Raw genomic sequence first — 57,671 nt, 5'->3', positions numbered from 1 at the left:
AGGACGCAATGGAACGCGACATCTACGAAGAGGATCACGAGGCATTCCGCGACCTCGTCAAGGACTTCGTCAAGCGCCACGTGACCAATGAGGCGATCGAGGGGTGGGACGCCGCGGGTGAGATCGACCGGGCGACCATGCTGGCAGCCGGCGAAGCGGGCCTGATCGGTCTGTCCGTCCCCGAGGAGTTCGGCGGTGCCGGCATGCTGCAGGACTACCGCTTCCGCACGATCGTGATGGAGGAGGTCATCGCCTCGGGCGCGGGTTCGCTGGCGGGCGCCTTCGGCATCCAGGACGACCTGGCCGTGCCCTACCTCGTGCACATGGGCACGCAGGAGCAGAAGGAGAAGTGGCTGCCCCGCATGGCCACGGGTGAAGTGCTCGGCGCTCTCGCGATGACCGACCCGGGTGCGGGCTCGGACCTCCGCGGCATCAAGACCAACGCCAAGAAGGTCGACGGCGGCTACATCCTCAACGGAGCCAAGACGTTCATCTCCTCCGGTACGACCGCCGACGTCGTGGTGACCTTCGTCAAGACCGGCGAGGGCAACCGTCCCGACGCGTTCAGCCTGCTGCTCGTCGAGAAGGGCATGGAGGGCTTCGATCAGGGCAAGAAGCTCAGCAAGATGGGCTTCCACGGCTGGGACACGGCCGAGCTCAGCTTCACCGACGTGTTCATCCCCGACGAGAACCTCATCAGCGGCAAGGAGGGTCAGGGATTCATCCAGCTGATGCTCAACCTGCCTCTCGAGCGCCTCTCGATCGGGGTCGCCGCGGCCGCGGCCGCGCAGGCCGCCCTCGACTGGACCGTCGCCTACACGAAGGACCGCGAGGCGTTCGGCGAGCGCATCGCCGACTTCCAGAACACCCGCTTCCGGCTCGCCGACATGGCCGCGACCACCGACGCGATGTGGGCGTACATCGACCGCGCGCTGCTCGCCTACAAGAACAGCACGCTCACCGCCGAGGATGCCGCGAAGGTCAAGTTCTGGGCTACCGAGCGCGAGTGGGAGGTGCTCGACACGGGTGTGCAGCTTCACGGCGGCTACGGCTACATCATGGAGTACCCGATCGCCCGCGCCTTCACCGATGCCCGGGTGCACCGCATCTACGGCGGCACGAACGAGATCATGCGCGACCTCGTCGGTCGTCAGATCGTCGGCAAGCGCTGACGCATCGTCTGCAGAAGGGCCCAGGATGCCGTCATCCTGGGCCCTTCGTCGATAGTCACGGGGCCGAACTGAGGAACAGAAGCCCGGGCAGGCGGGCGGTCGCGCAGCTGCGGGGAAGGCCGGCCGATCGCCGGGTCAGCGGGGCAGACGGGCGCCGACACCCGCGCGGCGCAGCCGGTCGGCGATCAGGATGCCGAGGGCGGTGCCGCCGAGGCAGCTCGCGAGCGTGATCGCGAAGAACGTGATCTGCAGGCCCAGGTCGAAGGTACCGAGGTTGAAAGACGTCCACGCGAGGATCGGATAGACGATGCCGACGATCGCCGCGCCGAGGTAGTGCAGCCAGGTTCCCCAGTACCGCCAGAGCACGAACAGGAAAGGGAGCTCGGTGAATGCCGCCCACCAGACGTTCGTGGCCACGCTGCTGAAGCCGTATCCCGAGAACGGGACGATCACGAGGCCGGCGAGGAGCCCCACCAGCAGCCCGACCAGCGGGCGCTGCAACAGGCGCAGGGCGATCACCGATGGCAGCAGCCAGAGCCCGGCCAAGCCCACGCTGACGAACGGGAGGCCGAGGAACAGGAGCGTCGAGATCCAGTTGGCGGGTGCCAGCAGGATGCCGCCGGCGACGCCGAGCGCGGCGCACGTCAGCAGGATCGCGGTCGGGAATCGGAAGCGCGAGCGACCGCCGCCGCTGCGGGGTCGATTCTGCATCGCGGAGGGAGATTCGGGGTGCGTTTCTGACCCCGCGCCGGCGGGCGACTCCGCATCGGGTGTCGGGTGTGTTTCTGACCCCGCGCCGGCGGGCGACCCCGCACCGGGCGCCGGGTGTGTTTCTGACCCCGCACTGGCCGGCGACCCCGCGTAGGGGTTCGGGCGCGCGTCATCCGCCCCGCTCATGCGAGGGGCTCGGCAGCGGCGTCGCGGGCGGTCTTCGAGGCGGGGGAGGATGCGCCGATCTTCCAGTAGCCGCAGAAGCTGACGGCGTTCTTGTCGACACCGCGCTCGCCGACGAGGTGTTTGCGGGCGCCCGAGGCGAGCGACTGCTCGCCCGCGGCATAGGCATGGAACGGCGCATCGGGCAGCGACAGCTCGCCGAGTCGGGCGAGGGCGAACGTGCCGGGGGCGAACTCATGCGGACGCACGAGCCAGACGACGTCGATCCCGGCTGGGTGCGGGAACTCCAGTGCATCCTCCCGAGTGGGCACCTCGATCAGCGCCGTGCCGGTCGAGTCCGCAGGGAGCGAGGCGCAGATCGAGGCGATCGCCGGCAGCGCCGTCTCGTCGCCCACGAGAACGACCCGCTCGGTGCCGCGCTGTGGATTGAACGTGAGTCCCTCGTCGATGATCAGCACGTGCTCGCCGGGTTCGCACGTCTCGGCCCACCGCGATGCCGGGCCGGCCGTGCCGTCGGCGGCGGATCCGTGCAGTACGAAGTCGACGTCGATCTCGGCGCCGGCCTCCGCGGTCGCCGCGCGATACGCCCGCACGCTGTAATTGCGCATCACCGGACGCTCGCCGTCGGGGATGCGCAGGAACTTCAGGTAGCCGAACATCTTGTTCGCCTTCGCGGGCACCCGGTCGAGGCCGGCGTCTCCGCCGATCGGCAGGAACAGCCGGAACCACTGATCGAAGCCCATGGGTCGGAACCTCTCGATCTCGCCTCCGCCGAGCGTGACCCTGATCCAGTGCGGGGCGAGCCGTTCGGTGCGCACGACGCTGAGGTGGATGAGCTCGGCCGACTCGGGCTTGACCAGTTTGCTGAATGCCATGCGGGCGCCTTTCAGGGCAGCTGCCAGGGGAAGAACAACACGAAGATCGCGGTGGATGCGGCGATCGAGGCGGCGACGAAGACGGTGTCGCGCGTGCGGAACGGCACGAGGTGGCGTTCGGTGCGCGTGGTGTGGGCGCCGAAGGCGCGGGAGTCCATCGCGAGAGCGACGCGCTCGGCGTGGCGGATGGCTCCAGCGAGCAGCGGCACGATGTAGCCCCATCCTCGGGCGATCCTCGCGAACGGTCCGCTGCCGCCATGATGACCGCGTACACGGTGCGCTGCTCGGATCACGGACAGCTCATGCCCGAACCGTGGCACGAACCGGAAGGCGGCGAGCGCCGTGTATCCGATCCGATAGGGTACCCGCAGCTGCTGCACGCTCGCGCGCACGAGGTCGGGTCCGGTGGTGGTGAGGCCGCCGATCAGCGCCAGGGAGATGATCGCGCCGAGGCGGAGGGCTGTGGCGAAGCCGATCGCGAGCGCCCCCTGGTACAGCGTCCAGTCGCCGATCTGCAGGGCCGGCGGGGTGTCGCCGACGATGCCCGCGTCGACCCACAGCGAGAAACCGAGACCGATCGCGAGCATGCCCACGGGCAGTGCGACGAACAGCAGCGCTGCGGTGCGCACCGTGAGCCGCGCCCCCACGATGATCAGAGCGAGCGACAGCACCAGGAAGGCGGCCGGGGTGGCGAGGTCTCTCACGAAGATGAGCACCAGCATGGCCGGCGCGACGCCGGCGACTTTGGCCAGCGGATTCAGGGCGTAGAGGAACTGGCGGGGAGAGGACGCGGTGACCGCGGCATACGGGTCGAACGTCTGCGCGCTCATGCGATCGCCCGCCCTGCGGCGGCGAGCACGCGCTGGAGCGCCGGGAGCCGGAGCCCGGCCTCGACGAAGGGCGTCTCGTCGCGGAACAGCACGTCGGTTCTGTCCGCGGCGTGTACGCGACCGTCCTTCAGGACGACGGTGTGCGAGGCATGCTCTGCGACGAGCTGCAGGTCGTGCGTCACGATCAGGATCGTCGTGCCCTCGTCGCGCAGGTCGTGCAGCAGCGCGAGCAGCTCGGATGCTCTGGCGCGGTCCTGTCCGAACGTCGGCTCGTCGAGCGCGAGCACCTGCGGGCGGGTGATCAGCGCCGTGCCGACCGAGAGGCGTCGCTTCTCTCCGCCCGAGAGCAGGAACGGATGCACGTCGGCTTTGGCCTCGAGCCCGAACCGCGCGAGCATCGAATCGACGCGCTCGGTGACCTCGACATCCGGCGTGTGTCTCAGTCGCAGTCCGTGGGCGAGCTCGTCGAAGACCGTGTGGGCGATGAACTGGTGCTCGGGATTCTGGAACACGAAGCCGATGCGGCTCGCGAGCTCTCTCGGTGACGCCGCCCCCGGGTCGACGCCGTCGACGTTCACCTGCCGCTTCGGCGGCGGAACGACCCCGGCGAGCGACTGCAGCAGCGTCGTCTTGCCCGCACCGTTCGTGCCGACGATGGCCGTGAGGGTTCCCGGCGCGATGTCGAGGTCGATGCCGTGCAGGATCTCGGTACGGTGGCGGCGGACGGTCAGACCACGGGCGCTGATGATCGGTGTGCTCACGGCCGGGGCAGAGCCGGGACGTTTCGTCTCGTCGCTGCGCTCCTCGCTCAACGAACGAGTGCTGTCCTCGGTCGTCGGGCGGGTGCTGTCGCCGGTCGTCGGGCGGGTGTTCTCCTCGGTCGTTGAGCGAGCGGAGCGAGTCGAAACGGAGTGGACAGTGGCTGCGGCCAGCGCGGCGGCGAGCTCGTCCGGCGTGAGGGGCAGCTCGTCGAAGTGCGCGCCGGCATCCTGCATCCGGAGTGCGGCGAGCGTCGCTGCAGGCAACCAGACCCCCATTGCGACGAGCTCTGCGGCATTCGTGCGGATGACGTCGGCTGGCGGCCCGTCGAAGACGACGCGACCCGCGTGATCGATGACGATCGTGCGGGTGAGGAACCCCATCGCCGCGTCGAGGTTGTGCTCCACCAGCAGGATCGACCGGTCGCCGGCGGCGACCACGTCGGTGAGCGCGGCGTAGACGTCGTCGATGCCCTGGGGATCGAGGTTCGCGGTCGGCTCGTCGAGCACGATCAGAGGGGATCCCATCGCCAGCGCGCAGGCGATCGCGAGACGCTGACGCCCGCCCCCCGAGAGACGGTCGGGGTTCTCCTGGCGCCTGTCCCACAGGCCGACGCGGCACAGGGCGTCTTCCGTTCGCGCGCCCACCTCGTCGAGCGTCAGCAGCAGATTCTCGGGGCCGAACGCGACCTCGTCGTACACGCTGCCCGTGACGATCTGCGCATCCGGATCCTGGAAGACCATCGCGACGTGGGTGCTCAGCGTGGCGGTGAGGGTGTCGGCGGTGTCGAGCCCACCGGCTTCGACCGACCCCGTCATGGTCGCGGGCACGGCATGGGGGATCAGTCCGTTGAGTGCGAGCGTCAGCGTGGACTTTCCCGAACCGGAGGGGCCGAGAAGCAGCACGACCTCGCCGGGGTGGATGTCGAACGAGACCTCTTCGGGTGAGGGGTGCGCGGCATCGGCGTGCGTGATCGAGAGGTCACGCACGCGGAGAAGAGGCGCGGATGAGCGCACGGCATAACCCCGGTTCAGCGGATCGGTACCGTTCTAACTTAGCTGAGCCTTACCTGATTCACCACGCGCCGGATTCCGGGTGATCGGCGTCAACGGCGGGCAACGCCCGCACGGCTCAGGGCGCTGCCGATCGCCAGCCCCACGGCTGTCCAGGCGATGGGTCCGAGCACGGCGATCAGGAGATAGGCGATCTGCACCCACGGTGCGAACGTCGCCAGGTCGACCGCGAAGAAGACGACGACGGCCACGATCAGGCCGATCACGCCGGCTGAGATGAAGAAGCGCCAAGGGCCCCAGGAGCGGTAGCGGGTGAGCGCGGCGATGCCCTCCTGGATCGCCCCGAACAGCAGCGCGGTGCCGATGAATCGCAGTGTCCAGGCCGGATTGAACGCGCTCGAGATGAGAGCGGCGATGACGTGCGTGACGAGTGCCACGAGCGGTCGGCGCAGCACCTCCTGCGCGATGATCCCGGGTAGGACGTGCGATCCGAGAACGAGTCCGTACAGATAAGGCGTGAGCAGGATCACACCGGGAGTGATGAGGCCGGCGATCCCCCCGAGCATGCCCGTGGCGACGCCGATCGCGGCGCAGACCAGCAGCACGCGGGTCGTCAGGACGGGGGAGGATGCCACTCCTCCAGCCTACTGTCGACCATTGGCGAGTCGGCTGGCCGTTCGGCCAGGAAAAATCCCTGACTCTGGTGTGTAGACGGAAGCCCGGCGTAGCTTGAGCGGCGGTGCGGCAACGCAGTCGCACGAAGATCATCGGGAGAAGCACATGGGTCGAACACCCCTCCGGATGGCAGCGGCCACCACCTTGGCAACGCTGTTCATCGCATCGACGGCAACCGCAGGCTACGCAGGCACGGAGGAGGTGACACACCCCACTCCGGTCGAAGGCACGCCCGGGCACTACATCGTCGTGCTCAAGTCCGATCCTCTGGCCAGCTACACCGGCGACGTCAACGGACTCAAAGCCACGAAGCCCGCCGAGGGCGAGCAACTCGAGACGCAGTCGCAGGACTCGCAGCGCTATGTGCAGCATCTCGAGACCGAGCAGCAGACGGTCGCCCAAGAGGCAGGCGTCACTCCCGAGAACACGTATCAGGTGGTGCTCAACGGCTTCAGCGCCGAGCTCTCGGGCGAGCAGGTCGACAAGCTCCGTGCCTCGAAGGACGTCTACGGCGTCTACCCCGACTTCATCCGACACCCTGACGCGCAGACATCGACGGACTTTCTCGGGCTCGGTGACGACAAGAAGGGTCGCGGCGGAGTCTGGCAGCAGACCGGCGGGGTCGACAAGGCCGGCGAGGGCGTCGTCGTCGGTGTCATCGACACCGGCATCGCTCCCGAGCATCCGTCGTTCGAGGGCAAGAAGCTCAAGAAGCAGCCGAAGAACGACAAGCGCCACAAGGGCGGCCAGCCCTACACCGACGGCACCTTCGTCTACTTCGACAAGTCGGACGGCGGTCAGTTCCGGGGCACGATGGTCGAGGCCCAGGAGTGGGACAAGGGCGACTACTCGTCGAAGCTGATCGGAGCCCAGTACTTCTACACCGGCGCGGAAGCGGCAGGCTTCGACTTCCAGTACGACTACCTCTCGCCGCGCGACGGCGACGGTCACGGTTCGCACACCGCGAGCACCGCGGCCGGCAACTTCGGCGTGAAGGCCTCGATCGAGGACGTCGACTTCGGCAAGGTCTCGGGCGTCGCGCCCGGTGCCAAGGTCGCGGCCTACAAGGCCTGCTACGTCGGTCCCGACGAGGCCGTCACGACCGACGACATCTGTGCGGGCAGCGACCTGATCGCCGCGATCGACCAGGCGGTGGCCGACGGCGTCGACGTGATCAACTACTCGATCGGCGGCGGTGCGGCCTCCACCGTGCTCGCCCCCGAGGACATCGCGTTCTTCAACGCGGCAGCGGCCGGCGTCTTCGTCGCCACCAGCGCCGGCAACGACGGACCCGACTCCGTCACCGCCGACCACGCCTCACCCTGGTACACGACGGTCGCGGCATCCACGATCCCGACCTGGGAGGGCACCGTGCAGTTCGACGGCTTCGCCCAGGCCGGCGCATCGGTGAGCGTGCCGTTCGGCACCACCGTCACGGGTCCCTCGATCTACGCCGGTGACGTACCCGCCGCCGGTCAGGCGGCCGCCGACGCGGCGCTGTGCCTTCCGGGCAGCATCGATCCGGCCAAGGTCACCGGCCACATCGTGGTCTGCGACCGCGGCGGCAACGCCCGCGCCGAGAAGTCGCAGGTCGTGAAGGATGCCGGCGGCATGGGCGTCGTGCTCGTGAACGTGCCCGGTGGCGCGGACTCGCTCGACAACGACTTCCACGCCGTTCCGACCGTGCACCTCGCCTCGGTGCACCGCGCCGCGGTGCTGGCCTACGTGCAGGGCGGCACCGACCGTCCGATCACGCTCGTGGGCGAGAACACCACCGGTGTCGTGACGCCGGTGCCGCAGATCGCCGGATTCTCGAGTCGCGGACCGATGCTCGCCGACGGCAGTGACATCATGAAGCCGGACATCGCGGCCCCCGGTGTGGCGATCCTCGCGGCGACGCAGAACGCTCCGGGCGAAGCACCGACCTTCGGCATCCTGTCGGGTACGTCGATGGCCTCGCCCCACATCGCCGCCCTCGCCGCGCTCTACCTCGGTGAGCGCCCGAACGCGAAGCCCGCCGAGATCAAGTCCGCGATGATGACGACCGCGTACGACACCGTGAACGCCGACGGCTCTGCGAACAAGGATCCGTTCCAGCAGGGTGCCGGTCAGGTCGATCCGAAGCGCTACTTCAGCCCTGGCCTGCTCTACCTGAACGACGTGCCCGACTGGGCGGCGTTCCTCGAGGGCAAGGGCCTGGCGGAGTTCGACGGCGTCGAGCCGATCGACGGCAGCGACTTGAACGTCGCATCGTTCTCGATCGGATCGCTGGCGAGTGCGCAGACCGTCACCCGCACGGTCACCGCGACCGAGAAGGGCACGTTCACGGCATCCGTCGATCTGCCCGGCGTCGCCGTGACGGTGCAGCCGTCGACGCTGACCTTCGACAAGCCGGGCCAGACGGCGACCTACACGGTCACGTTCGACAACCAGAGCGCACCGGTCGAGCAGTGGGCGACCGGATCGCTCACCTGGACGAGCAAGAAGAACACGGTGAGGTCGCCGATCGCGGTGTTCCCGGTCACGGCGGATGCCCCTGCCGAGGTCGAGGGCACAGGAGTCGACGGATCGACCACGGTCGACATCACTCCCGGCGTCGACGGAGCACTCGCTCTCGCCCTGTCGGGTCTCACGCCGTTCTCGCTGCTGGAGGACCCGGACGGACGCGTCGTCGGCCACTCGGGTGACGAGGCATCGGGAGACGCGAACAAGGACGTGTCGTGGATCGTCGACGTGCCGGAGGGCACGACGCTCTCGCGCTTCGACCTCGACTCGTCTGATGACACCGGCAGCGACCTCGACCTGACGGTCTATCGGGTCGTGAGCGCCGACGACCTGCGCTACTACGAGCGCTGGCAGTCGGCGACGGGGTCGGCTGACGAGCAGGTGACGCTGGCGGCTCCGACGGCCGGCACGTATCTGGTCGTCGCCAACGTGTACTCGACGTCGGCGCCGATGACGTGGGACATGACCTACGCCAACGTGCAGCCCGCAGGCGAGGGATCGCTGACCGCGACCCCGAACCCGATCGACGCTGTTCGCGGTCAGGCGACGAGCTACGAGCTCAGCTGGACCGGCCTGACCGCCGGCACCCGCTACCTGGGACTCGTGCAGTACGGCGAGTCGGATGTGCGGACGATCGTCACGGTCGACGCGCAGTAGCGGTCTACGCGCCGCTCGGGTCGTTGAGCGAGCAGCGAGACGAAACGCGGTGGGCATGCAGGATCAGCTCACCGCGTTTCGTCTCGGTCGACTCCGTCGTCCTCGCTCAACGACCGGGGATGGGCGGATCAGATCCTCCGGCCCCGTGGCATCAGGCGCACGTCGGGCAGGGGCGGAGCGGGGATGCGCACGTCGTGCCCCTCGACGATTCCGAACCGGGCGGAGGCCGCCTCCCACTCGGTGCGCGCCTCGACGATCTCCTCGTGCGTGCGGCCGGCGAAGTTCCACCACATGACGATCTCGTCGTCGAACGGCTCGCCGCCGATCAGGAAGACCAGTGCGCCCTGGGTGCTGGCGACCTCGATGCCCTCCCTCGAATCGCCGAGGTAGAGCATGTCGTTCTGCGTCATCTCATGTTCTGCGACCGAGACGTCGCCCTCGACGAGCATGATCGCGTGCTCCCAGTCCTCCCGCAGAGGCAGTCGCACGTGGGCGCCGGCGGGGATCACGATCTCGGCGCCGACGATCGGGGTGTGCACGGTCGCCGGCGAGGTCGTGCCGGCGAACTCGCCGAGCACGACGGTGGCCGCGGCATCCGCACCCCGGTGGGCCGAGAGGGCGACAGTCGGGAGATCTGTGTGCCGTTCGAAACCGCCGGCCCCCTGACGTGCACCGTCGGGGAGCACGACCCAGAACTGCAGGGCGTCGAGCGGGATCGGGTCATCGCCGATCGAGTACTCCGAGTGCGAGATGCCATTGCCGGCGGTCATCAGGTTCAACTGGCCCCGACGGAGGTCGGCGTCGCTGCCGAGCGAATCCCGGTGACGGATCTCGCCGACGAGCGGCCAGGTGACCGTCTGCAACCCGATGTGCGGGTGCGGCTCGACGCGCATCCTGGTGTCCGCCGGTCCGAAGCGGTCGAGGAAGCACCAGGCGCCGATCGTCGGCAGGTTGCGATGGGGGAGCACGCGCAGCACGTTCATCCCCCGCACTCCGCCGAGCGGAACCTCTCGCGGCTCGAGCACGAGTCGGCGTTCGCCGATCGTCGGTGCGGCGCCGTGGGCGGATCCGCTCGCGATCTCGGTCATCCGATTCTCCTTCGCTGGGGTGCGTCTGCGCACGGTCGCGCGAGCGGACTCATAGGCTCGGCGGATGAACGCTCGACGCTCTCCCATTATCCTGCTCGCCCTCGGCGCATCGGCGGTGCTGCTGTCCGGATGCGCCACCGGTGGAGACGCCGGCTTCTGCGGCCCGCTGATCGATGACACCCAGACGTCGGCGGCCGCCTTCTCGCCGCTGATCCCCGGGATGAACACCGAGGGAGACGTGACGGCGCGGCTCGCGCTCATGGAGAAGGTCGAGCCGACGCCCGAGCTCGCCGACGACCTCGAGACGTGGAAGGGATACCTGACGGTGGCGTCGGAGTCCATCACCGATGACGTCACGGCGATGATCACCGCGTACGACGACGACGTCAAGGCGGCGGGCGAGGCGCTCTTCGACTACTACAACGGCACCTGCATGCAGTAGCAGTCGAGGACGATCGGGCCCGGTGCTCAGGCCTCGGTCGGCGCGGTGCCCGGCCGCTTCGGCCACCGGATCTCGGCTCCTGCGATCTCATGGGTCGTGAGGTACTTCGCGATGTACGGGCAGAGCGGCACGATCGCGTCGCCGGATGCCGCGGCATCCGTCAGCGCCCGCTCTGCGAGGATGCTCGCGAGGCCCTGACCCTGGAAGGCGGGGTCGAGCTCGGTGTGGATGAAGCGGATCGCCCCGGGCCGCAGCTGGAACTCGGCGTAGCCCGCGAGCGCGCCATCCGTGCGGATCTCATAGCGGGACTCGTCGTCGTTGCGGGTGACGGTGATATCGGTCATCGAGCGCTCCTTCGGGTGTCTGCGTCCAACCTACGCCCGCTGAGTTGTGGACGGGCGGGCCGAGGTCGGCGGGGGTCGTTACGCTGGAGGGATGCCGCAGACTCCCCGTGACCCGTACGAGGATCTGCCGTACGCAGACGAGCCGTGGGACGGCGCCGAGTGGGAACCCTCGGAGCCGCCGGAGCCCATGGACTGGGTGCCGCAGGGTGCAGGCTACGAGCCGCCGCTCGATTGGGGGCCAGGACCGGTCACGCCGGTGGGACAGACGACGACGGCATTCGCCGCGCCGGCTCGACGCGCTGCGCCCAGCCGCTACCCGAGCGCGGGTGAGGCGCTGCACACGGTCTTCGGATACGACGAGTTCCGCGGCGACCAGGCGGCGATCGTCGAGCACGTGATCGGCGGCGGCGATGCCGTCGTGCTCATGCCGACCGGTGGTGGCAAGAGCGTCACGTACCAGGTGCCGGCACTCGTCCGCGAGGGCACGGGGCTCGTGGTCAGCCCGCTGATCGCCCTCATGCACGACCAGGTCGACGCCCTGCGGGCAAACGGCGTCAGTGCGGCGTATCTCAACTCCACGCAGTCGATCGACGAGCGCCGCGAAGTCGAGCGGGCGTATGTCGCGGGCGAGCTCGATCTCATCTACGTCGCCCCCGAGCGGCTGTCGTCGCCGCAGACGACGGCTCTGCTGCAGCGGGGAACCCTCAGCGTCATCGCGATCGACGAGGCGCACTGCGTGTCGCAGTGGGGTCACGACTTCCGACCCGACTACCTCGCACTCGGCGACCTCGGCGAGCGGTTCCCCGGGGTGCCGCGCATGGCGCTCACGGCCACCGCAACCCGCGCGACGCACAAGGAGCTCACCGAGCGACTGCGCCTCGGCGACGCCAAGCACTATGTGGCGAGCTTCGACCGCCCCAACATCCAGTACCGCATCGTGCCCAAGGTCGATCCGCGCAAACAGCTCGTCGCCTTCATCCGTGCGCAGCCCGAGGGCTCGGTGGGAATCGTCTATGCGCTGAGTCGCAAGTCCGTCGAGCAGACGGCGACCTATCTCGCGGCGCAGGGCTTCGACGCCCTGCCGTACCACGCGGGTCTCCCCGCCGAGGTGCGGGCGAAGAACCAGTCGCGCTTCCTCCGCGAAGACGGCGTCGTCATGGTCGCGACGATCGCCTTCGGCATGGGCATCGACAAGCCCGACGTGCGGTTCGTCGCCCATATCGACCTTCCCAAGTCCGTCGAGGGGTACTACCAGGAGACCGGGCGCGCGGGTCGAGACGGCGAACCGTCGATCGCCTGGATGGCCTACGGCCTGGGCGACGTGGTGCAGCAGCGCCGCATGATCGACCAGAGCCCTGGTGACCGCACGTTCAAGATGCGCCTCGGGCAGCACCTCGACGCGATGCTCGCCCTGTGCGAGACGGTCGAGTGCCGCAGGCAGAACCTGCTCGGCTACTTCGGCCAGGAGTCCCAGCCCTGCGGCAACTGCGACACGTGCCTGGAGACCACCGAGACCTTCGACGGGCTCATCCCCGCGCAGAAGCTGCTCTCGACGATCGTGCGGCTCAAGCGTGAGCGCAACCAGTCGTTCGGCGCCGGACACCTGATCGACATCCTCCGGGGAGCCTCGACCGAGCGCATCCGGCAGCAGGGGCACGAGAAGGTCGCGACCTACGGCATCGGCGCAGACCTCTCGGATCAGGACTGGCGCAGCGTCGTCCGGCAGCTGCTCGCCCGCGGCATCATCGTGGCGCAGGGAGACTACGGCACGCTCGCCCCGGGCGAGCAGTCGGCCGGCGTGCTGAAGGGCGAGACGCCCGTGCCGCTGCGCAAGGACACGATCGGCCGACCGGCATCCACCCCGCGGGCTCGCAAGGCGAGTGCGGCGGATGCTCTGGATGCGGCCGACCGCGGACTCTTCGAGGCGCTCCGCGCGTGGCGCGCCGAGACGGCTCGGGAGGAGGGCAAGCCGGCATACATGGTCTTCGGCGACGCGACGCTGCGCGCGCTCGCCGAGCACCGCCCGGCCTCGCTCGCCGAACTCGACGGCATCACCGGAATCGGCGCCAAGAAGCGCGACGGCTACGGCGAAGGCGTGCTGGCGGTCATCGCCTCCGCCTGATCGCGCGCGACGCTCACACCCGAGGAAGCACGTCCTCGAGATGCGCGCGCAGGTGAGCCGCGACGTCGACGGCATCGCGGTCGTAGAGCCACTGGTACTGCAGCCCATCCCACAGTGCGAGCAGCCAGACGGCCTCGTGCTCGGGGTCACGATGATCCGGAAGATCTCCGTCGACCTGCGCGAGTCGGAACAGCTCGGCGAAGTGATCGATCACCCGGCGGAACCGCTCGGTGAAGTAGTCGTGGGCGGGGTGCGCGGCCGGCACAGCCTCGCACGAGAGCACTGCGTAGACCTCTATCAGTCCGGGCTCGTCGAGGGCGTTCACTCGGGCACCGTCGTGGATCGCGCGCAGCACGTCGGCGGCTCGCTCTGCGCGATGCGCTGCTGTGCGCTCCTGGATCGACCGGTCGCGCTCCGAGAGCACGGCGCTGAGCAGCAGCTCCTTCGAGGCGTAGTGGTGCAGCAGCGTCGATTTCGACACCCCGACGGCCGCGGCGATGTCGCGCAGGCTCGTGTCGCCGTAGCCGGTGCGGGAGAAGAGCCGCATCGCGTCCGCGAGGATCTGTGCTCTGCGCCGTCGGCCGACGGCGTAGCCCGGGTCGATCTCGGGCGCGCCTTCGACCGCCGTGGCGTCGAGCGCGGGCAGGGGCCCGGCTGCGTCTGCGGCAGGGGAGGGCTGATCGGCATCGCGCCAGCCGACGGGGAGTGCCCAGAGAGACTCGCGTTCCTCGAGCATCTGCACGACATCGACGCGATCGGGGAGGTACTGCGAGATCAGCTGGAGGCCGTCCCAACCGGCTATGTGCCGGGTGGTCTCATCCGACACGTCGCGGTCGGACTCGATGGTGCCGTGCAGCGCCGCATCCTCGAGGACGTCGGAGCTCAGCGCCCGCAGCCGGGCGTAGCGCTTGCGCATCCGCTCGTGGGCGGGGTGCTCGGGCGCGGAGGCCTCGCCCGTGAGCGCGGCGAAGAGCTCGAGGTAGCCCGGTGTGCGGGCATTGCGGCGTGCGACATCGGCGAAGATCAGGCCACCCGGCTCGGATGCCGCGGCGATCAGGTCGAAGGCCTTCTCGTTGTCGTCCTCGAACCCGGCCACCACCTCTGCGAGCAGGTCGTCCTTCGACGCGAAGTGGCCGAGGAGGCCGGGGTGGCTGACCGAGGCTGCCGCCGCGATGTCACGCAGAGACGTCGAGCGGTAGCCGTTCGAGACGAAGAGCTCGCGGGCGGCGTCCACGATCCGCCGTCGGGTTTCGGCCGCGCGCGCCTGACGGGAGCCTGTCGCCGCAGTCGTCATCGCCGCCCCCTTCCCTCCCATTCTCTCTCATTACCAATCGGTCGATATTCACTTACCAAACGGTCGAGATTCGTGTATCGTCATCTCTCGACGCCGAGTCGCGGAGGACCGGCGCACCCTTTGCCCGAAAGGACCCCCCCATGACAGAGCTGTCATCGGCCGCCACTGCGGCGGCCGTCGGAACGACCGGCTTCAAAACCCCCGGCACCACGCCTCTCAAGACCCCGCGCGGCTACACCCCCGGACTCGCCGCCGTGAACTTCGGCGTCTACCTGGCGCTGCTCACCCCGGTGATGGTGTCGATGGCGTTCAAGATCCAGCGCCTCGACCCGGTGAACACCGAGGGCAGTCTCGGCCTCGTGATGGGTGTCGGCGCCGCCTTCGCCCTCATCGCGAACCCGCTGGTCGGACGCCTCTCCGACCGCACCACCTCCAAGTGGGGCATGCGTCGCCCGTGGATCCTGGGCGGCGCGATCGTCGGGCTCGGAGGGTTCGCGATCATCGGAATGGCCACCTCGGTGCTCGTGGTCATGCTGGCCTGGTGCCTCGTGCAGGCATCGATGAACGCGGTGCTCGCCGCCGCCAACGCGACTCTGCCCGACCAGGTCCCCGTCACCAGCCGTGGCAAGGTCTCGGGCGTCATCGGCATCACGACGCCCATCGGCATCCTCGCCGGAAGCTTCATCGTGAACTTCCTGCCCGGTGACTTCGAGCGCTTCTTCGTGCCCGGTGCGATCGCCCTGATCCTTGTCGTCGTGTTCGTGCTGACGCTCAAGGACCGCCGCCTCACCGAGAAGCCGGCCACGCGCTTCACGGTGGGTACGTTCTTCGGCTCGTTCGTCTTCAACCCCCGCAAGCACCCCGACTTCGGCTGGACGTGGTTGACCAAGTTCTTCGTGATGTTCGGCTACGCCGGTATCGCGACCTTCCTGCCGCTCTACCTCGTCAACAAGTTCGAGCTGGACGAGCAGGGCGCCGTCGGCACGATCCTCATCGCGAACCTCGCGTCGATGGCCGCCATGGCGATCTCCGCCCCGCTCGGCGGCTTCCTGTCGGACAAGATCGGCAAGCGTCGCCCGTTCGTCGCGATCGCCGGAGTGATCATGGTCGTCGGGCTCGTGATCCTCGCCCTCGCGCCGTCGATCGCTGTCGTCATCGTCGCTCAGGCCATCATCGGCCTCGGCGCCGGGTCGTTCCTGTCCGTCGATCTCGCCCTCGCCACCGAGGTGCTGCCCAACCCTGACGACGTGGCGAAGGACCTCGGCGTGCTCAACATCGCCAACGCCCTCCCGCAGTCGATCGCCCCCGCGATCGCTCCGAGCATCATCGCCCTGGGTGCTGCCACGCCACTCGGCGGGTACACCACCTGGTACCTGTTCGGTGCGCTCGTCGCACTCGCCGGCGCCGTCCTCGTCTACCGCATCAAGGGAGTCAAGTGACCATGACAGACGTGACCACCGCCCGACCCTGGCTCGACACGAGCCTTCCCGTTGACGACCGTGTGCAGCTGCTTCTCGACGAGATGAGCATCGAGGAGAAGGCGGGGCTGTTCTTCCACACGATGATCGCGATCGGCGACCTCGATGAGGCGAACCCGGTCTTCGCGACCCCGAGCGCGCGCGAGTTCGTGCACGTCAAGAACATGACGCACTTCAACCTGCTGGGTGCGGCACCGACCGGACGCGAGATCGCCGCGTGGCAGAACGCCCTGCAGCGTCTCGCAGCAGACACTCGGCTCGGAATCCCGGTGACGCTGTCGACCGATCCTCGCCACTCGTTCAGCGAGAACCCGGGTGCATCGATCCTCGCGGGCCCCTTCTCGCAGTGGCCCGAGACGCTGGGGCTCGCTGCTACGCGCGACCCCGAGCTGGTCGAGCGCTTCGCGGATATCGCGCGTCAGGAATATACGGCTGTGGGGCTGCGCGTCGCGCTGCATCCACAGGTCGATCTGGCCACCGAATCGCGCTGGGCTCGCCAGACCGCGACCTTCGGAGAGGACGCCGAGCTCTCGGGTATTCTCGGGGCGGCATATATTCGCGGTTTCCAGGGCGAGACCTTCGGGCCGGGCTCCGTCTCGACCATGACGAAGCACTTCCCCGGGGGTGGCCCGCAGAAGGACGGCGAAGATCCGCACTTCCCGTACGGTCGCGAGCAGGTGTACCCGGGTGGCCAGTTCGAGCTGCACCTCAAGCCGTTCGAGGATGCCCTCGAGGCGGGCACGCGGCAGATGATGCCGTACTACGGCATGCCCGTCGGCACCGAGTACGAGGAGGTCGGATTCGGCTTCAACAGGTCCGTCATCACCGGGCTGCTCCGTGAGCGCTACGGCTTCGACGGCCTGGTGTGCACCGACTGGGGGCTGATCAACGACTCCGAGATCTTCGGCCAGCCCTTCCCTGCACGGGCGTGGGGCGTCGAAGACCTGACGCCGCGCGAGCGGATGCTCAAGGTGCTCGATGCGGGCGCGGATCAGTTCGGCGGCGAGGACTGCCCCGAGCTGCTGCTCGAGCTCGTCGCGGACGGCTCCGTGTCGGAGGAGCGTCTCGACGTCTCCGCCCGCCGCATCCTTCGCGAGAAGTTCGAACTGGGGCTCTTCGAGAACCCCTACGTCGATGAGGACGCCGCAGACGAGATCGTCGGACGGGCGGAGTTCCGCGCCGCCGGCGAAGCGGCTCAGCGTGCATCCGTCACGGTGCTGACGAACGACGGATCGCTGCCCTTCGCCGGGGGGCTCAAGCTGTACGTCGAGGGGATCGATGCCGAGGCCGCGGCGGCCTACGGCACAGTCGTCGCGACTCCCGAGGAGGCCGATCTCGCGATCATCCGGCTGCAGGCGCCGTTCGAGCAGCGGGAGACCATGTTCGAGAACTTCTTCCACGCGGGCTCGCTCGACTTCGCAGACGACGTGATCGCCCACGTGGGCGAGGTGGCGCGCGCGGTGCCGACCGTCGTCGACGTGCTCGCGGATCGTCCGCCGATCCTCCAGCCGATCACCGATGCCGTGGCAGCCGTCACGGTCAACTGGGGCGTCTCCGCGGCTGCCCTGCTCGATGTCCTGAGCGGCGTCGTGAGCGCGCAGGGCACGCTGCCGTTCGACCTGCCGAGGTCGATGGCGGCGGTTGAAGCCTCACGCCCCGACGTCCCGTTCGACACCGCCGATCCGCTCTTCCGTTTCGGGCACGGCCTCACGCTCTAGCGACCCGACCGCGCACGGAAACGCCCCGCAGGCATCGACCTGCGGGGCGTTTTCGCGTGTGCTGGGCGGTGGTCGATTCGTCCTTCGGAACCGCTCCGATGAACACGCCTGTGGGACGGTTCCACAAACTGTCGACGAAATGTCTCGGCACACGACGATTCAGGAACGAAGTCTGGACGTTGGCTGGACTTAACAATCCACATCCCGCAATACTGTCTGGACATGCGCTCGGTCGACTCGTGTCGACGCCTGGGGAGGGCCTTGTGACGCGGAACATCTGCATCACGGGAGAGGCGAATGGAATTTCTGAGGGGGAAGACTCTGCGGCGACGCAGAGCCATCGGAGGGGGGATCGCCGGCGCAACCGCCGGGGCTGTGATCCTCGCGAGCGCGTTGGTGCCCACAGCGGCGAATGCATTGGATGCGGCGGAGCCCACCGATCCGTCGGTGGCGCAGGGCCAGATCATCCAGCTGCCCGCCGATCTGCTCGGCGGCCTGGACATCGCAGCGCTCGGTCACACGATCACCAGCAACCCCGCCGCCCCGGGGTCTGAGCTCGGAGGGCTGGACGTCGGTCTGCTCGAAGCGCTCAACATCGATGTCGGGACACTGAACATCGCGCTGCTGACCGACGGCACCACACCCGGTCTCCTGCAGCTCGGCGATCTGGGTGCGGCGCAGAGCTTCAGCTCCTCGCCCCTGCAGACGCAGTCCATCGCCTCATCGGGTGTCATCACCTCGGGTGGCGCGATCGACACCGGCGCCATCGACGGCAGCACGAACCCTGCGACCCTCGAACTCACGGATCTCTTCGACCAGCTCGCGGTCGCCGGCCTCACCGACGCTGTCCTCGATGAGGCATCCGTCGGCATCGGAGCACTCGCCTCGCGCGCCGAGTCGACGGCCGGAACGGTCGCGTCGGAGTACCGCATCGCGGATCTGAACCTCGACCTGCACAGCAACCTGGTCGCCGGCCTCGCGACGACTCTGGGTTCGACCATCCAGGGCACTGTGACGCCTGTCAGCGACCTCGCCGGCCCCGGCGGAGCGCTCACGGGGCTCGTCACGACTCTGGTGAACACGATCAACGCGATCCCCGACGTCCCGCTGGTCGCGGCCTTCGAGGCCACCGGTGGCACCGTCGCGATCGACGGCATCGACACGGTCGGCGACACGGTCGTGGCCGAACTGCTGACGGAACCCGTCGAGAACACCACCGGATCGGTCCTCGTGGACCTGAGCGACGGGACGATCTCGGTCGACCTCGCGCAGATCCTCGTCGAGACGGGAGCCGGTGCGGACCTCAACTCGCTCCCGGCGAACACGCCGGTGCTGTCCGCGACGACGATCGCGGCCATCCAGCAGGGCATCACCACGGCGCTCACCGGGACGCACCCGAACAGCCTCAACGGCAAGGTCTCCACGATCCTCGCCTCGACGCTGGACTCGCTGGCGGTCACGCTGACGGTCGGGGTGGACCTCACCAACCCGCTCACCGGAATCGACCTCGTCTCAGGTGACGTCACGGTCGCCGGAACCCTCGCGCAGTTCGCGGGCACGGCGGCTCCGGCTCCGGCAGTGACCACCGACATCACGCTCGCCGGGCTCAACATCGGCGTGCTGCTCAACCCGGTGGTGAGCGCCGTCACGACGGCCGTCGCCACGACGACGGGGCCGTTGGTGGACACCGCGCTGAACAGCGTCATCCCGCTCGTGCAGCCGGCGCTCGCCGCGCTGACCGGTCCTCTGCTCTCGACACTCGACCCGGTTCTCCAGGGCGTGCTGTCCGGGGTGGCGACCATCACGATCAACGAGCAGTCCGAACCCGGTGACATCCCCGGTGACAGCTTCACCGTGCGTGCGCTCGGCATCGATCTTCTCCCGGCCGTCGGCGGCGGGGTCGAGCTCGACCTCGCCTCATCCACGGTGAAGGCGGCTGCGGCCGCTGTCGCTGCGATCGACGCGGCTGACACCGTGCAGGCGGGCACGAACCTTCCCGTGACAGGCTCGGGATGGCCTGCGAACACCGATGTCGAGGTGGAGGTGACGACCGCTGGCGGCGGTATCGTCAATGACCCAGTGACCGTGACGACGGATGCGTCCGGTGCCTTCACCGGCAGCGTGTTCATCCCCGCTGCCACGGCGCCGGGCGCCGGCTACATCGTCACGGCGACCGACGGCACGAGCACCGCGACCGACACCACCGAGGTCACCGCTGCGGCGACGATCGACGCGGCACCCGCTGTGCAGGCGGGCACCGACCTCGGCGTCTCCGGCACGAACTGGCCCGCGAACACGCAGGTCTCGGTGCAGCTCGCGGCTCCCGGCGGCGGCGCGAACATCGGCGGCCCCGAGCTCGTCACGACCGACGGAGCCGGCTCGTTCACGCTCGACTACCCGGTGCCGGCAGGGACCCCTGCCGCTGTGGGCTACACGGTCACCGCGACCGTGGGCACGCAGACGGCGACCGACACGACCGAGGTGACGGCCGCTCCGGTCGCGTCGATCGACGCGGCGGCGACGGTGCAGGCCGGCACGAACCTCGCGGTCTCCGGCACGAACTGGCCCGCGAACACCCTGGTCTCGGTGCAGTTGACCGCGCCAGGTGGCGGCGCGAACGTCGGCGGTCCTGAGACGGTGACGACGGATGGCACCGGTGGCTTCACGTTGAGCTACCCGGTTCCCGCTTCGGCGGCTCCGGGCACCGCGTACACGGTGACGGCGACCGCAGGTGCGGTGACGGCGATCGACACGACCGAGGTGACGGCCGCTGCGGCAGTGGATGCCGCAGCCACCGTGCAAGCGGGCACGAGCCTTCCTGTCACGGGCTCGAACTGGCCGGCGAACACCCAGGTCTCGGTGCAGTTGACCGCGCCCGGTGGCGGCGCGAACGTCGGCGGTCCTGAGACGGTGACGACGGATGGCACCGGTGGCTTCACGCTGAACTACCCGGTACCGGCCTCGGCGGCTCCCGGCACGGGCTACACGGTCACCGCGACCGTGGGCACGCAGACGGCGACCGACACGACCGAGGTGACGGCTGCAGCCGCTGTGGATGCCGCAGACACCGTGCAGGCGGGCACCAGCCTTCCTGTCACGGGCACCGGCTGGCCGGCGAACACCGAGGTGACGGTGCAGCTGACCGCACCCGGTGGCGGCGCGAACGTCGGAGGGCCTGAGACGGTGACGACGGACGGGACGGGCGGCTTCACGCTGGACTACCCGGTTCCCGCCTCGGCGGCACCCGGCACGGGGTACACCGTGACGGCGAGCGTGGGCACTCAGACGGCCACCGACACGACCGCGGTCACGGCTGCGGCGACGGTGGATGCGGCGGCGACCGTCGAAGCGGGCACGAACCTCGCGGTCTCGGGCACCGACTGGCCGGCCGACACCGAAGTCACAGTGCAGCTGACCGCTCCGGGGGGCGCGGTGATCGGCACTCCTCAGGTGGTGACGACGGGCGGGCTCGGCGGCTTCACGCTGCAGTACCCGGTGCCCGCCGGCACCCCCGCTGGCACGGGATACACCGTGACGGCGAGCATGGGCGCCCAGACGGCGACCGACACGACCGAGGTCACGGCGGCTCCGGTCGTCGTCGACGCGGCCGCATCCGTCCCCGCGGGCACAAATCTGGGCGTCACCGGAACGGGCTGGCCTGTGAACTCCACAGTGTCGCTGCAGCTGACGGCGCCGGGTGGTGGCGCGAACGTCGGCGGTCCGGTGACCGCGTCGACCGACGGGTTCGGTGCGTTCACGGCGAACTACCCGGTTCCCGCCGATGCGGTTCCGGGCACGGGCTACACGCTCACGGCCACGTCGGGTGCGTTCAGCGACACGGACACCACAGAGGTGACCGCGGGCGACCCGGGCGATGTCAACACGAACGCGGCTGCTTCGGCATCCGCCTCGGCTGACGCGACCGCAGATGGCGACCCGTCGGCTCAGGCCGCGGCAGAGGCCGCCGCTCTCTCCGACGCGACGTCGACCGCCTCCGCGGCGGCGACGGCCGATGCGACGTCTGCGGCTGAGGCCGCGGCGACGTCGGACGCATCGACCACCGCATCCACCGACGTCACCTCGACGGCCAACGCCTCTGCGGCGGTGGCTGCACAGGCGGCGGCTCAGGCGGATGCGTCGGACGACGTGAACGCGGATGCCTCGACGGCGGCGGACTCGAACTCGGCGGCATCGTCGGAGTCGGCGGCGACGGCGGATTCGTCGACGGATGCCTCCTCCGAGGCTTCGGCCAACACGAACGCGGCGGCTTCGGCATCCGCATCGGCCGATGCAGACTCCTCGACCGATGCGATCGCGGAGGCGGCGGCTCAGGCTGCGGCATTCGCCGACGCCACGGCTGAGGGTTCGGCCGCGGCCGATCCGTCAGCGGAAGCGGCGGCGGAGTCGGCTGCGACGGCGACGTCGTCGACCGCGGCCACCGCGGACGCCACCTCCGAGGCGAACGCCGGCGCGGCGATCGCGGCTCAGGCGGCGGCGCTGGCAGACGCGTCGACGGACACCGCGGCCGAGGCCTCGGCGACGTCGGACGCCAGCACGAGTGCGGCATCGAACGCGAGCGCGGCGGCGATCGCCAGCGCCTCGACCGATGCCTCCTCCGATGCGGTCGCCACGGCGGACGCATCGGCAGCGGCCGACCCGTCCGCTGAGGTCAACACCAACGCCTCGGCATCCGCGTCGGCATCGGCTCAGGCCGACGACGACAGCAACGCCTCTGTGGAGGCGGCGGCAGTCGCTGCGGCACTCGCCGATGCGACGAGCACCGCCTCGGCGGCTGCGGACGTGACGGCGGATGCAGCGGCTTCGGCCGCGGCGACCGACGACGCCTCTACGGATGCCTCGACCACGGCCACCACGGATGCGAATGCCTCCGCGGCGGTTGCGGCTCAGGCTGCGGCGCAGACCGATGCGACCTCGACGAGTGCGGCTGACGCGTCGGCTTCGGCCGACGCCGACCCGAACGCGTCGGCGGCCGCGGCGGCCAACGCCTCGTCGTCCGCAACGGCCTCCGCGTCGGCTGCCGCTGACGCCTCGGCTGAGTCCGCCGCAGAGGCTTCGGCCTCGGCGACGGCTGAGGCTTCGGCCTCTGCGGATGCAGCGGCCGATCCGACCGGCAAGATCGCCATCGCGATCAAGGTCCCGGTTCTCGAGCGCGGCTCCCAGCAGACCGCGGTCGGCACCGGGTTCGCGCCGGGTGAATCCGTCAGCGGTGTGATGACCTCCGCCCCGATCGCACTGGGGACCCAGGTCGCCAACGCCCAGGGAACGGTCACCTTCACCTGGACGGTCCCGTCCAGCACCGATCTCGGAACCCACACCGTGACCCTGACCGGAGTGAGCTCCGGCAGCGTTGCGGCCACGTTCCAGGTCGTGGCCTCGGGCCTCGCCACCACCGGCGGGGAGATCCAGGGCGGATGGATCGCTCTGGCGGCCCTGCTGCTGATGCTCGGACTGGGGGCTACGCGGATCGCACGATCTCGCCGGCCGATGGTCCAGGCGGAGTAGAACGCAGTGCACGAACGCTGAGAGGTCGGAGCCGTCGATGAGGCGGCTCCGACCTTCAGCGGTGAGAAGGATGTGAATGAGCACGATGACTGAGACCTCACCGGAAGAGCAGGCGGCTTCGGCTTCCGTCGCCCAGGCGCGACCCCGCCCGACCTGGTGGGTGAAGCTCATCGCGTTCGCGGCGTGCCTGCTGACCCTGTGGCATGTCGGAGCGTCGTTCCTGTGGATCGCGCCCTATTCGGCGCTGCGGGAGATCCCCACTCAGGAGGTGCTCGCCGGCTACATGCTGCCGATGTTCGGTCAGTCGTGGAGCGTCTTCGCTCCCGAGCCGATCAACGGGGACTACCACTTCAACGTCCGCGCCGTCATAGAGAAGGACGGCGAGGAGATCGAGACCGGATGGGTCAGCGCCACCGACGTCGAGCTCTCGATGATCCGGTACAACCTCATGCCGCCACGCGCCGGCATCCAGTCCAGCGAGGTCGCCAGCGGTCAGATGAACGCGTTCAACAAGCTGAACGAAGACCAGAAGGCCGTGGTCGGGCTCGACTTCGCCGAGGGCGACTGGGAGGAGTGGATGGTGCGCTCCTTCGACGAGCTCGAAGGGGACAATCCGTCGACCGAGGCGTACATGGCGGAGGAGCACCTCTCGACCGCCTACGCCACTCAGGTCGCCTATGCGATCTGGGGCGCCGACGCCGTCATCAAAGTGCAGTACCGCGTGAGCAGGCAGAACGTGGTCCCCTATGCGGATCGCAACGACCCCGGCGCGCAGCGCCCCGACCCGACGTTCTCGACCACGGGCTGGCGGCTGCCTATAGAAGAGGAAGGCCAGAGTCGCGAGAACTTCGCCGACACCTTCCGCGCACAGTTCGAGAGGATCCAGCCGTGAGCGCGCCGATCAAGACCGCGGCGCCCCGGGCGAACGCGAAGAAGAAGGATGCCGCGAAGAAGAACGATGCGGCGGCCGCTCGCGCGACGACCACGGCCCCTGCTCCGGCATCCGCACCCTCGACCCCGGAGCGGGCGCCGGCACCGGCACCCGCTCCGGCCTCCGCGCCGCCGAAGTCCTTCGTCACTCGACTGCTGACTTTCGCGTCGTCGATGATCGCGGGGCTCTGGGCGATGGTGCTCTCGGCCATCGACCGCATCTCGGCGTTCGTCGGCGACTGGCTCTTCAACGGCAAGAAGGCGCTCTACGGGCTCGCGGTCACGCGGATCCTCTTCGGTGTCACGGCGATCGGCCTGCTCGTGGCGAACTTCGGCACTCGTCTGTACACGTTCGGATCCGGGTCCGCGTGGAACGGCGAGATGGCTGGGCCCGTCAGCGAGTTCCCCAAGATCTGGATCTTCAGCGCCTTCCACGCAGCGATGGGCAACGACGTCCTGTACACGGCGCTGTATCTGCTCCTCGGCGTCCTCGCGGTGCTGTTCGTGCTCGGATGGCGCTTCCGCATCGTGCTGCCTGTCTTCTTCTGCCTCTGGGTGGGGTTCATCGAGGCCAATGACATGGTGGGCGATCAGGGCGACAACATGTTCCGCATCGCGTTGCTGCTGCTGTTCTTCGCAGACCCCGCCGCCCGCTGGTCGCTCGATGCCAAGCGTCGAGCGAAGAGCGGCGAATGGTTCGCTCCGAACAGCCAGCCGGCGCTGCTGGGCACGGTGTTCCACAACCTGGCGCTCGTGGCGCTCACCGCACAGGTGTGCTTCGTGTACGCGTCAGGTGCGCTCTACAAGGCGGGCGGTGCTCCCTGGGAGGAGGGGTACGCGGTCTACAACCCGCTGCAGACCGCGCGGTTCGGCACCTGGCCGGTGCTGAGCGACCTCGTCACGACGTGGGGGCCGATGGTCGTCGCGGCGACGTGGGGGTCGATCATCCTGCAGGTCGCGTTCCCGCTCATGCTGCTGACCCGACCGACACGTCTGATCGGCCTGATCGGCATCCTCTCCTTCCACATCGGCATCGGCGTGCTCATGGGGCTGCCGTGGTTCTCGCTCACGATGATCGCGATCGACTCGATCTTCATCCGTGACCGCACATGGGCTCGGCTCAGTTCCGGGACCAAGAGGCGGTGGGAGCAGACGAAGACGGCACCTCCGCCCGGAGCGACCGTCGGGGCCTGACGAGTCTCGCGTGGTGCCGACTGTGGTCTGACGACAACGCGGTGGGGCGGCGTGCCCGCTCGGCATTGGAGGATGGCCACAGGGCAGTTCGCCCCTGGTTGTGGCAGACCTACCATGGAAGCATCTTTACTTCCCTCTGAGAGGAATGCTCATGGTCGACGCCGCCGTCCGTCCGAAGACGACTCGCCCCCACACCGACAACGCAGACGCGAACCTGACGTTCGACGTCGCCAGGGTCACCGATCTGCTGATGGGCACCTGGGCCGACACCCGCCGCGAGGCGCGCGAGATGATCAAGGATTCGGCGTTCTGGCGTAAGGACGAACTGGGCAAGGACGAGCACCGTGAGCGCGTGCTCAGCCAGCTGCACCTGCTCGTCGAGAACAAGGCTGTGCATCGCGCGTTCCCGAAGTCGCTGGGCGGCGAGGAGAACAACGGCGGCAACATCGCGGGCTTCGAGGAACTGGTCGTCGCCGACCCGAGCCTGCAGATCAAGTCGGGCGTGCAGTGGGGGCTCTTCGGCTCCGCGATCCTGCAGCTCGGCACCACAGAGCACCACGAGAAGTGGCTGCCCGGTGTCATGGACCTCTCGATCCCCGGCGCCTTCGCGATGACAGAGATCGGACACGGATCCGACGTCGCCGCCGTCGGCACGACCGCGACCTACGACCCCGAGACCGAGGAGTTCGTGATCAACACGCCGTTCCGCGGCGCCACGAAGGAATACCTCGGCAACGCGGCTCTGCACGGGATCGCGGCGACCGTGTTCGCGCAGCTCATCACGAACGGCGTCAACCACGGCGTGCACTGCTTCTATGTGCCGCTGCGCGGAGAAGACGGAGTCGACCTGCCGGGCATCGGCCGGGAGGACGACGGACTCAAGGGCGGTCTCAACGGAATCGACAACGGGCGCCTGAGCTTCGACCACATCCGCATCCCCCGCACGAACCTGCTGAACAAGTACGGCGACGTGGCCGCCGACGGCACGTACTCGAGCGCGATCGACAGCCCGGGTCGTCGCTTCTTCACGATGCTCGGCACGCTGGTGCAGGGGCGCGTCTCGCTCGACGGTGCTGCCTCCTGGGCATCCGCTCTCGGTCTGAAGATCGCGATCACCTACGCCACCCAGCGTCGCCAGTTCGACGGAGCCGACGGGCAGGAAGTCGTGCTGCTGGACTACGGCAAGCACCAGCGCCGACTGTTCCCGCGCCTCGCGACGACGTATGCGCAGATCTTCGCGCACGACGAGTTCCTGCAGAAGTTCGACGGAGTGTTCTCGGGTCGCACCGACACCCCCGACGACCGCGAAGACCTCGAGACGCTGGCTGCGGCGCTCAAGCCGCTGTCGACCTGGCATGCGCTCGACACGCTGCAGGAGGCTCGTGAGGCCTGCGGCGGGGCGGGATTCATGTTCGAGAACCGCCTCGTCGGGCTCCGCGCCGACCTCGACATCTACGTCACGTTCGAGGGCGACAACAACGTTCTGCTGCAGCTCGTCGGCAAGCGTCTGCTCACCGACTACGCCAAGCAGTTCACAGGCAAGGATGCTGCGGCGCTCGCGAAGTTCGCCGTCGGGATGACCGCGGGCAAGGTGTTCCACGGCGCGGGGCTGCGCCAGTTCGGTCAGTCGGTCGTCGACCTCGGGCAGGTCGCGCGTTCGGTCGAGAACGGTCTGCGTGAGGAGCAGCAGCACCAACTGCTCGCCGAGCGCGTGCAGCAGATGGTCGCCGACGTCGCCGGTCGACTGCGTCCGGCGGGCAAGGACAAGGTCCTCGGTGCCCGGCTGTTCAACGAGAACCAGGCCGAGCTGATCGAGGCGGCACGTGCGCACGGTGAACTCCTGCAGTGGGAGGCGTTCACCGATGCTGTCCGCCGCGTCGAGGACGCCGATACCAAGAAGGTGCTCACCTGGCTGCGTGACCTGTTCGGACTGCAGCTCATCGAGAAGCACCTCGCGTGGCACCTCATCAACGGGCGCCTGTCGACGCAGCGCGCCGCAGCGGTGTCGCGGTACATCGATCGGCTGTGCACGCGGCTCCGCCCGTACGCGCTCGATCTCGTCGACGCGTTCGGTTACGAGCCGGAGCACGTGCGCGCACCCATCGCCTCCGGTGCCGAGCGCGAGCGTCAGGACGAAGCGCGCGAGTACTACGCGGCGCTCGCTGCATCCGGAGAGGCTCCGGTGCTCGAGAAGGTGCTGAAGAAGAACGCCAAGCGCTGACGCGGAGTTCGCGACTGCGACGACACCGGCCGGGATCGTGGGATCCCGGCCGGTGTCGTCTGTCGGTGTGGTCTGTCGGTGTCGTGTACCCGTGTCGTCTGCCGGTGTCGTCTGTCTGGGTGCGCGCTCAGGGCCCGGGCTGAGGCGGGTACGGTGCGGGAGGCGGCTGCTGTCCGGGAGACGGCGGGTACGGATGCTGCATCGCGGTGGGTGGGAACTGCGCTGGCGGGTACTGCGTCTGAGCGTTCTGAGCGTTCTGTGCGCCGGGATACTGTGCGCCGGGATACTGCACGTCCGCATACTGCCCCGTCGAGTACTGTGCCTGTGCGGACGAGGCGTCTCCCGAGTGCGCTGAACCGTCGGGAGTGAGCCGCGGCTGGGTTCGGACGCGCAGCAGCACGACGGTGAACACGAGATACAGCAGCCCAGCCGCTGCCCCGCCGCCGTAGAGGAGCAGGGTCGGAACCACGGTGTTCAGTCCGCGCGGCAGCTCGAACAGCAGCGGGAACGCGGTCTCGGGAGCGGCGATCAGCAGAATGCTGGCGACCAGCAGCGCGAGTGCCGGAAGCACGAGCGCGAAGGGAGACCACCTCGTCACGGCGATGCCCGCGATCACGAGCAGTACGCCGGCGAAGACCGCCGATGCCGCACCGGGACGGAGGTCGAACTCGAATCGTTGCAGGGCGAAGAGCGCTCCGTCGGCGATGCCCCAGGTGAGCGCCCAGGCGCCGGCGGTCAGCAGCAGCGGCGCGGCGACGATGCCGATCACGCTCAGGGCGGTGCCCCTCGGTCGCGGGTCTCGGCGGACGAGAGCGAGCACCAATCCCATCGCCCCGAGGGGCGCGAGCACGACGAGAGGCACTCCATAGACGAGTCCGTCGCCCCAGTCCCGTGGCAGGATCCGGATGATCCACGACAGCGTCACGGGGAACACCGCGACGATCAGGGGAACGATGCTGGAGATGCCGACGACGATCAGGCCGGCGGAACTCCAGATGCCGGTGAGCACGACCAGGATGAGCAGCGCGAGACCGAGAGCCTGAAGAAGCAACGACCCGACCAGGGGCGCCAGGTAGCCGTCGAATCCATAGGCGAGGAGCGTGAGGTTCACCGTCTGTCCGCCGACGGACAGCAGTATCAGGGCGATCGGCGTCAGTATGAGAGCGATCAGAATCGTGATCAGGCGGGCGGTCAAAGATGATCGGCGCATAGGACTTCCCTCCGGAGTCGTAGCCCCACGCTACCGATCCGAGTGCCGGAACGACACAGGTTCACCCCGTAGTGTCGATCTGCCCCACCCGAACCGACCCGAGGAGTCTTCGATGACCCGTGTCCACGCCTACGCCGCACCGAGCGAAGCCGCGCCGCTCGAGAAGACCGTGATCGAGCGCCGAGAGCTCGGTGCGAACGACATCCTGATCGACATCGCGTTCGCGGGGATCTGCCACTCCGACATCCACACGGTGCGCGGCGACTGGGGCCCGCAGAGCTATCCGCTCGCACCAGGGCACGAGATCGCCGGAATCGTGGCCGCCGTCGGCTCCGAGGTCACGAAGCACGCGGTCGGCGACCGCGTCGGCGTCGGATGTCTCGTGAACTCCTGTGGTGAATGTCGCAACTGCCTGCGCGGAGACGAGCAGTTCTGCTCGAACGGTGCTGTCTTCACCTACGGAAGCACCGACCGCGACGGCACCATCACCCAGGGCGGCTACTCCGAGCAGGTCGTCGTGACCGAGTCGTTCGCCGTGCGCATCCCCGATGCTCTCGCCCTCGATGTCGCCGCGCCTCTGCTCTGCGCCGGCATCACCACGTACTCGCCGCTGCGGCATTGGAATGTCGGACCCGGCACCCGCGTCGCCGTCGTCGGGCTCGGGGGACTGGGCCATATGGGCGTCCAGATCGCGAATGCTCTCGGAGCCGAGGTGACCGTGCTGTCGCAGACCCTCAACAAGAAGGACGACGGGATCCGCCTCGGCGCCGACCACTACTTCGCGACCAGCGACCCCGAGACCTTCCGCTCGCTGCGCGGGTCGTTCGACGTGATCCTCAATACGGTCAGCGCAGTGGTCGACCTGCGCGCCTACCTCGGCCTCCTCGACGTGGGCGGGTCGATGGTCTGCGTCGGTGCGCCGGCCGAGCCGCTCGCCGTCAATGTCTCCTCGCTGATCGGCGGACGCCGCTCGCTCGCCGGATCGAACATCGGCGGCATCCGCGAGACGCAGGAGATGCTCGATTTCTGCGCCGAGCACGGCATCGCATCGGAGATCGAGGTCATCACGGCTTCGCAGATCAACGAGGCGTACGAGCGCGTTCTCGCCTCGGACGTGCGCTACCGCTTCGTCATCGACGCCAAGACCATCGCGGACTGACATCGCCGCGGTTGTGTGAAAGAGGTGGCCCCGTTCTTCGAGCGGGGCCACCGCTGCGTTCGGGGAGGGGCTGTTGTCCTCTCGCTGTTGTCTGTCTCGCGCTCTCGGCTTTCCTGGGGTTCGCCTCCCTGGGGCTTGTTCTTCTCTTCTGAGGGCGCCTCTCGGGGGTTGTTCTTCTCTCCGGGGGCTTGCCTCTCGAGGGTTGTTCTTCTCTCCGGGGGCTTGCCTCCGGGGGCTGTTCTTCTCTCCTGGGGTTTGCCTCTCCGGGGATTGTTCATCTCTTCCGGGGCCGCCTCAGCGCCGCCACCCTATGTGCCCTCTCAGTGGACGGATCTGCGTCATTCTGGGAGATTGGAATACGACTCTGATCTGGGGTAATTCGGTGTGGTTTCGGGTCTTGAATGTCGGTGGTTGCCGGTTGACTGACGGGTATGAACAGCACCGTGGAGCTTCTGGATTGGGTCATCGCCGACCTCGACACGGTGCTGTCCGACGACGCGCTGGCCGGGCTTTCGGACGCGGATCGGGTCACGGTGTTGCAGGGTGCCGGGGCTGTCTTCCGTCGGGTCGAAGCGGTGATCGTCGAGACCGTCGCGACGGGGGATCCGGGTGACTTCCCGCACTCCGCGGGGTGTCGGGGGTTGAACGAGTTGTTGCAGCGGACGGTGCGGGTGGATGTGCGCGGTGCGACCCGGGTCGACAGGGTCGTCGATCTGGTGCGGCGCCCGACGACCCTTTCGGGGGAGCGGATGCCGGCCCGCTGGTCGGAGCTGCGGCTCGCGCTGCTCGACGGGGTAGTCGGGGTGACCGGGTTCCTGGCGGCGACCGCGCCGATCGAGAAGGTGTGGGATCGCCTCACGGTCGATCAACGGTTGGCGGCGGATGTCGCGTTGGCGGGCTGCGCGCGCGGGCACGGTGTCGTGGCCGACGATGACGATGCAGATGCTGACGATCGGGAGGCTGATGCGCCGGGGCCTGCGCCGACGGTGCAGGACTTGAAGGCGCTTGCGGAGGATCTCGCGTCGATGTTNGACGATGCAGATGCTGACGATCGGGAGGCTGATGCGCCGGGGCCTGCGCCGACGGTGCAGGACTTGAAGGCGCTTGCGGAGGATCTCGCGTCGATGTTCGACCCGGACGGGGAGGAACCGAAGGATGAGGACTCGAAACGTCGACGGGGCATCACGATCGGCCGTCTGACCGACGGCGTGCATGCGATCCGCGGATATCTGACCCCGGACGTTGCGGCGCAGTTGCAGCTGATCATGGACGCGATCCTCAACCCGAAAGGTGACGGCCCGCCCATGCCCGGCGTGCACTTCGCCCCCAGCGACAGCACTGGCGATGACTCCGACGTCGACACGGATGCAGGTGCGGGCGCAGACGGTGACNGACGGCCCGCCCATGCCCGGCGTGCACTTCGCCCCCAGCGACAGCACTGGCGATGACTCCGACGTCGACACGGATGCAGGTGCGGGCGCAGACGGTGACGATGCCGACCCTTTCAATTCGGATCCGCGGTGTGTGCTCGATGATCGCACCGCGTCGCAGAAGCGCCACGATGCTCTGGCGATGGTGGTCGCGATCGCTGCCCGTCACAACGACATGCCCACCCTCGGTGGAGCGTCACCTGTCCTGGTCGTGAACGTCGACGTGAAAGACCTTGCCGGCCACGCCTCGCACGGCGACGGGGCGGCCTTCGGGAATGCTGCGTCCGGAGCGAGTGGCACCCACCACGGCAACGGTGGCTGGGCGACGATCCCCGGATCCGGTGCCCACGTGCCCGTCTCCGTAGCCGCGCATATCGGATGCGCGGGCACCATCCAGCGGGTGCTGATGGATGAGGGCAGGATCATCGGGATCACGACCACCGACCGGGTGTTCACGGTGCATCAGCGGCGGGCGATCGTCGCCCGCGACAAGGAATGTCTGATCCCGGGGTGTCATGTTCCGGCGTCGTGGTGTGAGATCCATCACGTGGTCGAACACGCGAGAGGTGGGCCGACCCACACGGACAACGGCGTGCCGTTGTGCTGGTGGCATCACCGAAGTCTGGGCAGCTCGGGGTGGGAGATCCGGATGGATGAGGGCGTCCCGCAGGTGCGGCGTCCGAGATGGTGGGACCCCGAGCAACGATGGCGCGCACCGAGACTCAGCTGCGCGCGAAAGCGCCACCGATCGCCGACACCTGCCCGCGCCGGCTGAACACCCCACTGCCGTGGGGTGATTCGGCATGCATCGCACCGCACCGCGTCCACTACTGACCGCCGAGCATCGAGCACTGACTGCTGCGGAGCGACTACTGGTTGTCGGCTCTCCGCACGCGCACGCGCACCCGAGAGGCCACCGGAGGCCCGCCGCAGCAGGTTGGCTGGTGAATGCCGGCCAGACGCCCTTCTTCCTGAGGGCATTCGCACGACCGAGCAGACCTCCGTTCACCAGCGTTCCGCACCATGAGAAAGGCATGACCATGTCGATGGGTTCCCTCGAGGAACAGCTGCGACCTCAACTGCTCAGCGGACTCGCATACGAGCGCCTGCTCGCAGAGATCGTCAGCGGCAGGCTCGCACCCGGTCAGCGTCTTCGCCTCGATCTGCTCGCACACAGCTGGGCTGTCTCGCGCACCCCCGTCCGAGAGGCGCTCACGCGACTCTCCGACATGCGATTCGTGCACGTCTCCCCGAACGCCGGAACGCGCGTCGCGGACTGGTCGCGCGTCGACATGATCGAGCGCGCCCGCGTCATCGATCGACTGATCGTCAAGGAGTCGCTGACGCGCTCGCCGACCGGCTCACCGGCCGAGTCGCTGCCGGAGGCACCGGCCACGCGCATCCCGCTCGCCGACTCCGACTGTGAGCTGGCCGCCTATCTCGACCTCGCCGAAGCGCTCATCTCCCGCGAGTTCGGTCGCCTCGGCTCCCTGATCGTCGGGGATCACATCGAACCGCTTCGGCTCTTCGTCGACCCCGACACGGCCCGCCGTCACGGGGTGGATGTGGATTCGGGGCGCCCACGCAGGCGCGCACTCCTCACCGCGGCGCGCGCAGCCCTCGCACAGGGCGCACACGGTGCGGCCTCCGAGGCGCTCGACGCCTTCGGAACGTCCCTCCTCGAAATGCTCGGGTCAATGCCCGCAGCATCCCCCAGACGGGGTGCGGAAAGCGAACCTCCCCTTCGCTGATCGCCACCCTTCGATCGGCGCCCCACGCCGATCGAGAAATCTGCGACGCCGGTTCTGATCTGGCCGATCTCCCCATCGGTCCGGTCGACATCGCACAGCGATCCCCTGACCGGCGCAGCAGGACACCGGGTGTGGGCGAGCGCATGCTCGTCCACACCTTTCGCATCCAGCAGCAACACGTCCGGCCCGCATGTGTGCGAGCGTTCCCGAACCCCGGCCCATGTCGGTGCGCCCGGATAACGTGATGGCATGACGTCTCTGATCGCCGGGCCCGACCACCGCGAACGCTGCGCATGGGTGGGTGACGATGCGGAGTACCGCCGCTACCACGACGAGGAGTGGGGAACCCCGCTGCACGGCGACCGTGCGCTGTTCGAGAAGATGGCACTCGAGGGGTTCCAGGCAGGACTCTCCTGGATTACCATCCTCCGCAAGCGCCCTCGATTCCGAGAGGTCTTCGTCGGATTCGACGTCGAGACGGTCTCCGAGTTCGACGAGTCCGACATCGAACGGCTCATGGCGGACGCGGGGATCATCCGCAACCGCGCCAAGATCGAGGCCACGATCGGCAATGCCCGCCTAGTGAGGAACATGGCAGAGGGCGAGCTGGACGAGCTGATGTGGTCGTTCGCGCCCACCCCCGGCATCCGTCCCGCCTCCTTCGCCGACGTCCCCGCGGTGACTCCCGAGTCCACGGCCATGAGCAAAGAGCTGCGCAGGCGCGGCTTCCGCTTCGTCGGACCCACCACCATGTACGCGCTCATGCAGTCAGCAGGAATGGTCGACGACCACATCGAGGGATGTTGGCGGGCCTGATCTCCACCCCACACAGCCTGCACCGCACGGCCGTGACTTCGAGCGACCCTCGGGATCGTCGATCCCCTCGATATACTCGGTGATCGGGGGGAACGCCCAGCGCAGCGCGCCGGGTTCATGCAGGGCGCGGTCTCCCCATCCGACCGTGAGGAGCATGAGTGGCAACGCGCATGGCATCGACACCGCCGACGCTGGCGGGGTACAGCTACGTGCGTCCGCTCGGTTCCGGCGGCTTCGCCGACGTGTTCCTCTACGAGCAGGACATGCCGCGTCGCGTCGCTGCGGTGAAGGTCCTTCTCGCGGATGCGGTCAACCGCGAAGTGCTGCGCACCTTCAACGTCGAGGCCGATATCTCCGCACGGCTCAGTGCGCACCCGTCGATCGTGACGATCTACCAGGCGTCGATCTCCGCGGATGGTCGCCCGTACTTCGCGATGGAGTACTGCCCAGACACCATGAGCGCCCGCTACAAGAAGGCGCCGCTCGCGCTCGCGGAGGTTCTCGACACCGGCGTGCGCATCGCGGGTGCCCTTGAGACCGTGCACCGGGCAGGGCTGCTGCACCGTGACATAAAGCCCTCGAACGTCCTGATCAACTCCCTCGGCGCTCCCGTGCTCGCCGACTTCGGCATCGCTGCCGCCGTGATCGACGAGGGCGACGGAGAGACGATCGCGATGTCCGTGCCGTGGAGCTCGCCCGAGGTGCTTCAGGAACGCGTCTCCGGGTCCGTGCCGAGCGAGATCTGGAGCCTCGGCGCCACCCTGTACACACTGCTCGCCGGTCGGAGCCCCTTCGAGCGGCCCGACCGCGGCTCGAACTCACGCGACCAGCTCACCGAGCGGATCATCAAGGCCCGCTACACGGCTGTGCCCGTGCCCGGCATCCCGCCGATCATCGACGAGATCTTCGCGACGGCGATGCACCGCGATCCCGCCAAGCGGTTCGCGAGCATGGCCGACTTCGCCGAACGGCTGCGCTGGGCGCAGTACGAGCTGGGCATCCACCCCACGGCGTTCGAGGCGGCATCCGCCGAATGGGCGGCCGCGGCGCCAGTGAGCTTCTCCGACTCCGCGCCGCGCGGACCCGTGATCACCACGGTGGCCCCCGACTCGCGTCGGGCCGTCCGCGCCGCACGCCAGCAGGCCGCACCCCGCGACCGTGACGACCTGCCAGCCGCCCGCACCAAGACCCGCTCGCCCCTCGTCGCGGGAGTGATCGGCGCGCTGATCGGCGCCGCCGTGCTCGCCGGAGTCGGCATCGCGGTCCTCTACCTGACAGGGATCCTCTGATGGCCATCGGCGACCGCAACCGCGCGGAGATCAAGCCCCGGTCGCGAGGCCGTCTGATCGCCGCGATCTCGGGGGTCGCAGCCCTCGCCGTGGTGGTCACCCTCGCCGTCACGGCGCAGGGATACCAGTCGCAGGAGGTGCCCCGCCTCGAGTCCGCGGTCTGGGTGATGCGCGACAGCGGCCAGTACGCCCGCGTGAACACCGAGCTCGCCGAGATCGACACGGTGCGCAACGTCGACGACCCCGAGGCCGTCTGGCAGAGCGGCTCTGCCGCCGTGCTCTACGCGCAGGGGAACAGGCAGCGCTGGGATCTCGACCCCGCCAGCCCGACCGACCTGCTCTCCGACTCGTCGGATGCGGGCACCCCGCTCGCGTCCGAGCCGACCCCTTCGGGAACGCGGGAGATCCTCTCTGCGGGCCCCTACGTGGCCTACCGCACCGACACCGGCCAGGTCTCGGTGACGACGCTCGACGCGGGTGCGGCCACCGCGCTCGTCGACCCGTTCGCGGGCGTCGAGGTCGAAGAGGGCGAGGACCCTCCGACCTACACGGCGGATGCGATCGGGCTGTCGCCCGACGGTCTGCTCGTGCTGTACTCGGCCGACGAGGGCGCCGTGCGCCGATTCGACATCGACGAACACCGATTCCTCGGCGATCCGGCATCCGTCTCCTCGGCTCCCGAAGCGGGCGAGGGGCTGTCCGTGACCGTTGTGGGCGACCGCTGGGCGATGCTGCAGACGGGGTCCGGTGAGCTGTGGCTCCAGGGTCGCGACGAACCCGTCGAGCTCGACGTCGCCGAAGATGCGCGCCTGCAGGAGGGCGCCACCGCAGGCGAGGCCCTGTTCATCGCCGATTCCGACGGACTCGTGTCGGTCGACCTCGACTCGGGAGAGTCCGAGCGCGTCGCGGACGCGACCGGTGTTCCCGCGGCCCCGGTGGTCGTGGGCGACGATACCTATGCCGCCTGGCTCGATACCGGCGCGGGCACCCTGTGGGTCGATGGCGAGACCGTACCGTTGCGGGTCCCCGACGAGGCACTCGACTCCGCGACGATCGAGCCGGTCTTCCAGGAGAACGGCGACCGCGCAGTGCTGAGCGAGACCGGCACAGGACTCATCTGGACGGCGCCAGACGGCGTGCTGATCCCGCTCGAGCAGTGGGCCATCGAAGACGAGACGGAGCAGCAGGAGGGCACCATCATCGTCGAGGACGTGGCGGAGCAGCTGCCGCCCGTCGCCGTCGACGACGCGTTCGGCGTCCGCGCCGGCGAGCAGGTGATCCTCCCGGTGCTGCTCAACGACCACGATCCGAACAAGAAGGACGTTCTGACGATCGACCCCGACTCGGTGGCGGGCGGTCTCGGCGATCCCTCGTTCGGCGACCTGACTCTCGTCGCCAACGGTCAATCGCTGGTCGTCAACGTCAAGGCGGGGTCGGGCCAGACCTCCTTCACCTACTCCGTGACCGACGGTGCCGCGGTGTCTTCACCCGCGACCGTGACCCTGAACGTCGTCGACGCGGGCGTGAACTCGGCACCCGTGTGGTGCGGCGTCGACGCCTGCCAGCAGGAGTGGCCGACTCCGCAGCTCCTTCCCGGTGGCAGCACCGTGGTCTCCGCCCTCTCCGGCTGGGTCGACCCCGAGGGCGACCCCTTCGTGCTCAGTGACGCCTACGAGACCGACTCGTCATCGCCCGTGATGGTGGTTCCGATGGCGGACGGTCGTGTGGCCATCCGTCACACCGACCCGAACGCGGCGGATGCGGTGATCGCCGTCACCGTGGTCGTCGAAGACGTGCACGGCGCGACCGCCGAGAGGACCCTCGACGTGCAGGTCACCGGGAGCCCCGCCCTCGTGGCGTCGCCGGTCGCGCTGACAGCCCGCGTGGGTGAGCTGCAGTCGATCCGCATCTCCGATCACCTGTCCGGCGGCTCGGGCTCGTACCGACTGGTCGACGCGGTGCAGACGGCCGCCACCGCGCAGGGCCTCGAGGTCACCCCCAATGCCGCCTCCGGCACGGTCGAGCTGACCGTCGCAGAGCCGGGGCAGTACGTCGTGACGTACACCGCCCAGGACGTCTCGACGCAGGCCGAGCAGTCCGCGGTCATCCGCATCACCGCCGTCGACGGCTCGTCCGGGCTCGCGATGGCACCTCTGACCGCCTTCGTGCGCGAGGGCGAGGACACGACGGTCGACGTGCTGCGCGCGGTGCAGAACACCAGCGGCCGGGTGCTGATGCTGTCCGACGCCGTGAGCTCGACTCCGCAGCTGAACGTGCGCGTCGTCGGCAACGAGAGCATCCGTGTGAACGGCACCACCGAAGACGGCGAGCCCGGGGTCATCGGCAGGGCCACGGTGACCGTCGCCGACGGCTCCGGAGCCGCGGTGCAGGGCACCGTCACGGTCTTCCTCACCCCGCCGTCGACCGTGACCCGCCCGATCGTCTTCCCGGATGCGATCACGGTGCGCGCCGGCTCCCTCACCCGCATCGGCGTCACGGCGAACGACGTCGCGCCGCGAGGAGAACCGCTGGTCGTCCTCCCCGAGGTCACCGGATCCGGCGAGGCCGGCGAGCTCGTCTTCGCCGACCGCAACGCTCTGCGGTACCTCGCTCCGACCACGCCGGGCACCTACCGGCTCACCTACTCCGTCTCGCTCGAGCGCAATCCGTCGCTCTCCGACAACGGCACCGTGACGGTCACGGTCGTGCCCCCGGGGACGAACCGCGCGCCGACGCCGACCACTCTGACCGGACGCGTGCTCAGCGGCCAGACGGTCTCGCTCCGGGTTCCGGCGAACGGGATGGACAGCGACGGCGATCGCGTGGTGCTCACCGGCATCGAGCAGCCCGAGAAGGGCGCGGGTACCGCGACGATCTCGGCGAGCGGCGAGTCCATCGTCTACCGGGCCCCCGCGGCCGGCGTCCAGGGCGGCCAGGCCAGCTTCCGCTACACCGTGCGCGACCCGCAGGGAGAGGAAGGCTCGGGTGTCGTCCGCATCGGAGTGCTCGACGCGGACGTCGACGACACCGCTCCCGTGACCTTCAGCGACTATGTGCGCGTCGAGGCGGGGTCCAAGACCCCGATCGTGCTCGACCCCCGTTCGAACGACCTCGACCCCGCGCAGAGCGAACTCGAGATCACCGAGCTCGTTCCCAACGCTCCACCGGTCAAGGGCAACCCGCTGTACGACCGGCTCAACGCCCTGATCGATTCCGACACCGAACTCGACGAGGGCCGGGTCGTGCTGCGCGCCGGAGACACCGCCGGCACCAACTCCTACTTCTACACGGTCAAGTCGAAGCGCACCTCGAGCACCTCGCAGGGCCTGATCGTGGTCACGGTGACCGACGGTGCCGTCGCCGATCAGCCGAGCGTCGCCGACACCGTCCTCACCGCTCGCGACCGCGATGACCTCGCGGACCGAGGCATCGACGTCGTGACCGATCGCGTGAGCTGGCCGTCGGGAGACACATCGTCGCTCACCCTGAGCCTGTGGGGCGATCAGCCCGGATACACCGTGCAGGGCAACCGCATCGTGGGTACCGCTCCGACCGAAGGCGCGCTCGTCCCGTTCCAGCTCAAGGGCAAGGGGTCGGGCGGACGTGACGTCGTCGCGTACGGATTCCTGCGCATCCCCGCTTTCGACGACATGCAGGTGCAGCTCAAGCCCGGTTCCACGCCCGTCGTGGTCGACGAGGATGCCGCTGCATCGTTCGACGTCAGCGACTACGTCGATCTGACGGCATCGGATGCCGTCGAGGTCGGCAGCGGTCAGTTCAGCGCCCAGCGTGCGGCTGCGTCGTGCGTGGCGGAAGGATCCGGTGGCGCGACCTACCGGGCGGGCCGCGAGGCTCCGTGGTCGGACACATGCCTCGTGCCCGTGCGGCTGAAGGGCCAGGAGCGCTGGTCGTACATCGACGTGCCCATCAGCATCCGTCCTGCCGAGCCCCAGCTGCTGCTCTCGTCCATCTCGCACACGATCGCCCCCGGTGCGACCGAGACGATCGACATGTACGCGAACATGGCCGCCTGGGAGGGGGGCCGCGAGGGCAATTCGGGCTCGCTCGTGTACCGGGTCGTGTACTCCGGGTCGGCCTTCATCGTGACGCCCAACGGCAAGAACCTCACGATCGAAGCCCGTGCGGATGCCAAGCCGGGCAACAGCGAGAACATCAGCGTCACGGTCGAGCAGTACGGGCAGCCCTCGGCATCCGTCCGTCTCGTCGTCGGTGCGGCGCCGCCGGATGCTCCGCGAGGTGCCACGTTCACGAAGCAGTGCATCGTCACGAGCCCGAACTGCACGATCGACGTGGTGGACGTCGCGGGCGAGTACGACCCGTTCGCGGGCAAGCCCGGCTCCGGGTTGCGACTGATGTCGCTGGGCGCTGGCTCACGCTGCGACGTCGCCTCGGTCTCGACATCGGGCAGCAAGTCGATCACGGCGAGCTGGCCGGGCGGCGGACAGGCGCCCGGCGGCCAGTGCGTCATCCCCTTCGTGGTCTCGGATGCTCAGGGACGCACCGGAACAGGAACCCTCACGCTCGACCTGCAGGGCTTCCCGCAGGCGCCTGCGAGTGTCACGACCGTCGGCTTCACCCGAACGAGCGTGGTGCTCGAGGTGCCTCTCGGCGAGGCCGGACGTGCACACCCGAGCGTCTCGGGAGTGACCATCATGCAGGACGGATCGCCGGCGAACGCCTCGTGCAGTCCCGCGGGAGGCTCGTACCGCTGCACCGTGAACGGGCTCGTCAACGGAGCGCCGCACGTCTTCACCGCAGCCGCCGTGAACGCCGTCGGCACGTCGGCCACGACCTCGCCCCTCACGAGCTGGGCGTATGCCGCGCCGGTCGTCTCGAACGCGACCGCGACGCCGGTCTACCGTCCGGGCCAGTCCGACCGCGGGCGGGGCATCGTCGCGCTCGCGATCGACGCCTCGGATGACGCGCTGGCCTTCCGCATCGAGGAGACCGGCGAGATGATTCCCCGGAACGGGGGCACGACCCAGGTGGAGATCGCGCTGTCGCCAGGAGCGCAGAACCTCACGATCGTCCCGATCAGCCAGTTCCAGCCGCCGAACGGTGAAGGCGGCAACGAGGGAGGCGCGTTCCACACCTCGGTGACGGTGGCGGGATCTCCGTACTTCGATCCGCAGTGGACCAACGCGAGCGCTGCGTCCAACACCTCGATCGATGTGTCGGGCATCGCCGCGCAGGCCAACGGCAGCACCCAGGCCATGGATGTCGTGTACCTCGCCTGGCGCTCGGGCAATGCCAGCTGCAGCGCCGCCGACAATGGGCGGCTCTCGGTCTCAGGCGCCGAGGTGCAGTCCGCCTCGCCGTCGCTGCAGGGGCTCCAGGCTTATCAGGTCTACAACGTCAAGGCGTGCGCCTCGAACGGCTACGGCGTCGCGGAGTCCTCGACGGCGACGGTGTTCACCTTCACCTTCGTCGACGGCCCCGGCGGCAACACCACCTACACGGTGGCGACTTCGCCGTCGAAGAACGGCGACCGGTACTCGTACGGCCTGTCGTCGGCTCCGGCCATCAACGTCGAAGACGGATTCGTCGCCAAGTACAACATGTACGGCGCGTGGCGAGACGACTTCTCCCTCAACGCCGATGCGTCTCCGGGCCAGGTGCGTGCTCGCGCATGCCACGCGCAGCAGACAGACTCGTGCTCCGGTGAGGTCAACATCACCGCGACGACCGCACCGACGATCGTCGACGTCGACTTCAGGCAGTGCATGCCCGCGAGCGAGCCCGACGTCGTGACGGTGTCGGGAGCGGCCCGCGGGTCGTACGACCGAGTCGTCACGCCCGTGGTCGACACCCCCGGTGCCTTCGACGTGAAGATCACCTGGAATGGCGCCTACGCGACCCTGTCACCCATCACCCATCGAGTGACGGGCGCCTGCCCCTGAGGCGGGTCTCCCGACCACCACACAACCTACGAATACTCTTTCCTTATGCCTGCTCCCACTGCCGCTCCCGTCACCCTCGCTCCCGAACAGGCCGCCTGGTTCGCGGAGACCTTCTCGATCCTCACCGGCAACGTCGAGCAGGCGATCCTGGGCAAGCGGCACGTGGTCGAGCTGGTGCTCGCCGCGGCCGTCAGCGGGGGACACGTGCTGCTCGAGGACTTCCCCGGCACGGGCAAGACGGCGCTTGCACGCGCCATCGCCCAGACCGTGACCGGCACGAGCACCCGCATCCAGTTCACCCCCGACCTGCTGCCGGGTGACGTGACGGGCATCACGGTCTACGACCAGAAGGAGGGCGCTTTCGAGTTCCACGCCGGCCCCGTCTTCGCGAACATCGTGCTCGCCGACGAGATCAACCGCGCGAGCCCGAAGACGCAGTCCTCGCTGCTCGAGGTGATGGAAGAGGGAACGGTCACGGTCGACGGCGTCACCCGCCCCGTGCCCTCGCCCTTCCTCGTGATGGCGACGCAGAACCCCATCGAGCAGGGCGGCACGTATCGTCTGCCCGAGGCGCAGCTCGACCGGTTCATGATCAAGACGTCGATCGGCTACCCCGACGAGGCGGCGACCATGCGCATCCTCCAGGGAGCCGCGCAGCCGAAGCACGTGCTCGACGGCATCGTCGGCACCGACACCATCCTCACGATGGCCGAGATGACCCGCGGCGTGTACGTGAACCCGCTCGTCTCCGACTACATCATGCGCATCGTCGACGCCACGCGTCGGGCCTCCGAGGTCCGTCTCGGCGCGAGTGTGCGAGGCGCGATCGCGCTCTCGCGCCTGGTGATGACGTGGGCCGCCAAGAACGGCCGCACCTTCGTCACGCCCGACGACGTGCGCGAGCTCGCGGTCGTGGCGCTCGCCCACCGTCTCGTGCTCGAGCCCGAGGCCGAGTTCGACGGCGTCACCGCCGTCGCCGTCGTGGGCCAGATCCTGCTCGACGTCGAGCCCCCGCGCGAGAACGGCACTGCGTGAGCTTCAGCACCGAGTCCCGTCTGACGCGCACGACGGCGGGCACGAGCACGTCGACGCGCACGTCGACGGTCACGCGCTACGACCGCACGCGCCGCGGCCCCGTCCGCGGCGCGGTCTTCGGCGTTCGTCGCGCGGCTCGCAACACGGGGCGCGCGGCTCGCGCCTCCGTCGCCTGGGTGCGCGAGACGGTCACGGCGGCAGGGATGCTGGTGGCCGTGGCGCTCGTTCTCGGTCTCGTCGCCGGGCTGCTGTTCGGCTGGGTCGAGGCCTGGGCTGTGGCCGCGATAGCTCTGGTGCTGCTGGTCGCCTGCGTCCCGTTCATCCTCGGCACCCACGACTACCGGATCGACCTCACGCTCGACCGTGACCGCGTGGTGGCCGGAGCGGAGATCGGGGCCACCCTCGACGTCCGAAACAACGGCGAGCACCTCTCGCTCCCCGGCGTCGTCGATGTGCCTGTGGGGGAGGGGCTCGTCGAGGCGCACGTCCCGCTGCTGCGCCCCGGCTCCCATCACCGCGAGCAGCTCACGATCGCCGCTCACCGCCGCGGTGTCATCGACGTCGGCCCCATGACCATCACCCGCGGCGACCCGATCGGCATCCTCCGGCGCGAGCTCCGCTGGCCCGACGTGCAGCGCATCCACGTGCACCCGGTCACGGTTCGTCTTCCCAGCACCAGCGCGGGTCTTATCCGCGACCTCGAGGGCACCCCCAGTTCGGTCCTGGTCGACGCAGACCTCTCGTTCCACGCCGTGCGCGAGTATGTCGTCGGCGATTCGCAGCGGCACGTGCACTGGAAGTCGACGGCCAAGACCGGCAAGCTCATGGTGCGCCAGTACGAGGAGTCACGGCACGCCCGCATCGCGATCATCCTCGACCTCGATGCCGAGTCGTACGAGACCGACGACGAGTTCGAGAACACGGTCAGTGCCGCAGCATCCCTCGCCCTGCAGGGCGTGCGCGACGGCCGTGACGTGCTCTTCTCGGTGAGCAACGAGATTCCCGAGCACAGCCGCGCCGAGGTGCTCTCGATCCGCACGTTGCCGACCGTGACCCCCAAAGCGCTGCTCGATGCCACCTCGACGATCGACGCGGCCGACCGGGTCATGCGTCTCGAGGCGGTCACAGCCCTCACCGCGCAGTCGTATCCGGACCTCTCGATCGGATTCCTCCTGACCGGGTCTCGGATGCCGCTCGATCGGCTCCGGCTCGCAGCGGTCAAGCTGCCCGCCGCGGTCGAGGCGGTCGCCGTGCGCAGTGAACTCGGCGAACAGCCGACCATGCGCGCGGCCCGCGAGCTCGCGGTGATGACCCTCGGGGCCCTCGGCGACCTGCCGCAGATGCTCGCGCGCGGAGCCCTCCGATGAGCGCGGCAGGCGCGAAGCGCGGCGTGGCCGGGTCGCGCCGGTCGTTCGCCCTCTCGGCCCTCACCTTCTGGTCGCTCGGCTACGTGCTGGTCGGTGTCGGCCTCGCGACCGCGGCGGTCTGGCCCGTGTACGAATCGCCGCGCGCCCTGGCCGTCGGCCTCGTCGGCGGTCTGCTCGGCATGGCCGTCGCCGTGCTCACGCGACTTCTGCGCTGGGGGATGCTGTTCGGCGCCCTCGCGGCGGTCGGCACGTACCTCGTGGTCGCGGTGCCGCTCGCGATCCCCTCGGCGTTGTCGTCCGTCCCTGCCTTCATCGGGGGCCTCCGCGATGCGGTGCTCGGTGTCGTGCTCGGCTGGAAGCAGATGCTGACGCTCAACCCGCCGCTCGGCGAGTACCAGGCCGTGCTCATCCCGTACCTCGTCGTCATGCTGTTCGGGGCGTTCGTCGCGACCCTCCTCGCGCTCGAGAACGGACGCCGCGCCACGATCGCCGTCCCCGTCGTGACGGCGATGAGCGTGTTCGGCATCGCCTTCGGCGTGAGCGGCACCACGGCGCCCGTCTCGATCCTCGGGGTTGCGCTTCCGGCTCCCCGGGAGTGGCTGATCGGCGTCGCGCTCTTCGTCGTCGCCCTCGTCTGGCTGGTCGGTCGTGCGCGGCTGCAGCGTGCGCGGGCGCTGCGCACGGTCGCCGCCGCCAACATCTCTCGCCGGGCCACCCCGGTGTGGCTGACCGTGCGTCGGCATCTCCTGTCGGCAGCGCTCGCGATCGTCGCACTCGTCGCCGGATTCGCGATCGCCCCGGCGGCGGCCGGATGGTCGGATCGTTCGGTGCTGCGCGATGAGGTCGAGCCGATGATCGTCGTGCAGCAGCAGGCGAGTCCTCTCAGCGCCTACCGCTCATGGTTCGCCGGCGGCACGCTCGACGAGACCGTCCTCCGGGTGCAGGGTGACCCGGGCGCGGTCGACCGCATCCGCCTCGTCACCCTGGATTCGTACGACGGCGAGGACTTCCACATCGACCCGGACGACCGGTTCAGCCGGCTCCCGCGCACGGCGCTCGCCGCAGCCGGGCGGGTGACGCTCGACATCACGATCGGCGACGCCTACCGCGGCATCTGGGTTCCGGCGCCGGCCGGTCTCGCGGAGGCACCGTCGTTCTCCGGCACCCGTGCCGACGCGCTCGCCGACGGGTTCCACGTGAACGAGGGCGGCGACACGGCGATCACCATCGCCGAGACCTCCGACGGCGACGAGGGACTCATTCCCGGCGACCGCTACACGGTGCTCGCGGATGCCCCCGGCGACCAGGGTGACATCACGGCCTTGCAGGGCGGAGAATCGAACCTCGACACCGATCGATACCCGGCGCTCGTCGAGTGGGCCGAGATGCAGGAGCAGCCTCGCACGGGTGCGGGGTATCTCGAGATCATCGATCGTCTGCGCTCCCGCGGATACCTCAGCCATGCCCTGCTCGACGACGAAGCGGCAGCGGGGTGGATCGCGTCGCTCAAGGAGTCCGATGGGTACGCGTTCGCACCGAGCTACGCCGGTCACTCCGCGGCTCGCGTCGAGGAGCTCTTCACAGACATGGTCGAGCAGGAGCGGCGGGCGGGAGCGGACGCCGCACCCGAACTGCTCGTCTCGGCGGTCGGCGATGACGAGCAGTTCTCTGTGGCGGCTGCGCTTCTCGCCGAGCACTGGGGGCTCGAGTCCCGCGTCGTGATCGGCACGCGTCTCGCCGCGGCCGAGGAGGTGCCCGGGATCCCCGCGTGCACCGAGACGTGCACGGGGGCGAACATGAGCGCCTGGGTCGAGGTGCGTGCCTCCGGCGCTGAGTGGATGCCGGTCGACACGACGCCGCAGTACGCGATGCTGCCCAGCTCCATCACGGAGGGCGAGCAGCTGCCCGAGCATCCCACGGTTCCCGAGCAGCCGCGCTCTGAGGCGCTGGACCCTCCTCAGGCGCAGAGCGACTCGAACAACGACGCGCCTCCGCTCGAGGATCCTCAGTCGGAGGTGCTGGCGATCCTGCTGCCGATACTGCGGGCGGTCGGTCTGAGCCTGCTCGGACTCGTGCTGCTGGCCCTCCCCTTCCTCGTCCTCGTGCTCGCCAAGCGGCAGCGTGCCAGGGCTCGACGCATGGCCGCCGAACCCGAGGTGCGTCTCGCGGGGGCGTGGGAAGAACTGGTCGACGTGTACGCCGACCACGACGTCGCAATGGATACGCAGGGCACGCGCACACAGCGCGCGCTGTCGACCGACCGCGAGGCGGCGGACCGTCTGGCGGCACTCGTCGACCGTGCGGTGTTCGCCGAGCATCCGCCGACGAAGGACGATGCGAGCGCCGCGTGGGAGATCGTGGACGCGGAACGCGCGGACCTCGCGCACACCGGCCGATGGTGGCACCGCCTCATCATGCGGGTGCGACCGACATCGTTCGTCGGTCGGGTGCGGTCGGCGGGCGGCATCCGCTTCTTCGGGCTTCGGCCCGCGCTCGGTACGCTCGGATCGACCGGTTCGCTCGGCAACCGGAAGGCATCAGGAGGACAGACATGACGATCTTCGAACCGCTGCCGCCCGCACAGCCGCCGATGGTGCCTCCCGTGCTCTATCTGCCGCTGAGCGTGCAGTCCACGCCGCAGGAGCAGGCGGTGGAGATCCGGGAGCTGAAGGACGGCCGCCGCGCGCTGCTCGCGTACACCGCACTCGATCGGCTGCTCGACCTCGCAGGCGAGCGACAGCCGTGGATCCTGCTCCGCACCGAGGAGCTCGCCCAGATCAAGAAGTCGCAGCCCTACGATGTCGTGATCTTCGATCTCGACATCCCCGCCTCGTACCGTCGGGACGGAGCGATCGCATGACCCGCATATCGATGGACCCGGAGGTCATGGCCGTCCACGCGAGCATGCACGAGGAGGCGGTGGCGTTCATGCGGGGAAAGCTCGCCGCGATCCCCGGATCCGTCGACGGGGGTCTCGCATCCGATGCGGTCGCGGCGATCATGATGCGCGTCGGCGAGGGGGTCGACGCACTGTACCGCATCAACGGCACGCTCGGCGAGGTCGTGCGAGTCGTCGCCGACGATGACGCGACGAACGAGCAGGACGTCATCGACCAGCTCTCCCCGGTGGCCACGGCGGTCGAGGACCTCTGATGACGATCGACACCACCACGCACGGAGATCCGGCACAGGTGCGCGCCGCCGCCGAGTGGCTCGACCCGGGGCTGAAGGATGCGGCTGACGCGTCCTCGAAGACGACGAGCTTCATCCCGACGGGCGTCCGCTCGCACTGGTACGGCGAATCGGCCGACGACTACGTCACGATCCTCCACCGTACGACGGATGCGGCGAACGAGATCAGGGACCAGGCGGGCGATGCCGCGGAGAAGCTCCGCTCCTACGCCGGGCAGCTCGAGCGGATGCGCGACGACTTCGCGGCCCACCGAGACAACGCGCGCGCCCAGGGGCTCCCCGTGAACGGCATGGTCATCGGCCGGCCCGTCTCGCTGCTCTCGACCTGTCCCGCGACCCGTGACGACCCGAACTGGGATGCCTGGCAGGAGCACCTCGATCGCATCGATCTGTACAACGAGATCGCGACCGATGTCGGAGCCTGGTGGGGCGAGCTCGAGGTCTGGATCAGCGAGAACCTCGACGCATTCCTCGGGGGACTTCCCGGAGAGACGACGGCGGAGAAGATCCTCTCCGGCCTGAACGAGGCCGGCGGCGAGATGCCGAAGATCTACCTCGACGGTCAGGGTCTGGCGTGGAAGAACACCGCCAGCGATCTCGTCAGCCACGCGGACGAGCTCCGCACCGGAGCATCCGACTTCGTGAGCGACCTCCGCTCGGGGAACCCCGCGACGAAGGCCGCGGCCGAGGCGGCGAACCCGCAGGGCATGCGATGGGCCGCCGATGAGGCTGAGGATCTTGCTCGCGGGCTGTCGCGCGCGAGCAAGGCCGTGCCGTTCGTGGGCTGGGGCATCGACCTCTGGGACCTCGGGACGGCTCTCGAGAGCGGTGACGACCCGTCGTCGACAGCGGTGGAGATCGGCGGCGGACTCCTCGGCGGCGCAGCGGCCGGACTCGGGGTCGCCGGGCTCGCGGCGGCTGGCATCGTGACCCTGCCCGTCTGGGGAACGGCCGTCGTGGTCGGTGGTGCGGCGGTCGCCGTGGGCGCCGGCGCGGTCTGGGCCTACGAGAGCTGGGTGCCGCAGGACGTCAGGGAGTCGATCGACGCAGGGCTCTCCGATGCGTGGGACGCGTCGACGGACTTCGCCGAGGACGCCTGGGAGAACACGACCGACGTCGTCGGCGACGTCGGTCATGGCATCGGCAGAGCCTGGAAGGGCGTGTTCGGATGACTTCGACCGAGACGACCGCCGTGCAGACGATCTTCGTGCCCGGACATGCAGGGTGGGCGGGCCAACAGCGCTCCACGACCGGACTGACCGTGCTCGGCGTGGTGCTCGGGCTCGCGCTCGCCGGCTATGGGCTCCTCCTGGTGCTGGATCCGGCTCCGGCGATGAAGCTCCTCGGGCTGGCGGTGTTCGTTACTGTCGGTCTCGCGGCATGGTTGCTCGGTGCGCACCTGCGCGTCTCGCGGGTCCGCGTCGTGCGCGTCGAGGCCACCGATCGTGCGGTCGCCTTCCGCGGTGCCGAGGAGATCATCACCCCGCTTCGGCTCCTGGCCGTCGCCGGGGTGCTCATCCTCGCTGGATGGGCGTGGGCGATCGTCGCGGTCCCGGCCGAGCGGCTCTCGACCCTCACCCTGCTCGTCGTCCCCGCCGTCGGCATCACGCTGACCGTCGTCGGGACGCGGAGTCTGTTCCGGCGGCCCGACGCGCATCGGATGACGCTGACGCCGGAGGGTATCGACCTGCGCATCCCGCGCACGGGACTTCGCGCGACGTGGGACGACGTGAGCGGCGCGGCGCTGTCGGGAGATCGGGTCGCGCTGCGCACGACCACGGCGAGGCCGGCATCGTGGGCCGCACGCGATCTCGCGAGCGATCCCGTGCTCCTCGCCGAGCTCGTCACGTTCTACGCGGCCACGGCGTCTGCACGCGCCGAGATAGGACCGCGTACACTCGATCGCCTGCGTTCGGGCGAGTTCTGATGCCTCGCCGAAGTCGGCGGAGCGGCCGGTCCCGTGGTGTTCGTCGGTCGGATGGTGTCGCGCTCGGTACGCTCGGATTGACCGGTTCGCTCGGCGACCGGAAGAAGGGGGACTCATGATCGCGCCCGTGGATGCCGGCTACGCGACGATGCTGGCCATCGTGGGCGGTCTCGGTGTGCTCATCGGCATCGCCATCTACGTCTGGTACGCGTATGCGCTCTCGCGCCTTTTCCCGCGTATCGACGGCGAGGGGTGGAAGGGCTGGGTCCCGATCCTCAACGAGGCCGAGATCCTCGCGCGAGGTGGAGTCCCCGCCTGGTCGGTCGTGTTCTACTTCATCCCGATCGTGCAGCTGTACGGCATCTACCTCAAGGTCGTCGCGACCCACCGCATCAACCAGCGGTTCGGGCGGGGCGCCGGGATGACGGTGCTCGCGATCCTGCTTCCGCCGGTGTGGGCGACGGTTCTCGCCTGGGGCGCCCCGCCCTACCCCGAGGGCGAGCGCCTGGCCGCTCTGCAGCCCGGGCCGCGTCGCACGTCGCAGCCCGCCGCGGCGCCCGCTCGTGATGCGTCGGGCTACACGATCCCGTCGCTCGCGCCGCACGCCCAGAGCCAACCGGATGCTCCCGCGCTCATCTTCCCCGACTATGCGGCCCCGCCTCGGGCGACCGAGACGTCGGAGTCGGCGGCGTCCCTTGCGCCCGCTGCGCCGTCCGCGTGGGGCGCGCCGCCGCAGCCGCCATCCGCTCCGTCATCGGCACCGGGTGCGCAGGTCGGTCCGCCGCCCGTTCCCGGTGCGCAGTCCCTGTCGTACCCGCCCACCGGTGGGCAGTCGCCGAACATCGGAGCGCCTGCCGCGTCGTTCGCGCCGCCCGCACCACACGCCGCACCGCAGCCGCCCGCCCCGGTGGCGTCGCCGCAGCCGTCAGCACCGCAGCCTCCATCACCGCAGCCTCCAGCACCGCAGCCGTCGGCACCGCAGTTCGCCTCGCAGCCGTCAGCACCGCAGTTCGCCTCGCAGCCGTCAGCGCCGGTGGCGTCCTCCGCTCCGCAGCCGCCCGCTCCTGTCGAGGCGCACCCGACGACCGGGATCATGGCCGCGATGGGCGGAGAGCCGGTGGCCCCGCAGCCATCCGCGCCCGTCGCTGCCCCGCAGCCTCCTGCCGCTCCGCAGCCTCCTGCTCCTGCCGCGCCGCAGCCTCCCGCTCCTGCCTCTCCGCAGGCGCCCGCTCCTTTCGAGGACGTGCCATCCGCGCCGCCTGCCGTGCAGTTCGCGGCGCCCGCATCGCCGGATCACGGGGCAGCGGATCAGTCGCCCGCAGCGCCGACCGCCGACCCGCAGCGTGTCGTACGTCCCGCCCCGCCGTCGTTCCGCGACGGTGCCTCCGACCTCGAGCCGCAGATGCCCGTCATCCGTCCGGCGCCGTCCGCGGCAGCGGCAGCGGACGCGCCCGTGACGCCGGCGGCCCCGGTGGTGCCCGCGCCGGCCGACCCTGCGCCGGTCGACCCCGCGCATGCTGCCGCATCCTCGGCCGCTCCGATGCCGCTCGGCGGACTCGCCGCCGACGTCGACAAGACGGTCGTCACTCCGCGTCCGGCAGAGATCGACGTCGACGACTTCGATGCCACGGTGGTCGTTGCGCGCAAGCGCGGCGTCCGCCGCTCGCTCGTGCTGGATGACGGCCGCAAGTTCTCGCTCTCGGGCGCGAGCGTCGTGATCGGTCGCAATCCGATCGGCGAACCGGGCGAGCAGCGACTCGCGATCTCCGACACCACACGCACGCTGTCGAAGACGCATGCGCGCCTCGTCGTGCACGACGACGAGTGGCGCCTCACCGATCTGCACGCCACGAACGGCGTGGTCGTGGTCGAGGAGAACGGCACGGAGACCCTGCTCGATCCGGGAGAGAGCGTCACCGGCAACGGGCGCTTCATCCTCGGCGAAGTGGGCATGCACGTCATCGCGGAGCGCGATTCGTGACTCTCTCTTCGGTGGTTCTCAACGTCGCGTCACTGACCGACACCGGTCTCAAGCGCGCCGCGAACGAGGACTCGGTGCTCGTCGCATCGCCGGTCTTCCTGGTGGCCGACGGCATGGGCGGACACGAGGCGGGCGATCGCGCCAGCGCTGCGGTGGTCGAGGCCTTCGAACCGTTGCGAGGACGCACAGTCGAGGTCGCCGACATCGGCGAAGCCCTGAGCCATGCTGCGGCCGTGGTCGAGGACATCTCGGCCGAGCACAAGCGCGGGGCGGGCAGCACCGTGACCGGCGTCGCGCTCGTCGAGCACGACGGCGCACCGCACTGGCTCGTGTTCAACGTCGGCGACTCGCGCGTCTACCGGCACCACGGCAACGACCTGACCCAGCTGACGATCGACCACTCGCTGGGGCAGGAGCTCGTGGATGCCGGGGAGCTGCGCCCCGAAGACCTCGCGTCGTTCTCGCAGCGCAACGTCATCACCCGGGCCATCGGGGCACCGGACAGCACGGCCGACAGCTGGCTGCTTCCCGTGGTCGACGGCGAGCGGCTGCTGCTGTGCTCCGACGGACTGAGCGGCGAGGTCAGCGATGAGGCCATCCGCGCGACCCTGACGATGAACGGACGCCCCGAGACCGCCGCCGCGGCGCTGGTGAGCCGGGCGCTCAAGGCGGGCGGCCGAGACAACGTCTCGGTCGTCGTGATCGACGTGGTCGCCGGGGGTGCGCGCACGCGACCCGACGACAGCACGGCCGGCCGCATCGCGGCATCCGCTTCTCTGACCGACTCGATGCTCGAGGGCACGACGATCCCGGTGCGGGCGCGATGACCGACGACGAGAACGACGGCGAGGAGACCGTCATCCTCACTCGTCGCGACCGGCGTCGAGGAGGCGCGGTTGCGGATGCACCGCCAGCGCCGTCAGCGCCGTCAGTGCAGTCAGTGCCGACGGACGTTGCGGACGTCGCGGACGTCGCGGACGTCGCGGACGAGGATGCGAGGTCCGAGGATTCGACGGATGGCACCGACGTCGAGGTTCTCGATGAGGCCACCGTCGTTGTGGACCGGAGCGCGGGACCGGTCGCGGAGCCCGCCGGTACTCCCGACGACGACGCCGAGGTTCTCGATGAGGCCACCGTCGTGGTGGACCGGAGTGCTGGAGTCGTCGAGGAGCCCGCCGGTACTCCCGACGACGAACTCGTCGAAGAGGCGACTGTCGTCGTGTCCCGGCCGCCTCGACCTCTGCGTCGCAAGCGAAAGAAGGGCGCCGACGAGCAGGACGATGCCCCGGTCGATCCCGCGCCGACCGCCGCGCCCATCTCATTCGAGGCGCCGACCGACGTTCGGCCACCCGAGATCTATCGTCCCCGCCCGGCGCCGCTCGGGCCCTCTGCGCCGCCGATCGTGGCCGGAGCCGCCGCACCCACCAGGGCGGTGGATCCGGAGCTCCCCTCCGTCGCCAAGCAGGGACTGCGCTGGAGCATGGCGACCCTCCTCGCCTTCGCGGCCGCCTGCGCCGTCTCCGTCGCCGGTCTGGTCATGCTGGGCTTCGTCGTCTTCGCCTGAAGCCTCGCCCGCTGTGGCGGAGTGGTCGCCGTCGACCTCGACTGAGGGCTTCGCGGACCTGACCCGGCCGGCTCAGCCGACCCTGTCGGAATCGGCGCCTGTGTCCGGCGTGCGCAGCAGTCCGCCCTCGCGCTCGATCTCGCTCGGATCGTCGACGGGGGCTTCCCTGCGGCGTCGCAGCACGATGAGGATGCCGAGCACACCGAGCAGGCTCGCTCCGCCGATCGCGGTGAACAGCGCCGCTTCACGCGTGAGGAGGAACGGCGAGGCTCCGTGGTCGGGGTCCACCGTGGCGACGGGAGGTCGAGCCGCGCTCTCGGCGGTGTCGAAGTAGGGGCTCACGGGGCCCCGTGTCGTCTCGTCCGGGAGCAGCTCGATCGCGGCGAACGGCTGGATGAAGCCCCACCCGTTCACGTCGTCGCGGTTGTCGGCGTCGGCTCGAAGCCCGGTGGCGGTGAGCCGATAGGCCCACCCTGCCGGAGGATCCTCGGGGTGCGCCTCGGCGACGAGGGCTGCGGCAGCGCTCGCATATCCGGTGGCGAAGCTCGACGCCGGGGCGTCACCCGCGAAGACGCAGTCCCCTCCTCCTGCCGCCGCCGTCAGCACGTTGCCTCCAGGAGCCGTCACGTCGACCTGGGGGCCGTGGATCGAGCTCTCGGTGGCTCGGCCGTTGCTGTCGGCCGCGCTGACCCCGAGAGCCTGCTCGTACGCTGCGGGATACCTGGCGGCGTCCGCCGCATCGGCATCCGACGCCCGGTTGCCGCCGCTCGCCACCACCAGGGCTCCGACCGCGGCCGCATGCTCGACGGCGGCGCGGAGCTCGGCGGAGTCGCTGCTCTGCGACATCGAGACGTTGATGATGTCCGCGCCGTTGTCAGCGGCCCAGTGGATGCCGTCGGCGATGCGCTGCGAGGTCGGTCCGTAGCCCTTGTCGACGTCCTGCTGCTGGTTGCTGCGGAACACCCGCACCGACAGGAGTCGTGCGTCAGGTGCGAGTCCGACCACGCCCGACCCGGGCACCTGCTGTGCGGCGATCTGCCCGGCGATGGCGGTGCCGTGGCCCGTCGTGTCACTCATGCCGTCTGCGCGTTCGCCGTCGCCGACGAGGTCGACACCGCCGATCACGACCCCGGCGAGGTGCGGATTGCTCGCGTCGATCCCCGAGTCGACGACCGCGACGACGATGCCCTCGCCCGTGGCGAGCCGGTTCGCGTCCTCTGCTCCGAGCTGAGCCAGAGCGACCGGAGCCTCGGGGCTGAAGACGACGGTGCCCAGGGTGCACGCCTGCCCAGCCGTCGCGGTCGAGACGATCGATGACGAGGTGGCGGTCGACGCCAGCGCCGTCGCCGGTGCTCCGAGCACCGCCGTGCCGAGCATGACGGCCGCGAGGGCGGCGCTGCGACGACGCATCAGTTCGTCCCGGAGCCGGGCGACTCTCTCGCGGCTTCGGTGGTCAGGGCGGGCCCCGCCGCGAAGAACTCGAGCCAGGCGTCGGACACGCGTCCCACATCGTCGGGGGAGTAGCCGAGCTGCGCGATGGGGCCGCTCGCGGCATCCTCCGCACTCTGCTCGGCGGTCGCCCCGGGGATCGCGTAGGCGGTGCCGGATTCGTCGATCAGCACGGCCATGCCCACCGCGTCGTCTGATGCGGCGCTGACCTGCACGAGGGCCCCGCCGCCAACCTTGACGTCGACCGTCGAGCGCTCCTCGGGCAGCCCGCTCGTGGTCGCTCCGAGCACGGTGCGAGCGTCGTCGGTGAGCACAGCGCACGGAGACTCGCCTGCCGCGAGGGGCTTCAGCGGCAGTGTGGGCCAGTCTTCGCCTCCGATGTACGCAACCGTCGGCACATCTCCGGTCTCGGCGGGCGAGACCTCCTCTTCGGATGCCTCCTGGCCGCTGCCGAGAAGGTACAGCTGGTAGGCGAGAGGGCTGAGGCGTGCGAGCTCACCGGTCGCGAGAGCCACGTAGCGCTCGTCGGCGGGGGTGCCCTGCGTGTGCACGATCGTCCCCGCCGTGAGGTTCGTGTCGGGCACGGGGGCGCCCATCGCGTTGAGCCTGATCGGCTCGAGCTCCTCGCCGGATTCGAAGAGGTTGAGCCAGCGGCCGTCGACCTCGAGGATGTCGCTGGTTCCTAGGCCGACCGCGCGGAGCACGGCGTTCGCGTCATCGGCCGAGACCGCGTAGCGCAGGCCGTCGGCGATCACGAAGAGCTCGTCGCCGCGTTGGACGACCGCGCCCGTGCCCGTCGAGACGTCGGCGACGGGAGAGGTCGAGAGCGAGACGGCGGCGCCTTCTCCGTCGTCGACGCACGCGGTCCACGACGAGTTGATCAGCGCGTTCGGGGCCGGAAGGTCGTCGGGGGCACCGAGGATGCCGATCGCGGGGCCGACCGGGATCCCGTCGAGCGCGGCCTGGTCGGTGCGCACCACCTTGAACTCGCCGGCGGGGATCAGCAGGCGTGCACTGGCGGTGTTGATCACCGGGTACAGCGTGCCGTCGACCGAGACGTAGCGGGCACCTGTGTCGGTCGCGACGATCAATCGGTTGTTCTGCCAGTCGCCGGGAAGACCCGGCTGCATGATGCCCCAGAACACCCCGACGAGGATGACGCCGACCGTGAGCGCGACGCCGGCGACGACCGCGCGCAGAGGCTTGGCGGGGTCGAGCTCCTTGCCGCCGGGGGCGCCTCCGGTGAACGCCGAGAGCAGTCGGCGCCGGCTGAAGCCCTGCGCCTCGATCAGATCTTTCTTGGTCGCCATAGGTCAGACGAGCCCCGCCGTGGTGACGCCGAGCGGCAGCAGGAGCGCGAGAGCGATGACCTCGACGGTGTCGCCGAGGCGGGTGAGCCGCAGGCGGGCCTTCGGGGTCAGCAGCGTCAGTCCGACGAGGATGACGGTCGCGACGACGAGGATGAGGAGCATCCAGGTGCGCACGTCGGGAAGAGCGAGCGCCACCGTCACGCCCGTCGTGGCGAGGCCGATGGCTCCGATGGCCATGAGCACGAGCACGCCAAGGCGGGCGTGGATCTGACGCGACTGGAACATCATCCCGACGAACGCGAGCACGCAGAGCAGGGCGCCGAAGACGCCGCTGGCGGCGACCAGGGGAGTCGCGATCAGGGCAGCGAGGCCGAGCGCGGCCCGCAACGCGATCAGTGTGCGCGTGCCGGCCGCTGCGCGGCGCTTGACCTCGTCGGCGTCGATCGGCTCGGGGGCTGCGAACATGTCGGCGTCGCTCTGCGGCGAGATCACCCGGATGCGGGTGGAGGTCAGCGCGAGCCACGGGATGCCGTTCGCGAGCAGCGCCGTGGTCGCGAGCATGATCGCGTACGGCGCGAGCGCGTCTCCGAAGATCGCGGCGCTCGTCGCTGTGATGCCGATGGATGCGCCGAGGGCGATGGGCACGAGGTGGATCTCGGGTTTGTCCTGAGTGACCGCGAGCCCGACGCCGCCGACGATGACGAGTCCGAGGCCAAGAGCGGCGAGCGGCCATCCCCAGATGCTCTGCACGGGCACTGCGAGGTATCCCGCGAGCCCTCCGTATGCCGCGGCGGTCAGTCCGAGCGCGTGGCCTGCCTCGGGCTGACGGAGACGCATGAGCACGGCGGCGGCGACACTGAGCACGATGGCGCCGGCCCCGGCGATGATCGCCGGCAGGAGCGACGTCGGCGGGGTCGCGACGAGCAGGAGCGCACAGAGTGCGAGGAAGGTGAGGCTGACGAACAGGGCGGTGCGCGAACTGTCTGCGGGGGTCCACGAGCCGTGCTGCTCGGCGGTGGCGTCGATCACCGCCTCGACGACGTCGTCGTAGACGCGCGGCTCCTTCATGAGGCCGCCGCGGACGAGGGTCAGCAGCTCGCCGTCGTGCACACCCTGAGCTGCCGCTCCGCGAGCAGGGTCGAGCGGTGTGCCGTCCGCCCGCTGCAGTGAGTAGCCGCCGTGCGTGAGCGTCGGGTCGAGCACGCCCAGGCTCCGGGCGAAGCCGGGGATGATCTCGACGAGGGGGACCTGCGACGGCACGCCGACGTCGAGCCGGCGGTCGTCGCTGACGACGGAAAGCCGCAACACGGTGCCTGCCGCTGTGCTGCTCTGAGTCATGGAACGATGCCCCCTCCATGGTTGCCGCCGGTCGGGAGGAGACCCGTGGCTGCGCATTCCGCCTTTCACCCTAGTTGAGCCGTGCGACAACGCGTAGTCATCGCCTTGGGGGTTTTGTCCATCGATGGTGGGAAGTCGGGGTGGGTGTGTGGGGTGTTCTGGTGATTGGGGGCGATCTGATCTAGCCTGTGTCGTGNAGGCATCCGAGATGCACGCGCTGCTCGCGCTGATGCGCGAGCTGCATCGCCTTGGGGGTTTTGTCCATCGATGGTGGGAAGTCGGGGTGGGTGTGTGGGGTGTTCTGGTGATTGGGGGCGATCTGATCTAGCCTGTGTCGTGAAACGAATCGTGGGGGGTTGTTTCGAAGTCGTCCCAATACTGGGATGCGCTCCCCGCACGTGTGTCCTTTGTGGACCGGAGGGAGTGAGTTATGGCTGATGTCATCTCCGCTGAAGAGGGGGCTCTGCGCCGCGGAGCCCAGGCGGTGCGGGAGACGAAGTCCGGGATCGATCAGCAGACCAAGAAGGTCCGTGGTGAGATCGAGCAGCTGCGTGGTTTCTGGACGGGTGCGGCTGCCGCGTCGTTCTCGACGCTGATGTCGCGGTGGGACGAGCAGGCTCGTCAGCTGAACGAGGTTCTCGTGACGCTCGAGGATGCTCTTGCGGGCACTGAGCGTGACCAGGCTGCGACTGAAGAAGCTCACCAGCAGACCATCTCGGGCCTCGGCTCGATGATGGGTTCCTGAGCGTAGACCACAGAGATTTCAAGGAGGACATGATGCAGTCGATGTCAGTTCGTCCGGAGCAGGTCAATGCTCTGGCAGGGCAGATCCGTAGCGGGTCGCAGGCTATTCGTTCGGAGCTCGATCGTCTCGAGTCCGAGGTCGGGAAGCTGCGTGCGGCGTGGGATGGTTCCGCGCAGCAGGCGTATGACCAGGCGCAGGCGAAGTGGAACCGTTCGCTGAGTGAGATGCAGCAGCTTCTCACGCAGATCGCGGGCAAGACCGAGGAGATCTCGGGCCAGTACGTGCAGACCGACAAGTCGGCTGCCGGGCGGTTCGGGGCGTGATCCCGTGACGCGGGCCCGTCGCAGCGATGCGTCGGGCCCGCGTCGTCTGCTCTGCCCTCCGCCCTGGTCGGAGGACGGTGCAGACGTCAGGGGTTTCAGCGTATGAAGGAGGGGGTGCGATGAGAGCGCG

40 protein-coding genes and 2 pseudogenes are annotated in these 57,671 nt (G+C 69.3%); 30 read left to right on the top strand and 12 right to left on the bottom strand.

Annotation, left to right across the window (positions count from 1 at the left end; genetic code table 11):
- Positions 1-8 precede the first annotated feature (8 nt).
- Positions 9-1,172, top strand: coding sequence for an acyl-CoA dehydrogenase family protein (locus tag ASF63_RS05010; RefSeq protein ID WP_056310070.1), 1,164 nt, complete (start codon positions 9-11; stop codon positions 1,170-1,172).
- A gap of 135 nt (positions 1,173-1,307) precedes the next feature.
- Here the strand turns inward: ASF63_RS05010 and ASF63_RS05005 are convergent, their stop codons facing one another.
- The 5 genes from ASF63_RS05005 to ASF63_RS04985 all read right to left on the bottom strand — a co-directional run bounded on the left by ASF63_RS05005 (position 1,308) and on the right by ASF63_RS04985 (position 6,178).
- Positions 1,308-1,883 (bottom strand): ECF transporter S component, encoded by a 576-nt coding sequence (locus tag ASF63_RS05005; RefSeq protein WP_056510346.1) that lies wholly within the window; start codon positions 1,881-1,883, stop codon positions 1,308-1,310.
- Positions 1,884-2,065: 182 nt separating this feature from the next.
- Positions 2,066-2,941, bottom strand: coding sequence for a siderophore-interacting protein (locus ASF63_RS05000; RefSeq protein WP_056510344.1), 876 nt, complete (start codon positions 2,939-2,941; stop codon positions 2,066-2,068).
- Positions 2,942-2,952: 11 nt separating this feature from the next.
- Positions 2,953-3,771: an energy-coupling factor transporter transmembrane component T gene (locus tag ASF63_RS04995; protein ID WP_056510342.1), complete on the bottom strand. Its 819-nt coding sequence runs from the start codon at positions 3,769-3,771 to the stop codon at positions 2,953-2,955.
- Complete coding sequence (locus ASF63_RS04990) at positions 3,768-5,546, bottom strand: ABC transporter ATP-binding protein (protein ID WP_056510340.1); 1,779 nt, start codon at positions 5,544-5,546, stop codon at positions 3,768-3,770. The genes ASF63_RS04995 and ASF63_RS04990 overlap by 4 nt, the downstream gene beginning before the upstream one ends.
- Before the next feature lie 89 nt (positions 5,547-5,635).
- Positions 5,636-6,178, bottom strand: coding sequence for an ECF transporter S component (locus ASF63_RS04985; RefSeq protein WP_056510338.1), 543 nt, complete (start codon positions 6,176-6,178; stop codon positions 5,636-5,638).
- 145 nt (positions 6,179-6,323) lie between these two features.
- Here ASF63_RS04985 and ASF63_RS04980 point away from each other — a divergent pair, with 145 nt between their 5' ends.
- Positions 6,324-9,380, top strand: a complete 3,057-nt coding sequence (locus ASF63_RS04980) for a S8 family peptidase (RefSeq protein ID WP_082477842.1) — start codon at positions 6,324-6,326, stop codon at positions 9,378-9,380.
- Positions 9,381-9,508: 128 nt separating this feature from the next.
- Here the strand turns inward: ASF63_RS04980 and ASF63_RS04975 are convergent, their stop codons facing one another.
- Positions 9,509-10,468: a pirin family protein gene (locus tag ASF63_RS04975; RefSeq protein ID WP_056510334.1), complete on the bottom strand. Its 960-nt coding sequence runs from the start codon at positions 10,466-10,468 to the stop codon at positions 9,509-9,511.
- Between the two features lie 64 nt (positions 10,469-10,532).
- Between ASF63_RS04975 and ASF63_RS04970 the strand changes: the two genes are divergently transcribed.
- Positions 10,533-10,910 (top strand): hypothetical protein, encoded by a 378-nt coding sequence (locus tag ASF63_RS04970; protein WP_056510332.1) that lies wholly within the window; start codon positions 10,533-10,535, stop codon positions 10,908-10,910.
- A 26-nt stretch (positions 10,911-10,936) separates the two neighbouring features.
- On the opposite strand, the gene ASF63_RS04965 is transcribed toward ASF63_RS04970, so the two are convergent.
- Entirely contained in the window at positions 10,937-11,254 is a 318-nt protein-coding gene (locus ASF63_RS04965; protein WP_056510330.1) for a GNAT family N-acetyltransferase, read from the bottom strand.
- Between the two features lie 91 nt (positions 11,255-11,345).
- On the opposite strand from ASF63_RS04965, the gene recQ reads away from it, so the two are divergent.
- Entirely contained in the window at positions 11,346-13,376 is a 2,031-nt protein-coding gene (recQ, locus tag ASF63_RS04960) for a DNA helicase RecQ (RefSeq protein WP_056510328.1), read from the top strand.
- 13 nt (positions 13,377-13,389) lie between these two features.
- On the opposite strand, the gene ASF63_RS04955 is transcribed toward recQ, so the two are convergent.
- A complete protein-coding gene (locus ASF63_RS04955) occupies positions 13,390-14,670 on the bottom strand; it encodes a TetR/AcrR family transcriptional regulator (protein WP_056510325.1) in 1,281 nt (426 codons plus the stop codon).
- Between the two features lie 140 nt (positions 14,671-14,810).
- Here ASF63_RS04955 and ASF63_RS04950 point away from each other — a divergent pair, with 140 nt between their 5' ends.
- From ASF63_RS04950 to ASF63_RS04925, 6 genes are all read left to right on the top strand, one after another.
- On the top strand, positions 14,811-16,109 hold the full coding sequence (locus tag ASF63_RS04950; RefSeq protein ID WP_056510323.1) for an MFS transporter: 1,299 nt from the start codon (positions 14,811-14,813) through the stop codon (positions 16,107-16,109).
- Between the two features lie 2 nt (positions 16,110-16,111).
- The gene (locus ASF63_RS04945; RefSeq protein ID WP_056510321.1) at positions 16,112-17,866 is read left to right on the top strand and encodes a glycoside hydrolase family 3 protein; all 1,755 of its coding nucleotides are present in this window, start codon (positions 16,112-16,114) and stop codon (positions 17,864-17,866) included.
- A 297-nt stretch (positions 17,867-18,163) separates the two neighbouring features.
- Complete coding sequence (locus tag ASF63_RS04940) at positions 18,164-23,389, top strand: choice-of-anchor G family protein (RefSeq protein WP_157534238.1); 5,226 nt, start codon at positions 18,164-18,166, stop codon at positions 23,387-23,389.
- A 76-nt stretch (positions 23,390-23,465) separates the two neighbouring features.
- Positions 23,466-24,281, top strand: coding sequence for a DUF5819 family protein (locus tag ASF63_RS04935; RefSeq protein WP_056510317.1), 816 nt, complete (start codon positions 23,466-23,468; stop codon positions 24,279-24,281).
- Entirely contained in the window at positions 24,278-25,513 is a 1,236-nt protein-coding gene (locus ASF63_RS04930; RefSeq protein ID WP_056510316.1) for an HTTM domain-containing protein, read from the top strand. The genes ASF63_RS04935 and ASF63_RS04930 overlap by 4 nt, the downstream gene beginning before the upstream one ends.
- Positions 25,514-25,664: 151 nt before the next feature.
- Positions 25,665-27,734, top strand: coding sequence for an acyl-CoA dehydrogenase (locus ASF63_RS04925; RefSeq protein WP_056512677.1), 2,070 nt, complete (start codon positions 25,665-25,667; stop codon positions 27,732-27,734).
- Between the two features lie 127 nt (positions 27,735-27,861).
- Here the strand turns inward: ASF63_RS04925 and ASF63_RS04920 are convergent, their stop codons facing one another.
- Complete coding sequence (locus tag ASF63_RS04920) at positions 27,862-28,944, bottom strand: hypothetical protein (RefSeq protein ID WP_056510314.1); 1,083 nt, start codon at positions 28,942-28,944, stop codon at positions 27,862-27,864.
- Positions 28,945-29,056: 112 nt separating this feature from the next.
- Between ASF63_RS04920 and ASF63_RS04915 the strand changes: the two genes are divergently transcribed.
- The 18 genes and pseudogenes from ASF63_RS04915 to ASF63_RS04835 all read left to right on the top strand — a co-directional run bounded on the left by ASF63_RS04915 (position 29,057) and on the right by ASF63_RS04835 (position 52,376).
- Complete coding sequence (locus ASF63_RS04915; RefSeq protein ID WP_056510312.1) at positions 29,057-30,103, top strand: NAD(P)-dependent alcohol dehydrogenase; 1,047 nt, start codon at positions 29,057-29,059, stop codon at positions 30,101-30,103.
- A 431-nt stretch (positions 30,104-30,534) separates the two neighbouring features.
- A pseudogene (locus tag ASF63_RS19625) lies at positions 30,535-31,133 on the top strand (hypothetical protein); the annotation flags it as partial.
- Between the two features lies 1 nt (position 31,134).
- Positions 31,135-31,494: pseudogene (locus ASF63_RS19620) on the top strand (DUF222 domain-containing protein); the annotation flags it as partial.
- 1 nt (position 31,495) lies between these two features.
- Positions 31,496-32,308, top strand: an 813-nt coding sequence (locus ASF63_RS04905; RefSeq protein WP_157534290.1) for an HNH endonuclease signature motif containing protein, incomplete at its 5' end; no start/stop codon positions are given.
- 259 nt (positions 32,309-32,567) lie between these two features.
- Entirely contained in the window at positions 32,568-33,284 is a 717-nt protein-coding gene (locus ASF63_RS04900) for a GntR family transcriptional regulator (RefSeq protein ID WP_056510305.1), read from the top strand.
- 249 nt (positions 33,285-33,533) lie between these two features.
- Positions 33,534-34,100, top strand: a complete 567-nt coding sequence (locus tag ASF63_RS04895; protein ID WP_056510303.1) for a DNA-3-methyladenine glycosylase I — start codon at positions 33,534-33,536, stop codon at positions 34,098-34,100.
- Between the two features lie 158 nt (positions 34,101-34,258).
- Positions 34,259-35,389 (top strand): serine/threonine-protein kinase, encoded by a 1,131-nt coding sequence (locus ASF63_RS04890; protein WP_235560702.1) that lies wholly within the window; start codon positions 34,259-34,261, stop codon positions 35,387-35,389.
- On the top strand, positions 35,389-41,310 hold the full coding sequence (locus tag ASF63_RS04885) for an Ig-like domain-containing protein (protein ID WP_056510299.1): 5,922 nt from the start codon (positions 35,389-35,391) through the stop codon (positions 41,308-41,310). The genes ASF63_RS04890 and ASF63_RS04885 overlap by 1 nt, the downstream gene beginning before the upstream one ends.
- Before the next feature lie 45 nt (positions 41,311-41,355).
- Positions 41,356-42,345 carry an AAA family ATPase gene (locus ASF63_RS04880; protein ID WP_056510298.1) on the top strand — a complete coding sequence of 330 codons (990 nt, stop codon included), beginning with the start codon at positions 41,356-41,358 and terminating at the stop codon, positions 42,343-42,345.
- A complete protein-coding gene (locus ASF63_RS04875) occupies positions 42,342-43,712 on the top strand; it encodes a DUF58 domain-containing protein (RefSeq protein WP_056510296.1) in 1,371 nt (456 codons plus the stop codon). The genes ASF63_RS04880 and ASF63_RS04875 overlap by 4 nt, the downstream gene beginning before the upstream one ends.
- Entirely contained in the window at positions 43,709-46,267 is a 2,559-nt protein-coding gene (locus ASF63_RS04870) for a transglutaminase domain-containing protein (protein ID WP_056510294.1), read from the top strand. Before ASF63_RS04875 ends, ASF63_RS04870 begins: the two co-directional genes overlap by 4 nt.
- A complete protein-coding gene (locus ASF63_RS04865) occupies positions 46,264-46,572 on the top strand; it encodes an SAV_915 family protein (protein WP_056310012.1) in 309 nt (102 codons plus the stop codon). Before ASF63_RS04870 ends, ASF63_RS04865 begins: the two co-directional genes overlap by 4 nt.
- The gene (locus tag ASF63_RS04860) at positions 46,569-46,865 is read left to right on the top strand and encodes a hypothetical protein (protein ID WP_157534237.1); all 297 of its coding nucleotides are present in this window, start codon (positions 46,569-46,571) and stop codon (positions 46,863-46,865) included. The genes ASF63_RS04865 and ASF63_RS04860 overlap by 4 nt, the downstream gene beginning before the upstream one ends.
- Positions 46,865-48,076, top strand: a complete 1,212-nt coding sequence (locus ASF63_RS04855; protein WP_056510290.1) for a hypothetical protein — start codon at positions 46,865-46,867, stop codon at positions 48,074-48,076. Before ASF63_RS04860 ends, ASF63_RS04855 begins: the two co-directional genes overlap by 1 nt.
- A complete protein-coding gene (locus tag ASF63_RS04850) occupies positions 48,073-48,831 on the top strand; it encodes a hypothetical protein (protein WP_056510288.1) in 759 nt (252 codons plus the stop codon). The genes ASF63_RS04855 and ASF63_RS04850 overlap by 4 nt, the downstream gene beginning before the upstream one ends.
- A 115-nt stretch (positions 48,832-48,946) precedes the next feature.
- Positions 48,947-50,812: a DUF5684 domain-containing protein gene (locus tag ASF63_RS04845; RefSeq protein WP_056510286.1), complete on the top strand. Its 1,866-nt coding sequence runs from the start codon at positions 48,947-48,949 to the stop codon at positions 50,810-50,812.
- The gene (locus ASF63_RS04840; RefSeq protein WP_056510284.1) at positions 50,809-51,639 is read left to right on the top strand and encodes a PP2C family protein-serine/threonine phosphatase; all 831 of its coding nucleotides are present in this window, start codon (positions 50,809-50,811) and stop codon (positions 51,637-51,639) included. Before ASF63_RS04845 ends, ASF63_RS04840 begins: the two co-directional genes overlap by 4 nt.
- Complete coding sequence (locus ASF63_RS04835; protein ID WP_056510281.1) at positions 51,636-52,376, top strand: hypothetical protein; 741 nt, start codon at positions 51,636-51,638, stop codon at positions 52,374-52,376. The genes ASF63_RS04840 and ASF63_RS04835 overlap by 4 nt, the downstream gene beginning before the upstream one ends.
- Before the next feature lie 72 nt (positions 52,377-52,448).
- Here the strand turns inward: ASF63_RS04835 and ASF63_RS04830 are convergent, their stop codons facing one another.
- The 3 genes from ASF63_RS04830 to eccD are packed head-to-tail and all read right to left on the bottom strand — an operon-like array spanning position 52,449 to position 56,473.
- Positions 52,449-53,786: a S8 family serine peptidase gene (locus tag ASF63_RS04830; protein ID WP_056510279.1), complete on the bottom strand. Its 1,338-nt coding sequence runs from the start codon at positions 53,784-53,786 to the stop codon at positions 52,449-52,451.
- Positions 53,786-55,135: a type VII secretion protein EccB gene (gene eccB / locus ASF63_RS04825; RefSeq protein WP_056510275.1), complete on the bottom strand. Its 1,350-nt coding sequence runs from the start codon at positions 55,133-55,135 to the stop codon at positions 53,786-53,788. The genes ASF63_RS04830 and eccB overlap by 1 nt, the downstream gene beginning before the upstream one ends.
- Positions 55,136-55,138: 3 nt before the next feature.
- The gene (gene eccD / locus ASF63_RS04820; RefSeq protein WP_056510274.1) at positions 55,139-56,473 is read right to left on the bottom strand and encodes a type VII secretion integral membrane protein EccD; all 1,335 of its coding nucleotides are present in this window, start codon (positions 56,471-56,473) and stop codon (positions 55,139-55,141) included.
- 430 nt (positions 56,474-56,903) lie between these two features.
- Here eccD and ASF63_RS04815 point away from each other — a divergent pair, with 430 nt between their 5' ends.
- Entirely contained in the window at positions 56,904-57,218 is a 315-nt protein-coding gene (locus tag ASF63_RS04815; protein ID WP_056510271.1) for a WXG100 family type VII secretion target, read from the top strand.
- Positions 57,219-57,259: 41 nt separating this feature from the next.
- On the top strand, positions 57,260-57,541 hold the full coding sequence (locus ASF63_RS04810) for a WXG100 family type VII secretion target (protein WP_056512674.1): 282 nt from the start codon (positions 57,260-57,262) through the stop codon (positions 57,539-57,541).
- Positions 57,542-57,671: the final 130 nt, after the last annotated feature.

This window comes from Microbacterium sp. Leaf320, assembly GCF_001423485.1.
Classification (GTDB): domain Bacteria; phylum Actinomycetota; class Actinomycetes; order Actinomycetales; family Microbacteriaceae; genus Microbacterium.
Note: the sequence above shows the minus strand (reverse complement) of the source record. Positions and strands in the feature narration are given on the sequence as shown.

Excerpts from the sequence above, each read along its gene's own strand:
- ASF63_RS05010 (WP_056310070.1), top strand. The coding sequence starts at position 9 with ATGGAACGCGACATCTACGAAGAGGATCACGAGGCATTCCGCGACCTC.
- ASF63_RS05005 (WP_056510346.1), bottom strand. The coding sequence starts at position 1,883 with ATGCAGAATCGACCCCGCAGCGGCGGCGGTCGCTCGCGCTTCCGATTC.
- ASF63_RS05000 (WP_056510344.1), bottom strand. The coding sequence starts at position 2,941 with ATGGCATTCAGCAAACTGGTCAAGCCCGAGTCGGCCGAGCTCATCCAC.
- ASF63_RS04995 (WP_056510342.1), bottom strand. The coding sequence starts at position 3,771 with ATGAGCGCGCAGACGTTCGACCCGTATGCCGCGGTCACCGCGTCCTCT.
- ASF63_RS04980 (WP_082477842.1), top strand. The coding sequence starts at position 6,324 with ATGGGTCGAACACCCCTCCGGATGGCAGCGGCCACCACCTTGGCAACG.
- ASF63_RS04975 (WP_056510334.1), bottom strand. The coding sequence starts at position 10,468 with ATGACCGAGATCGCGAGCGGATCCGCCCACGGCGCCGCACCGACGATC.
- ASF63_RS04970 (WP_056510332.1), top strand. The coding sequence starts at position 10,533 with ATGAACGCTCGACGCTCTCCCATTATCCTGCTCGCCCTCGGCGCATCG.
- ASF63_RS04965 (WP_056510330.1), bottom strand. The coding sequence starts at position 11,254 with ATGACCGATATCACCGTCACCCGCAACGACGACGAGTCCCGCTATGAG.
- recQ (WP_056510328.1), top strand. The coding sequence starts at position 11,346 with ATGCCGCAGACTCCCCGTGACCCGTACGAGGATCTGCCGTACGCAGAC.
- ASF63_RS04955 (WP_056510325.1), bottom strand. The coding sequence starts at position 14,670 with ATGACGACTGCGGCGACAGGCTCCCGTCAGGCGCGCGCGGCCGAAACC.
- ASF63_RS04950 (WP_056510323.1), top strand. The coding sequence starts at position 14,811 with ATGACAGAGCTGTCATCGGCCGCCACTGCGGCGGCCGTCGGAACGACC.
- ASF63_RS04945 (WP_056510321.1), top strand. The coding sequence starts at position 16,112 with ATGACAGACGTGACCACCGCCCGACCCTGGCTCGACACGAGCCTTCCC.
- ASF63_RS04940 (WP_157534238.1), top strand. The coding sequence starts at position 18,164 with ATGGAATTTCTGAGGGGGAAGACTCTGCGGCGACGCAGAGCCATCGGA.
- ASF63_RS04935 (WP_056510317.1), top strand. The coding sequence starts at position 23,466 with ATGAGCACGATGACTGAGACCTCACCGGAAGAGCAGGCGGCTTCGGCT.
- ASF63_RS04925 (WP_056512677.1), top strand. The coding sequence starts at position 25,665 with ATGGTCGACGCCGCCGTCCGTCCGAAGACGACTCGCCCCCACACCGAC.
- ASF63_RS04920 (WP_056510314.1), bottom strand. The coding sequence starts at position 28,944 with ATGCGCCGATCATCTTTGACCGCCCGCCTGATCACGATTCTGATCGCT.
- ASF63_RS04915 (WP_056510312.1), top strand. The coding sequence starts at position 29,057 with ATGACCCGTGTCCACGCCTACGCCGCACCGAGCGAAGCCGCGCCGCTC.
- ASF63_RS04900 (WP_056510305.1), top strand. The coding sequence starts at position 32,568 with ATGACCATGTCGATGGGTTCCCTCGAGGAACAGCTGCGACCTCAACTG.
- ASF63_RS04895 (WP_056510303.1), top strand. The coding sequence starts at position 33,534 with ATGACGTCTCTGATCGCCGGGCCCGACCACCGCGAACGCTGCGCATGG.
- ASF63_RS04885 (WP_056510299.1), top strand. The coding sequence starts at position 35,389 with ATGGCCATCGGCGACCGCAACCGCGCGGAGATCAAGCCCCGGTCGCGA.
- ASF63_RS04880 (WP_056510298.1), top strand. The coding sequence starts at position 41,356 with ATGCCTGCTCCCACTGCCGCTCCCGTCACCCTCGCTCCCGAACAGGCC.
- ASF63_RS04870 (WP_056510294.1), top strand. The coding sequence starts at position 43,709 with ATGAGCGCGGCAGGCGCGAAGCGCGGCGTGGCCGGGTCGCGCCGGTCG.
- ASF63_RS04865 (WP_056310012.1), top strand. The coding sequence starts at position 46,264 with ATGACGATCTTCGAACCGCTGCCGCCCGCACAGCCGCCGATGGTGCCT.
- ASF63_RS04860 (WP_157534237.1), top strand. The coding sequence starts at position 46,569 with ATGACCCGCATATCGATGGACCCGGAGGTCATGGCCGTCCACGCGAGC.
- ASF63_RS04855 (WP_056510290.1), top strand. The coding sequence starts at position 46,865 with ATGACGATCGACACCACCACGCACGGAGATCCGGCACAGGTGCGCGCC.
- ASF63_RS04850 (WP_056510288.1), top strand. The coding sequence starts at position 48,073 with ATGACTTCGACCGAGACGACCGCCGTGCAGACGATCTTCGTGCCCGGA.
- ASF63_RS04845 (WP_056510286.1), top strand. The coding sequence starts at position 48,947 with ATGATCGCGCCCGTGGATGCCGGCTACGCGACGATGCTGGCCATCGTG.
- ASF63_RS04835 (WP_056510281.1), top strand. The coding sequence starts at position 51,636 with ATGACCGACGACGAGAACGACGGCGAGGAGACCGTCATCCTCACTCGT.
- ASF63_RS04830 (WP_056510279.1), bottom strand. The coding sequence starts at position 53,786 with ATGCGTCGTCGCAGCGCCGCCCTCGCGGCCGTCATGCTCGGCACGGCG.
- eccB (WP_056510275.1), bottom strand. The coding sequence starts at position 55,135 with ATGGCGACCAAGAAAGATCTGATCGAGGCGCAGGGCTTCAGCCGGCGC.
- eccD (WP_056510274.1), bottom strand. The coding sequence starts at position 56,473 with ATGACTCAGAGCAGCACAGCGGCAGGCACCGTGTTGCGGCTTTCCGTC.
- ASF63_RS04815 (WP_056510271.1), top strand. The coding sequence starts at position 56,904 with ATGGCTGATGTCATCTCCGCTGAAGAGGGGGCTCTGCGCCGCGGAGCC.
- ASF63_RS04810 (WP_056512674.1), top strand. The coding sequence starts at position 57,260 with ATGTCAGTTCGTCCGGAGCAGGTCAATGCTCTGGCAGGGCAGATCCGT.